This window comes from Variovorax sp. VNK109, from assembly GCF_049445855.1.
In the GTDB taxonomy this organism is placed as follows: Bacteria; Pseudomonadota; Gammaproteobacteria; order Burkholderiales; family Burkholderiaceae_C; genus JAGOCV01.
Map to the genome: position 1 here is coordinate 900,256 of NZ_JBMSDV010000001.1, position 56,015 is coordinate 956,270.

Annotated in this window: 55 protein-coding genes and 1 pseudogene (2 of these 56 only partly in view); 20 read left to right on the plus strand and 36 right to left on the minus strand. The window is 60.9% G+C overall.

The window, feature by feature from the left end:
- From ACO2Q9_RS04415 to ACO2Q9_RS04435, 5 genes are all read right to left on the minus strand, one after another.
- Positions 1 to 1,518: the 5' portion of a methyl-accepting chemotaxis protein gene (locus ACO2Q9_RS04415; protein WP_423309926.1), read on the minus strand. Its footprint begins 582 nt before the window's first position; the window shows 1,518 of its 2,100 coding nt (coding positions 1-1,518); its start codon is at positions 1,516 to 1,518; its stop codon lies off the left edge, out of view.
- A gap of 179 nt (positions 1,519 to 1,697) precedes the next feature.
- Complete coding sequence (locus tag ACO2Q9_RS04420) at positions 1,698 to 2,231, minus strand: chemotaxis protein CheW (protein ID WP_423308692.1); 534 nt, start codon at positions 2,229 to 2,231, stop codon at positions 1,698 to 1,700.
- A 13-nt stretch (positions 2,232 to 2,244) separates the two neighbouring features.
- The gene (locus ACO2Q9_RS04425; RefSeq protein ID WP_423308694.1) at positions 2,245 to 2,610 is read right to left on the minus strand and encodes a response regulator; all 366 of its coding nucleotides are present in this window, start codon (positions 2,608 to 2,610) and stop codon (positions 2,245 to 2,247) included.
- Entirely contained in the window at positions 2,610 to 3,005 is a 396-nt protein-coding gene (locus tag ACO2Q9_RS04430) for a response regulator (RefSeq protein ID WP_423308696.1), read from the minus strand. The genes ACO2Q9_RS04425 and ACO2Q9_RS04430 overlap by 1 nt, the downstream gene beginning before the upstream one ends.
- Positions 3,006 to 3,067: 62 nt before the next feature.
- Entirely contained in the window at positions 3,068 to 3,220 is a 153-nt protein-coding gene (locus ACO2Q9_RS04435; protein ID WP_181956435.1) for a rubredoxin, read from the minus strand.
- Positions 3,221 to 3,343: 123 nt separating this feature from the next.
- Here ACO2Q9_RS04435 and thiD point away from each other — a divergent pair, with 123 nt between their 5' ends.
- Together thiD and hemL are read left to right on the plus strand one after the other, a co-directional pair.
- Positions 3,344 to 4,273: a bifunctional hydroxymethylpyrimidine kinase/phosphomethylpyrimidine kinase gene (gene thiD / locus ACO2Q9_RS04440; protein ID WP_423308699.1), complete on the plus strand. Its 930-nt coding sequence runs from the start codon at positions 3,344 to 3,346 to the stop codon at positions 4,271 to 4,273.
- Complete coding sequence (gene hemL / locus ACO2Q9_RS04445) at positions 4,257 to 5,567, plus strand: glutamate-1-semialdehyde 2,1-aminomutase (RefSeq protein WP_423308701.1); 1,311 nt, start codon at positions 4,257 to 4,259, stop codon at positions 5,565 to 5,567. Before thiD ends, hemL begins: the two co-directional genes overlap by 17 nt.
- Before the next feature lie 366 nt (positions 5,568 to 5,933).
- On the opposite strand, the gene purH is transcribed toward hemL, so the two are convergent.
- The 3 genes from purH to dusB are packed head-to-tail and all read right to left on the minus strand — an operon-like array spanning position 5,934 to position 8,828.
- Positions 5,934 to 7,511, minus strand: a complete 1,578-nt coding sequence (gene purH, locus ACO2Q9_RS04450; RefSeq protein ID WP_423308703.1) for a bifunctional phosphoribosylaminoimidazolecarboxamide formyltransferase/IMP cyclohydrolase — start codon at positions 7,509 to 7,511, stop codon at positions 5,934 to 5,936.
- Positions 7,512 to 7,521: 10 nt separating this feature from the next.
- Positions 7,522 to 7,758 (minus strand): Fis family transcriptional regulator, encoded by a 237-nt coding sequence (locus tag ACO2Q9_RS04455; protein WP_423308705.1) that lies wholly within the window; start codon positions 7,756 to 7,758, stop codon positions 7,522 to 7,524.
- Between the two features lie 23 nt (positions 7,759 to 7,781).
- Positions 7,782 to 8,828 (minus strand): tRNA dihydrouridine synthase DusB, encoded by a 1,047-nt coding sequence (gene dusB / locus ACO2Q9_RS04460; protein ID WP_423308707.1) that lies wholly within the window; start codon positions 8,826 to 8,828, stop codon positions 7,782 to 7,784.
- A 156-nt stretch (positions 8,829 to 8,984) separates the two neighbouring features.
- On the opposite strand from dusB, the gene ACO2Q9_RS04465 reads away from it, so the two are divergent.
- From ACO2Q9_RS04465 to ACO2Q9_RS04490, 6 genes are all read left to right on the plus strand, one after another.
- Positions 8,985 to 9,455, plus strand: a complete 471-nt coding sequence (locus ACO2Q9_RS04465; RefSeq protein ID WP_423308709.1) for a YqaA family protein — start codon at positions 8,985 to 8,987, stop codon at positions 9,453 to 9,455.
- 66 nt (positions 9,456 to 9,521) lie between these two features.
- Entirely contained in the window at positions 9,522 to 10,376 is an 855-nt protein-coding gene (locus ACO2Q9_RS04470; protein ID WP_423308711.1) for a 3',5'-nucleoside bisphosphate phosphatase, read from the plus strand.
- Positions 10,373 to 11,284, plus strand: coding sequence for a DMT family transporter (locus ACO2Q9_RS04475; RefSeq protein ID WP_423308713.1), 912 nt, complete (start codon positions 10,373 to 10,375; stop codon positions 11,282 to 11,284). Before ACO2Q9_RS04470 ends, ACO2Q9_RS04475 begins: the two co-directional genes overlap by 4 nt.
- A 21-nt stretch (positions 11,285 to 11,305) precedes the next feature.
- Positions 11,306 to 11,941, plus strand: coding sequence for an L-threonylcarbamoyladenylate synthase (locus tag ACO2Q9_RS04480; protein WP_423308715.1), 636 nt, complete (start codon positions 11,306 to 11,308; stop codon positions 11,939 to 11,941).
- Positions 11,942 to 12,216: 275 nt separating this feature from the next.
- Positions 12,217 to 13,509, plus strand: coding sequence for a tryptophan--tRNA ligase (locus ACO2Q9_RS04485; RefSeq protein WP_423308717.1), 1,293 nt, complete (start codon positions 12,217 to 12,219; stop codon positions 13,507 to 13,509).
- Positions 13,510 to 13,612: 103 nt separating this feature from the next.
- Complete coding sequence (locus ACO2Q9_RS04490; RefSeq protein ID WP_423308719.1) at positions 13,613 to 14,206, plus strand: LuxR C-terminal-related transcriptional regulator; 594 nt, start codon at positions 13,613 to 13,615, stop codon at positions 14,204 to 14,206.
- A 25-nt stretch (positions 14,207 to 14,231) separates the two neighbouring features.
- Here ACO2Q9_RS04490 and ACO2Q9_RS04495 read toward each other — a convergent pair whose 3' ends face one another.
- A complete protein-coding gene (locus ACO2Q9_RS04495; RefSeq protein ID WP_423308721.1) occupies positions 14,232 to 15,620 on the minus strand; it encodes a sensor histidine kinase in 1,389 nt (462 codons plus the stop codon).
- Positions 15,621 to 15,805: 185 nt separating this feature from the next.
- Between ACO2Q9_RS04495 and ACO2Q9_RS04500 the strand changes: the two genes are divergently transcribed.
- Together ACO2Q9_RS04500 and ACO2Q9_RS04505 are read left to right on the plus strand one after the other, a co-directional pair.
- Positions 15,806 to 16,618 (plus strand): HDOD domain-containing protein, encoded by an 813-nt coding sequence (locus ACO2Q9_RS04500; protein WP_423308723.1) that lies wholly within the window; start codon positions 15,806 to 15,808, stop codon positions 16,616 to 16,618.
- Between the two features lie 22 nt (positions 16,619 to 16,640).
- Positions 16,641 to 18,902 (plus strand): spermidine synthase, encoded by a 2,262-nt coding sequence (locus ACO2Q9_RS04505; protein ID WP_423308725.1) that lies wholly within the window; start codon positions 16,641 to 16,643, stop codon positions 18,900 to 18,902.
- A 4-nt stretch (positions 18,903 to 18,906) separates the two neighbouring features.
- On the opposite strand, the gene ACO2Q9_RS04510 is transcribed toward ACO2Q9_RS04505, so the two are convergent.
- Positions 18,907 to 19,545, minus strand: coding sequence for a hypothetical protein (locus tag ACO2Q9_RS04510; protein ID WP_423308727.1), 639 nt, complete (start codon positions 19,543 to 19,545; stop codon positions 18,907 to 18,909).
- A gap of 185 nt (positions 19,546 to 19,730) precedes the next feature.
- On the opposite strand from ACO2Q9_RS04510, the gene ACO2Q9_RS04515 reads away from it, so the two are divergent.
- On the plus strand, positions 19,731 to 20,294 hold the full coding sequence (locus ACO2Q9_RS04515; protein ID WP_423309928.1) for a nuclear transport factor 2 family protein: 564 nt from the start codon (positions 19,731 to 19,733) through the stop codon (positions 20,292 to 20,294).
- Positions 20,295 to 20,403: 109 nt separating this feature from the next.
- Here the strand turns inward: ACO2Q9_RS04515 and ACO2Q9_RS04520 are convergent, their stop codons facing one another.
- From ACO2Q9_RS04520 to ACO2Q9_RS04540, 5 genes are read right to left on the minus strand one after another with little or no spacing between them, the layout of a single operon-like run.
- Positions 20,404 to 21,630: an amidase gene (locus ACO2Q9_RS04520; RefSeq protein WP_423308729.1), complete on the minus strand. Its 1,227-nt coding sequence runs from the start codon at positions 21,628 to 21,630 to the stop codon at positions 20,404 to 20,406.
- Positions 21,627 to 22,697: a CobW family GTP-binding protein gene (locus tag ACO2Q9_RS04525; protein ID WP_423308731.1), complete on the minus strand. Its 1,071-nt coding sequence runs from the start codon at positions 22,695 to 22,697 to the stop codon at positions 21,627 to 21,629. Before ACO2Q9_RS04525 ends, ACO2Q9_RS04520 begins: the two co-directional genes overlap by 4 nt.
- A 6-nt stretch (positions 22,698 to 22,703) precedes the next feature.
- Complete coding sequence (locus tag ACO2Q9_RS04530; RefSeq protein WP_423308733.1) at positions 22,704 to 23,018, minus strand: hypothetical protein; 315 nt, start codon at positions 23,016 to 23,018, stop codon at positions 22,704 to 22,706.
- Positions 23,019 to 23,046: 28 nt separating this feature from the next.
- A complete protein-coding gene (locus tag ACO2Q9_RS04535) occupies positions 23,047 to 23,922 on the minus strand; it encodes a polysaccharide deacetylase family protein (protein WP_423308735.1) in 876 nt (291 codons plus the stop codon).
- 28 nt (positions 23,923 to 23,950) lie between these two features.
- Complete coding sequence (locus ACO2Q9_RS04540) at positions 23,951 to 24,907, minus strand: PDR/VanB family oxidoreductase (RefSeq protein WP_423308737.1); 957 nt, start codon at positions 24,905 to 24,907, stop codon at positions 23,951 to 23,953.
- 129 nt (positions 24,908 to 25,036) lie between these two features.
- On the opposite strand from ACO2Q9_RS04540, the gene ACO2Q9_RS04545 reads away from it, so the two are divergent.
- Positions 25,037 to 25,966, plus strand: a complete 930-nt coding sequence (locus tag ACO2Q9_RS04545; protein ID WP_423308739.1) for a LysR substrate-binding domain-containing protein — start codon at positions 25,037 to 25,039, stop codon at positions 25,964 to 25,966.
- A 10-nt stretch (positions 25,967 to 25,976) separates the two neighbouring features.
- Here ACO2Q9_RS04545 and ACO2Q9_RS04550 read toward each other — a convergent pair whose 3' ends face one another.
- Genes ACO2Q9_RS04550 through ACO2Q9_RS04575 form a run of 6 tightly spaced genes read right to left on the minus strand, consistent with a single transcriptional unit; the run spans position 25,977 to position 31,306 of the window.
- Positions 25,977 to 26,906, minus strand: a complete 930-nt coding sequence (locus tag ACO2Q9_RS04550) for a branched-chain amino acid ABC transporter permease (RefSeq protein ID WP_423308741.1) — start codon at positions 26,904 to 26,906, stop codon at positions 25,977 to 25,979.
- Positions 26,906 to 27,790: a branched-chain amino acid ABC transporter permease gene (locus tag ACO2Q9_RS04555; RefSeq protein ID WP_423308743.1), complete on the minus strand. Its 885-nt coding sequence runs from the start codon at positions 27,788 to 27,790 to the stop codon at positions 26,906 to 26,908. Before ACO2Q9_RS04555 ends, ACO2Q9_RS04550 begins: the two co-directional genes overlap by 1 nt.
- Positions 27,791 to 28,495: an ABC transporter ATP-binding protein gene (locus ACO2Q9_RS04560; RefSeq protein ID WP_423308745.1), complete on the minus strand. Its 705-nt coding sequence runs from the start codon at positions 28,493 to 28,495 to the stop codon at positions 27,791 to 27,793.
- Positions 28,488 to 29,246 (minus strand): ABC transporter ATP-binding protein, encoded by a 759-nt coding sequence (locus ACO2Q9_RS04565; protein ID WP_423308747.1) that lies wholly within the window; start codon positions 29,244 to 29,246, stop codon positions 28,488 to 28,490. The genes ACO2Q9_RS04560 and ACO2Q9_RS04565 overlap by 8 nt, the downstream gene beginning before the upstream one ends.
- Positions 29,247 to 29,259: 13 nt before the next feature.
- A complete protein-coding gene (locus ACO2Q9_RS04570) occupies positions 29,260 to 30,036 on the minus strand; it encodes an MOSC domain-containing protein (protein WP_423308749.1) in 777 nt (258 codons plus the stop codon).
- A gap of 28 nt (positions 30,037 to 30,064) precedes the next feature.
- Positions 30,065 to 31,306: an ABC transporter substrate-binding protein gene (locus ACO2Q9_RS04575; protein ID WP_423308751.1), complete on the minus strand. Its 1,242-nt coding sequence runs from the start codon at positions 31,304 to 31,306 to the stop codon at positions 30,065 to 30,067.
- Between the two features lie 1,237 nt (positions 31,307 to 32,543).
- Here ACO2Q9_RS04575 and ACO2Q9_RS04580 point away from each other — a divergent pair.
- From ACO2Q9_RS04580 to ACO2Q9_RS04595, 4 genes are all read left to right on the plus strand, one after another.
- Positions 32,544 to 32,672, plus strand: a complete 129-nt coding sequence (locus ACO2Q9_RS04580; protein ID WP_423308753.1) for a hypothetical protein — start codon at positions 32,544 to 32,546, stop codon at positions 32,670 to 32,672.
- Between the two features lie 547 nt (positions 32,673 to 33,219).
- Entirely contained in the window at positions 33,220 to 34,464 is a 1,245-nt protein-coding gene (locus ACO2Q9_RS04585; protein ID WP_423308755.1) for an AAA family ATPase, read from the plus strand.
- A gap of 525 nt (positions 34,465 to 34,989) precedes the next feature.
- Positions 34,990 to 36,708, plus strand: coding sequence for a recombinase family protein (locus ACO2Q9_RS04590; RefSeq protein ID WP_423308757.1), 1,719 nt, complete (start codon positions 34,990 to 34,992; stop codon positions 36,706 to 36,708).
- Between the two features lie 423 nt (positions 36,709 to 37,131).
- Complete coding sequence (locus ACO2Q9_RS04595) at positions 37,132 to 38,019, plus strand: hypothetical protein (protein WP_423308759.1); 888 nt, start codon at positions 37,132 to 37,134, stop codon at positions 38,017 to 38,019.
- Here ACO2Q9_RS04595 and ACO2Q9_RS04600 read toward each other — a convergent pair.
- The 8 genes and pseudogenes from ACO2Q9_RS04600 to ACO2Q9_RS04635 form a co-directional block, all read right to left on the minus strand.
- Positions 37,996 to 38,904, minus strand: a complete 909-nt coding sequence (locus tag ACO2Q9_RS04600) for a nucleotidyl transferase AbiEii/AbiGii toxin family protein (protein ID WP_423308761.1) — start codon at positions 38,902 to 38,904, stop codon at positions 37,996 to 37,998. The two genes, ACO2Q9_RS04595 and ACO2Q9_RS04600, sit on opposite strands and share 24 nt — an antisense overlap.
- Positions 38,905 to 39,027: 123 nt before the next feature.
- Positions 39,028 to 39,177, minus strand: a pseudogene (locus ACO2Q9_RS04605) (3-hydroxyacyl-CoA dehydrogenase); the annotation flags it as partial.
- 9 nt (positions 39,178 to 39,186) lie between these two features.
- A complete protein-coding gene (locus tag ACO2Q9_RS04610; protein ID WP_423308763.1) occupies positions 39,187 to 40,122 on the minus strand; it encodes a cupin domain-containing protein in 936 nt (311 codons plus the stop codon).
- A 2-nt stretch (positions 40,123 to 40,124) separates the two neighbouring features.
- The gene (locus ACO2Q9_RS04615) at positions 40,125 to 41,000 is read right to left on the minus strand and encodes a TauD/TfdA dioxygenase family protein (protein WP_423308765.1); all 876 of its coding nucleotides are present in this window, start codon (positions 40,998 to 41,000) and stop codon (positions 40,125 to 40,127) included.
- A 15-nt stretch (positions 41,001 to 41,015) separates the two neighbouring features.
- On the minus strand, positions 41,016 to 41,999 hold the full coding sequence (locus ACO2Q9_RS04620; protein WP_423308767.1) for a Bug family tripartite tricarboxylate transporter substrate binding protein: 984 nt from the start codon (positions 41,997 to 41,999) through the stop codon (positions 41,016 to 41,018).
- Between the two features lie 99 nt (positions 42,000 to 42,098).
- The gene (locus ACO2Q9_RS04625; RefSeq protein WP_423308769.1) at positions 42,099 to 42,968 is read right to left on the minus strand and encodes a MaoC/PaaZ C-terminal domain-containing protein; all 870 of its coding nucleotides are present in this window, start codon (positions 42,966 to 42,968) and stop codon (positions 42,099 to 42,101) included.
- A gap of 2 nt (positions 42,969 to 42,970) precedes the next feature.
- Positions 42,971 to 44,188, minus strand: a complete 1,218-nt coding sequence (locus ACO2Q9_RS04630) for a CaiB/BaiF CoA transferase family protein (protein WP_423308771.1) — start codon at positions 44,186 to 44,188, stop codon at positions 42,971 to 42,973.
- Positions 44,188 to 45,039, minus strand: a complete 852-nt coding sequence (locus ACO2Q9_RS04635) for an enoyl-CoA hydratase/isomerase family protein (RefSeq protein WP_423308773.1) — start codon at positions 45,037 to 45,039, stop codon at positions 44,188 to 44,190. Before ACO2Q9_RS04635 ends, ACO2Q9_RS04630 begins: the two co-directional genes overlap by 1 nt.
- Before the next feature lie 63 nt (positions 45,040 to 45,102).
- Between ACO2Q9_RS04635 and ACO2Q9_RS04640 the strand changes: the two genes are divergently transcribed.
- Positions 45,103 to 45,921: an IclR family transcriptional regulator gene (locus ACO2Q9_RS04640; RefSeq protein ID WP_423308775.1), complete on the plus strand. Its 819-nt coding sequence runs from the start codon at positions 45,103 to 45,105 to the stop codon at positions 45,919 to 45,921.
- A gap of 5 nt (positions 45,922 to 45,926) precedes the next feature.
- Here the strand turns inward: ACO2Q9_RS04640 and ACO2Q9_RS04645 are convergent, their stop codons facing one another.
- From ACO2Q9_RS04645 to ACO2Q9_RS04675, 7 genes are read right to left on the minus strand one after another with little or no spacing between them, the layout of a single operon-like run.
- Entirely contained in the window at positions 45,927 to 46,721 is a 795-nt protein-coding gene (locus ACO2Q9_RS04645; protein WP_423308777.1) for an SDR family NAD(P)-dependent oxidoreductase, read from the minus strand.
- A 26-nt stretch (positions 46,722 to 46,747) separates the two neighbouring features.
- Positions 46,748 to 47,869, minus strand: a complete 1,122-nt coding sequence (locus ACO2Q9_RS04650; RefSeq protein ID WP_423308779.1) for an acyl-CoA dehydrogenase family protein — start codon at positions 47,867 to 47,869, stop codon at positions 46,748 to 46,750.
- Between the two features lie 4 nt (positions 47,870 to 47,873).
- Positions 47,874 to 49,064 (minus strand): acyl-CoA dehydrogenase family protein, encoded by a 1,191-nt coding sequence (locus tag ACO2Q9_RS04655; RefSeq protein ID WP_423308781.1) that lies wholly within the window; start codon positions 49,062 to 49,064, stop codon positions 47,874 to 47,876.
- A gap of 19 nt (positions 49,065 to 49,083) precedes the next feature.
- The gene (locus tag ACO2Q9_RS04660; RefSeq protein WP_423308783.1) at positions 49,084 to 49,986 is read right to left on the minus strand and encodes an SDR family oxidoreductase; all 903 of its coding nucleotides are present in this window, start codon (positions 49,984 to 49,986) and stop codon (positions 49,084 to 49,086) included.
- Positions 49,986 to 51,185 (minus strand): acetyl-CoA C-acetyltransferase, encoded by a 1,200-nt coding sequence (locus ACO2Q9_RS04665; RefSeq protein WP_423308785.1) that lies wholly within the window; start codon positions 51,183 to 51,185, stop codon positions 49,986 to 49,988. The genes ACO2Q9_RS04660 and ACO2Q9_RS04665 overlap by 1 nt, the downstream gene beginning before the upstream one ends.
- Positions 51,182 to 52,015, minus strand: coding sequence for an enoyl-CoA hydratase/isomerase family protein (locus ACO2Q9_RS04670; RefSeq protein WP_423308787.1), 834 nt, complete (start codon positions 52,013 to 52,015; stop codon positions 51,182 to 51,184). The genes ACO2Q9_RS04665 and ACO2Q9_RS04670 overlap by 4 nt, the downstream gene beginning before the upstream one ends.
- Before the next feature lie 5 nt (positions 52,016 to 52,020).
- A complete protein-coding gene (locus tag ACO2Q9_RS04675; RefSeq protein ID WP_423308789.1) occupies positions 52,021 to 53,034 on the minus strand; it encodes a Bug family tripartite tricarboxylate transporter substrate binding protein in 1,014 nt (337 codons plus the stop codon).
- A 58-nt stretch (positions 53,035 to 53,092) separates the two neighbouring features.
- Here ACO2Q9_RS04675 and ACO2Q9_RS04680 point away from each other — a divergent pair, with 58 nt between their 5' ends.
- The 3 genes in view from ACO2Q9_RS04680 to ACO2Q9_RS04690 are tightly spaced (at most 9 nt apart) and all read left to right on the plus strand, a layout consistent with a single transcriptional unit that may run on beyond the window.
- Entirely contained in the window at positions 53,093 to 53,887 is a 795-nt protein-coding gene (locus ACO2Q9_RS04680; protein ID WP_423309930.1) for an SDR family NAD(P)-dependent oxidoreductase, read from the plus strand.
- Between the two features lie 8 nt (positions 53,888 to 53,895).
- Entirely contained in the window at positions 53,896 to 55,047 is a 1,152-nt protein-coding gene (locus tag ACO2Q9_RS04685; RefSeq protein WP_423308791.1) for an acyl-CoA dehydrogenase family protein, read from the plus strand.
- Between the two features lie 9 nt (positions 55,048 to 55,056).
- Positions 55,057 to 56,015, plus strand: the 5' portion of a protein-coding gene (locus ACO2Q9_RS04690) for an acyl-CoA dehydrogenase family protein (protein ID WP_423308793.1). The gene runs 34 nt beyond the window's last position; 959 of the gene's 993 nt are visible here — the first part of the coding sequence; it begins with the start codon at positions 55,057 to 55,059; its stop codon lies off the right edge, out of view.

Consider the following 56,015-nt stretch of genomic DNA (forward strand, 5'->3'; position numbering starts at 1 on the left):
GGCGTTCATACCGCCGATGGCGTTCTGCACTGCCTGCAGGCCCGACTCGGCCGCTTGCAGCGACTGGCGCGCAACGGTGGCGGACTCCTGCGCTTGCGAGGACACGCCGTTGATTCGACCCGCCATGTCCAGCACGGACTGGCCGGTCTCGCGGATTTCGCGCAGCTGTTCGGTGGACGCCGCCAGCAGTTCGGTCGACGTGTTTTCCACCTGCGACGTCGTCACCGCGACTCGCGTGGCCGTGTTCTGCACGTTGCCCACCAGCGAACGCAGCTCTTCCACCGTGTAGTTCACCGAGTCGGCGATGGCGCCGGTGATGTCTTCCGTCACCGTGGCTTCCTGCGTGAGGTCGCCTTCAGCAACCGTCTGCAGTTCGTTCATCAGCCGCAGAATGGCCGCCTGGTTGGCGTCGTTCACGCGACGTTGTTCCTGCTGCTGGCGTTCGGCCTCCAGCCGTTCCTGTTCCGCGTAGCCCTGGCGGCCGCGACCTTCCTGCACCTGCACGAAGGCAATGCCCACGGCGAACAGCACAGCCAGCACGCCGCTCAGCACCAGGCCGGCCACCGTGGCAGCGCCCAGGCCGCTCTGGCCCGACAGCTTGCCCTGCAGGTCTTCCAGGCTGCGGCGCAGCGGCTCGCTGTCGGAAAGAATGGCGGCCTGCGCTTCACGTGCAGACACCAGGCCCTGCAGGTTGCCCAGAATCGCGCTGGCCTGGGTGCGGGTGTCTTCATAGAGCTTGAGCAGTGCGTCCAGCTGTTCACGCGTCTGTGCGTCGCGCGTGCCGGAAAGGCGCAATTCGGGGCTGCCGTCGCGCAGGCCCTGCGCGATTTCGCGGAAGGAGTTCAGGTCCTTGCCCAGCAGGAACACGGCCTCGGGGCTCACGCCTTCCATCGTCAGGAATTCGTTGGCGGACTTGCCGATGCGCTGCGTCAGCATCACGAGCTGGCCGGCGGCAGACACTTCCGACGGCGGCGCAGCCTGCTGAAGCTTGAGCGAAGACACCGTTTCGGCGATTTCGAGCAGGTCGGACGACTGGCGGTTGATGGTGCGCAGCGCGGACCCCACCTGCGTCAGGATGGACTGCTGGCCCAGCACCACAGCGGCGCTCTTCGACGCGCGATCGGACAACGGGGTGATCTTTGCCATGTCCTCCTGCATGTCGGCGGACACCGCGGTGAGGCCGATGTCGGGCGCGCCTTGCTGCAGGCCATTGACGCGTTTGGTCAGTTCGCCGGCACTCTCGCGCACGTCGGCGAACGCGGGCGCGCTGCCCACCAGCGCCTGTGACACGGATTTGGCAAGGCGCTGCGACTGCATCAGGGACTGGCCGGTGGCAGCCAGCTGCTGCGCCACACGATCACCCTGCAGGAACGCGAAGCCGGCGACGACCAGCAGCGCCAGCACCGAGACACCCAGCAGCACGAGCAACGTGCGCTGGTGCTCGGCGGCGGTGCGGCGGCCCAGGACGGGAAGCTGGATGAGTTGCGCCTGATCGCGTTCATCGCCCTCGCCTTCCATGTATTCCTGCGCTCCGTCGCCCATGGCGGCGGGATCGATGACCTGCTGCTGCGAGTCGATCACTGCAGTCGATTGACCCGCGTCCGCGTCGAACGTCTCGGGCTCGGCCTTGCGCTGCGGCAGCAGTTTCTTGAGTTGATCGGTGATGGACATCATGATGCGGCCTTCCGGTATTTTGTCTAAGCGCCGATGCTCAGGAAGCGGGCTTGCTGGGAGAGCGATTGAAGATTGATTTCCTGCCAGCTGTCGCCGCTGGCTTCGGTGTACGAACTGCCGAAATACCCGGGTGAGCCTTCGGGCGCGGGCGCCGAAGTCGCAAAGGCTTCCACGCCGCGCAGGCCGAGAAGGCGGTCGACCAGCAAGGCGCAATTGATCTCGAGCAACGGACTCAGCGCCACGATGCGTGCCTGCGCGTGGACGGATTCGATCTGCGGCAACTGCGCGGCCTGCCCGGTCACGAAACCACCCAGGTTCACGACCCCGTACAAGCCGCCGCGCAGGTTGGCCACACCCATGTACCAGGGCTGCGTGTAAGGCACGCGCTGCATGGCCGTCCACGAGAAGATCTCGCCAGACTGGCTGAGCGGAAAGAGGTATTTGCCCCCGGCAGCTTCAATGCCGAGCCAGGAAGCCGCGACGCCCGAAGTGCGCGCGGCCTGCAGACGCTCTGTGAGTCGGCTTTGGAATTCCCGGAGTGCTTCGCGTTTGGCCATTCGTGAGCGTCGGTCAGGCCAGCGCGCTGATCTTGGCCATCAGCTCGGTGGCATCCACCGGCTTGGTGATGTAGTCACGCGCGCCCTGGCGCATGCCCCAGACGCGATCGGTCTCCTGGTTCTTGCTGGTGCACAGGATGATCGGCACGTTGGCGAACTGCGGATCGCGCGTGATGGCACGCGTGAGCTGGAAGCCGTTCTGGCCGGGCATCACCACGTCCATCAGGATCAGGTCGGGCTTGTCCTCGCCCAGGCGGCGCAATGCGTCCTCGGCGTTCTCGGCCGTGCGCACGCTCATGCCGTTCTTCTGAAGCAGGTCGGTGAGATACATCAGCTCGGTCTTCGAATCGTCGACGACGAGCACTTTCTGGATTGACATCAGTTCGCTCCCTGAAGCGCGCCGAACTGCTGCACGGCCTGCAGCAGCTGGTCCTTCGTGAAGGGTTTGGTGAGGTAGTCCTGCGAGCCGACCATGCGGCCGCGTGCCTTGTCGAACACGCCGTCCTTGGACGAGAGCATGACCACCGGTGTATTGGCGAAACGCTGGTTGCGTTTGATGATGGCGCAGGTCTGGTAGCCGTCCAGGCGCGGCATCAGGATGTCGCAGAAGATGAGATGGGGCTGGTGGTCGTTGACCTTGGACAACGCATCGAAACCGTCTTCGGCCAGCACCACTTCGTGACCCCCCTGCTTGAGGAAAATCTCCGCGCTGCGCCGGATGGTGTTGCTGTCGTCAATCACCAGGACCTTGTAGCCTGTTCCGGTCGTGCTCAATTGCCGTTACTCCTGCTTTGGACCTGGAATTTGCCGCGGCCACCCCGCCCGCGCCGGATGGTTCAGATCTGAACCATCTCGAAGTCTTCCTTGCGGGCGCCGCACTCGGGGCATGTCCAGTTCATCGGAACCTGCTCCCAGGGCGTACCTGGCGCGATGCCATGGTCGGGGGCCCCTGCCGCCTCGTCATAGATCCATCCGCAGATCAGACACATCCAAGTTTTTGTATCGGTCACAGCTTAAAGGGCCTTCGAATAGAATGCAACGATTGTAACGAGGCCCTGTGACGCTTCGCACACATACTGACACTGCGGCACCACAGCCGTGACCAGCAGCCCATGACCGCTTCCCCTCCGCAAGAAACCCCGGACTCCGACGACGATGCCAGCCTGCCCTGCGTGCTGGCTTTCAATGCCAGCGATCCGAGCGGCGCGGGCGGACAGGCAGCGGATGCACTCGCCATCGCCTCGGTGGGCGCGCATGTGCTGTCCGTTGTGACCGGCGCGTACGCGCGCGACACCGCCGAGATCTTCGACCACTTCTCCCTCGACGACGAAGCCGTCTCCGAGCAGGCGCGCGCCATCCTCGAAGACGTGCCCGTGCAGGTCATCAAGGTCGGGTTCGCGGGTGACCCGGAGAACCTGGCCGCCATTGCCGAGGTGGCAACGGACTATGCAGACGTGCCCGTCGTCGCCTACATGCCCAATCTGTCTTGGTGGAACGAGAACCAGATCGAGTCCTATCAGGACGCGTTCCGCGAACTGATCCTGCCGCAGACGACCGTGTTGGTGGGAAACCACAGTACGCTGTGGCGCTGGCTGCTTCCGGACTGGACCGGCGACCGAAGTCCCACGGCGCGCGACATCGCCAGGGCCGCATCCGAAGTCGGCGTGCCCTACACGCTGGTCACCGGCATCCCGCTGCCGGAACATTTCATCGAGAACGTGCTGTCCTCGCCGACGGCGGTGATGGTGACCGAAAAATTCGAGCGCTTCGACGCCGTTTTCGCCGGTGCGGGCGACACGCTCTCCGCCGCGCTGGCCGCGCTGCTGGCGAGTGGCACCGATCTGGCCTCCGCCACCACGGAAGCCCTGAGCTACCTGGACCGCTGCCTGGACGGCGGTTTCCGCCCCGGCATGGGCCACGTCGTGCCGGACCGCCTCTTCTGGGCGCAGCCGGAGTCCGACGACGAAGAGGACGAAGCCGCACCGGACGATGGCGACATCACCAGCGCCTTCGAATTTCCTCCGCATGACACCAAACACTGACCGCAACCAGCAACTGTTCGACCGCGCCCGCCAGGTCATCCCCGGCGGCGTGAATTCGCCGGTCCGCGCCTTCCGCGCGGTGGGCGGCACACCCCGTTTCGTGCAGCGCGCCGAGGGCGCGTACTTCTGGGATGCCGAAGGCAAGCGCCACATCGACTACATCGGCTCCTGGGGCCCGATGATCCTGGGCCACGGCCATCCCGCCGTGCTGGAAGCGGTGCAGAAAGCCGCGCTCGACGGTTTCTCGTTCGGTGCGCCGACAGAGCGCGAGATCGAACTGGCCGAGGAGATCCTCTCGCTCGTGCCGTCCATGGACATGGTTCGCCTCGTGAGCTCCGGCACCGAAGCCGGCATGAGCGCCATCCGCCTGGCGCGCGGTGCCACGGGCCGCAGCAAGCTCATCAAGTTCGAAGGCTGCTACCACGGTCACGCCGACGCGCTGCTGGTGAAGGCCGGCTCGGGCCTGGCGACCTTCGGCAATCCGACCTCGGCCGGCGTGCCGCCCGAGGTGGTGCAGCACACGCTGGTGCTGGAGTACAACAACGTTGCGCAACTGGAAGAAGCCTTTGCGCTGCACGGCAAGGAACTCGCCTGCCTGATCATCGAGCCGATCGCAGGCAACATGAACTTCGTGCGTGCGAGCGTGCCCTTCATGAGACGCTGCCGCGAGCTGTGCACCGAACACGGCGCGCTGCTGGTGCTGGACGAGGTGATGACGGGATTCCGCGTCGCACTCGGCAGCGCGCAGGGCGTCTATGCCAAGGCGATCCCGGGGTTCAAGCCTGACATTTCGGTGCTGGGCAAGGTCATCGGCGGCGGCATGCCGCTGGCGGCCTTCGGTGGTCCGCGTGCGGTGATGGAACAGCTGGCGCCGCTCGGGCCGGTGTACCAGGCCGGCACGCTGTCGGGCAATCCGGTCGCTACGGCATGTGGCCTGGCCACGCTGAAGGAAATCCGCAAGCCCGGATTCTTCGACGCGCTTTCCGCGAAGACGAAATCGCTCGTCGATGGACTGTCTGCCGCCGCGAAGGCTGAGGGCGTGGCGTTCTCGGCCGACTGCGAAGGCGGCATGTTCGGCTTCTTCCTGCTCGATGTCCTGCCGCAGAACTACACACAGGTCATGAAAAGCGACGGGGCGCGGTTCAACACGCTGTTCCACGGTTTGCTCGATCGCGGTGTGTACATTGCGCCGGCCTTGTACGAAGCGGGGTTTGTCAGCTCCGCGCACTCTGCCGCCGATGTTGAAGAGACGGTGGCTGCTGCGCGGTCCGTCTTCAAATCGTTGGCTGGTTGAGCTTCTCTCCGGAGAGAGCGCTCGAGACAGTCTGCCTTGGCCGTGGCCCTGCATCGCGGGCCCTTCGGGCTTCCTTGCGCTGCTCGCTTCGGGGATGCGCGGCGGAACTCGCTACGCGGATCACTTGATCCGCTTCGCTCAGACAGCCGCCGCGAGTCAGTGATTGAAGCGCGCTATGCGCGCCATCCCCGAAGCTGTGCTGCTCAGCCGCACTGAAGGGCCACGGCCAAGGCAGACTGTCTCGAGCTTGGGTTGTGGAAACGTTCACATGCAAACGACTCCCCACAGTACGCGCCCCGGCTCTCTACAACCACCCAAACAACATCTCCCACGCTGGTGGGGCTGTGCCAGTGCGAGACACAAAACTCAGTGCCGGAAGTGCCTCACACCGGAGAACACCATCGCAACACCGCGTTCGTCCGCAGCGTCGATGACTTCCTGATCCCGCATGCTGCCACCCGGCTGGATGACGCACGAAGCGCCGGCATCGACAACGACATCGAGCCCGTCGCGGAACGGGAAGAACGCATCGCTGGCCACCGCCGTGCCCTTGAGCGACAGTTGTGCGTGCTCTGCCTTGATGCTGGCGATGCGCGCCGAATCGAGGCGGCTCATCTGGCCCGCGCCCACGCCGAACGTCATGCCGTCCTTGCAGAACACGATGGCGTTGGACTTGACGTATTTCGCCACGTTCCATGCAAACAGCAGGTCGACGATCTGCTGCTCCGTCGGGGCAATCTTCGTCACGACCTTCAGGTCTTCGCGCCTGAGTTCGTGGATGTCGGCCGTCTGGATGAGCAGGCCCGAGCCGACGCGCTTCACGTCGTGTGAATTGAGGCCACGCTCCCACGGCGTCTTGCCGTCACGCTTCACGCCGTCAAGCGAAATCTCGAGCACGCGTACGTTCGCCTTGGCCTTGAAAACATCCAGGGCTTCAGCCGTGAACGAGGGCGCCATCAGCACCTCGACGAACTGCTTGCTGATGGCCTGAGCAGCCGCGCCATCCACCGTCGTGTTGAAGGCGATAATGCCGCCGAAGGCCGAGGTCGGGTCGGTCTTGAAAGCCTTCGAGTACGACTCCAGCGCGTTCGCGCCCAGGGCAACGCCGCACGGGTTCGCGTGCTTCACGATCACGCACGCCGGAGTGTCGAAGCTCTTCACGCATTCCCAAGCCGCGTCGGCGTCGGCGATGTTGTTGTACGAGAGTTCCTTGCCCTGCAACTGTTTGCCCGTGACGAGCGAGCCGGGCGCCGGATACAGGTCGCGGTAGAACGCGGCTTGCTGGTGCGGGTTCTCGCCGTAGCGCAGGTCCTGCACCTTCACCATGTTGCTGTTGTGCTGCGCGGAGAAGCCGGCATGGCTGCCGTCGTCCTGGATGGCCGAGAGATAGTTGCTGATCGCCGCGTCGTAGTTGGCGATGCGGTTGAACGCCGCCACCGACAGCGCGAACTTCGTCTTGTCGGTCAGCATGCCGGCCTGGAGTTCGGCCAGCACCGTCGCGTACTGTGACGCGTCGGTCAGCACGGCAACGTCCTTCCAGTTCTTCGCGGCACTGCGCACCATCGCCGGTCCGCCGATGTCGATGTTCTCGATCGCGTCCTCCAGCGTGCAGCCGGGTTTGGCCACCGTCGCCTCGAACGGATAGAGATTCACCACCAGCAGGTCGATGGTGTCGATGTCGTGCGCCTTCAGCGCGGCCATGTGCTCGGGCAGGTCGCGACGCGCCAGCAGGCCGCCATGCACGCGCGGGTGCAGCGTCTTCACGCGGCCGTCCAGCATTTCGGGGAAGCCGGTGACTTCCGCCACCTCGGTGACGGGCAGGCCTTCAGCCGCGAGCAACTTGGCGGTGCCGCCGGTGGACAGCAGCCTGATGCCCAGCGCATGCAGGCCACGGGCAAATTCGACGACGCCGGTCTTGTCGGAAACGGAAATCAGTGCATTCATGGGTTGCGGTTCATTTGATGATCTTGTGTTCGACGAGCTTCTTGCGCAGCGTGTTGCGGTTCAGGCCGAGCCATTCGGCCGCGCGCGACTGGTTCTGTTCGGCGTGATTCATCACCACTTCCAGCATCGGCTTCTCGACCACCTTGACCAGCATGTCGTACAGGCCATCGGGCTCGGTGCCCCGCAGGTCGCGGAAATACCCCTCCAGGCTCGTGCGCACGCACTCTTCTATCTGCTTCTTGCTCATGTTCCCTTGCTTTCTGCGCCGTCTCAGGCAATTGCGCTGTCGGCGTCTTCGTGTTCCTGGTCGTATGCCGAGGTGTCAGGCATGCGGTCCGTGATGTCGGCCAACCGGTCGAAGAACGCAGCCACGGCGTCGACCTGCTGGCGGCTGTCGTCGATCAGGTTCATGCCGCGACGGAATTCCTCACCGCCGGGCAGCGCCCGCACGTACCAGCCGATGTGCTTGCGTGCAGTGCGAACGCCCGTGAATTCGCCATAGAACGCATGGTGGTCCTCCAGATGTTCCAGAAGCACGCGTCGCACTTCCGCCACCAGCGGCGCTGCAAGCAGCGTGCCCGTGGCCAGGTAATGCGCCACCTCACGGAAGATCCAGGGACGGCCCTGCGCAGCACGGCCGATCATCACCGCGTCCGCGCCCGTGGCGTCGAGCACCTCGCGCGCCTTCTGTGGCGAGTCGATGTCGCCATTGGCGACGACGGGAATGCGCAACGCGGCCTTCACGGCGGCGATGGTTGCGTATTCGGCGCGGCCCTTGTAACCCTGCTCACGCGTACGCCCATGCACCGTGACCATGCGCACGCCTGCCTGCTCGGCCGCACGCGCAAGCACCACCGCGTTGCGCGCTTCATTGCACCAGCCCGTGCGCATCTTGAGCGTGACCGGCACGCCGTGGGGTTCACATGCGCGCACCACGGCTTGCACGATGGAGATGGCCAGCGGCTCGTCCTGCATCAGCGCGGAGCCCGCCCATTTGTTGCAGACCTTCTTGGCCGGACAGCCCATGTTGATGTCGATGATCTGTGCGCCGCGTTCGATGTTGTAGGCCGCCGCATCGGCCATCATGGCGGCATCGGTGCCGGCGATCTGCACCGCGATGGGCGCGACTTCACCATCGTGGTTGGCACGACGCGAGGTCTTCAGGCTGTTCCACAGATCGCGGCGCGAGGTCACCATCTCGCTCACCGCATAGCCTGCCCCCAATTGCTTGACCAGGCGCCGGAAGGGCCTGTCCGTCACGCCCGCCATCGGCGCGGCGAAGACGTTGTTCGCCAGTTCGTAAGGACCGATGTTCATGGTGGCGGAGGGGAGGGGAAGCGGGCGCTGCTGAAAAATGAGGCACGATTGTAGCTGCTGAAAATTTCAGCAATTGAAATCCAGCTTACGGATTTACCCGGCTTGCGCCCGCGTCCTACCCGGGGCGGTGGACCGGCTTCCTATACTTGGCGGCCCATGCAAGCCTGGATCGATTCCCTGCTCTCTCTGCTCGCCCTGCCCGAATACGGGCTGTCCAGCCTGTTCATGGTGGCCTTCCTGTCCGCGACACTGCTGCCACTGGGCTCGGAGCCGGCGCTGTTCGGCCTGCTCAAACTGAACCCCACCCTGTTCTGGCCGGCGGTGCTGGTCGCCACAGCCGGCAACACGCTGGGCGGCGCGTTCGACTGGTGGCTGGGCTGGGGCGCGCACAAGGCGGTGGACAAATACGGCCATTCGCGCCATCACGTGAAGGCACTCGAATGGCTGGAGCGGCTCGGCCCCAAGGCCTGCCTGCTGTCGTGGCTGCCCTTCGTGGGCGACCCGCTTTGCGCGGTGGCCGGCTGGTTGCGCATGCCCTTCTGGCCGTGCCTGATGTACATGGCCATCGGCAAGCTGGCGCGGTATCTGGTGATGACGGTGGCGCTGCTGCAGGTGTTCCCCGCCTGAACACCGCGGATGAAAAGCGGCCCTTGCTGACAGCATGGGAAACGCCGCCCCGCCTAAAATAAAGGCGTGCCCGCCATACTCAACGCCGACCTCCACTGCCATTCCGTCGTTTCCGATGGCACCCTGACACCGGAGGAACTGGCTGCGCGCGCCGCTGCCAACGGTGTGGAGCTCTGGGCGCTGACCGACCACGACGAGATCGGCGGCCAGCACCGCGCCATCGAAGCCGCCCATGCCAATGGCATGAATTACCTCACCGGCACCGAAATTTCCGTCACTTTTGCAGGCGAGACCGTCCACATCGTGGGCCTGGGCTTCGACGCCGACGATCCGCTCATGCAACAGGGCCTGTACGACACGCGCGGCGGCCGGGACCGGCGCGCCATGGAAATGGCCGAACAGCTCGCCAAGGTCGGCATCCACGGCGCGTACGAAGGTGCGCTCAAGTACGTGGGCAATCCTGAACTCATTTCACGCACGCACTTCGCGCGTTTCCTGGTGGAGACCGGCGTGTGCCGCGACACACCCGAGGTGTTCCGCAAGTACCTCACCGAAGGAAAGCCCGGGTATGTGGAACACCGCTGGGCCAACCTGAGGGACGCGGTGAACTGGATCACGCAGGCCGGCGGCATGGCCGTCATTGCGCACCCGGCCCGCTACAACTTCTCGGCCAACGCCGAATATGCGCTTTTCACCGAGTTCAAGGCACACGGCGGACGCGGCGTCGAAGTCGTGACCGGCAGCCACACTGCCCAGGAATATGTGAAGTACGCGGCCATGGCCAAGGAGTTCGGCCTGGCCGCCTCGCGCGGCAGCGACTTCCACAGTCCCGACGAAAGTCATACCGATCTGGGCAAACTGCCCTGGCTGCCCGGCGACCTGACGCCGGTGTGGGAACTGATGACGGATCGTTTCCGGTGAGTGCGGTACACCCGGTTGCGGCGCATTCGAAGCCGCTGGTCGGCATCGGCTTTTCGCTGATTGCGTTCGCCTGTTTCGGCACGCTCGACACCATCGTCAAATATGTGAGCACGGCCGTGCCTGTGCTGATGGCGCTGTGGTTCCGCTACGCATTCCAGGCGGTCGCCACCACATTGGTGGTCGTCCCTTCCCGCGGGCGGGGCGTGTGGCATACCAGACACCTGGGTTTCCAGGTGCTGCGCGGTGTGCTGCTGCTGGCCTGCAGCGTGCTCGCGTTCTACAGCCTGCGCTTCATGCCGGTGGGTGAGTTCACCGCCATCGTGATGATCACGCCGCTGGTGATCACGCTGCTGGCCACGCTGGCGCTCGGGGAGCGTGTTCGGCCATTCCGGTGGGCGCTGGTGTCCGGCGGTTTTGCGGGCACCATCATGATCATCCGCCCCGGTGGCGAGGCTTTCGACTGGGGACTGCTGCTGCCGCTGGCGCTGGTGGCATGCAACTCGTGGTTCCAGGTGCTCACGAGCCGCATGGCACGCACCGAAGACCCGATCACCACACATCTGTATACCGGCTGGGTCGGCACGCTGCTCGCCGCTGCGGCACTGCCCTTCGTGTGGGTGGACATCGGCGACTGGACGCTGTGGATCCTGATGGCGATGATGGGCCTGATGGGCGCGATCGGACACTTCCTGCTGATCCTCGCCTACACGCGCGCACCCGCCGCAACGATTACACCTTACATGTACAGCCAGATCGGCTTCGCGATGATCGGAGGCTGGATCGTTTTCTCGCATGTGCCCGACGGCTGGGCATTCCTCGGCATCGGGCTGATCGCCGTGTGCGGCGCCGTCGGTGCCTGGCTCACGGCGCGCGAGGGCCGCGTCCGCGTGGAGCCGGCAGAGAGCTGAAGACGTTCCGGTAAAGGCAGCATGGCCCAGTACTTCGAAGTCCATCCCGAAAATCCGCAGCCGCGCCTGCTGAAGCAGGCGGCAGCCTTGCTCACGCGCGGGGGCATCGTCGCGGTGCCGACGGATTCCAGCTACGCCCTGGTCTGCCACCTCGACGACAAGGATGCAGCGGACCGCCTGCGCCGCATCCGCCGCGTGGACGAGCGCCACCATCTCACGCTGCTGTGCCGTGACCTCAGCGAGCTGGCGAACTACGCGCGCGTGGACAACCGGCAATACAGACTGCTCAAGACCGCAACGCCGGGGCCGTACACCTTCATCCTGGAAGCGACGAAGGAAGTGCCGCGCCGGGTGAGCCACCCGCAACGCAAGACCATCGGGCTTCGTGTTCCGGAACACCGCACGCTGTCGGACCTCATCGAACTGCACGGCGCACCCTTGCTGGCAACCACGTTCATCCCGCCCGACGAGACCGAACCGCTGAATGACGCGCACGAAATCCGCGAGCGCTTCGAGCATGAACTGGCCGCGGTCATCGACGCAGGGGCCTGCCCGTCGCAGCCGACCACGGTGGTCGACCTGGTCCCCATGGGCACGGGCGGCGAACCCGAACTCATCCGTCAGGGCAGGGGCGAACTGGCCCCGCTCGGGCTCTGACGCGCGGCAGTCATCGCCGTCGCAAGCACCTGAGACAATCCGCGCGTGGATTTCAATCCTGCCGGGACTGCTCCCCCTGAAACAGGCACAATGGCTGGCGCGGATCGAGCCGTACGGCTTCTACGTGGTGCTGGCCCTGCTGGTCACCGGCGTGGCAACCAACGACTGGCTCCGGCCACTCGTCATGGGCGCCATGCGCCTCATCATGGTCATGGTCTCGCCGCTGTATCACATCCTGAACTGATCCAACTGACCGATCACTGATCGCAAGCACCATGCACAGCATCGAGCGCGTCCTCACGGGCATCACCACGAGCGGAACGCCGCACCTGGGCAACTACGTCGGGGCCATCCGTCCCTCGGTACAGGCCAGTTTCCGCCCCGGTGTGGAAAGCTTCTATTTCCTCGCGGACTACCACGCGCTGATCAAGATCGGCGAGCCCGCACGCATCCAGCGTTCCACGCTCGAGATCGCAGCGAGCTGGCTGGCCGCCGGGCTCGACCCGGAGAAGGTGACCTTCTACCGCCAGTCCGACATTCCCGAAATCCCCGAACTCACCTGGCTTCTCACCTGCGTCACGGGCAAGGGCATCCTGAACCGCGCGCACGCGTACAAGGCCTCCGTGGACAAGAACATCGCCGCCGGCAACGACCCGGACGCCGACGTGACCGCCGGCCTCTTCATGTACCCGGTGCTGATGGGCGCGGACATCCTGATGTTCAACGCGCACAAGGTGCCGGTGGGGCGCGACCAGATCCAGCACATCGAGATGGCGCGCGACATGGCCTACAGCTTCAACCACTTGTACGGCGAGCATTTCGTGCCGCCGGAGGCCGCCATCGAGGAATCGGTCGCCACGCTGCCCGGTCTGGACGGCCGCAAGATGAGCAAGAGCTACGACAACACGATCCCGCTGTTCGCGAGCCGCCAGCAGTTGCAGAAGCTCATCGCCGGCATCCTGACGGACTCGCGCGCGCCCGGCGAGCCCAAGGACACCGAGGGCTCGGCCCTGTTCCAGATCTACCAGGCCTTCGCCACACCCGAGGAAACCGAATCCCTGCGCCGGGCCTATGCGGACGGCATCTCGTGGGCCGATGCGAAGCAGGCATTGCTGGACCGGATCGACCGCGAACTCGCGCCGATGCGCGTGAAGTACGAGGAACTGATCGCCAACCCGCAGCGCATCGAGGACACGCTGCTCGCAGGGGCGGAGAAGGCGCGGAAGATCGCGACCCCGTTCACCCGCAAGCTGCGCCATGCCGTCGGCCTGCGCAATCTGGCGGCCACGGCAGACACGGGCAAGAAGGCCAAGGCTGCCAAGGCCGCGGTCGCCGGCTTCAAGCAGTACCGCGAGGCCGACGGCCGCTTCCATTTCAAGCTGGTGGATGCGCACGGCCGGCTGCTCGTGCAAAGCGGCGGTTTCGATTCGCCCAAGGACGCGGCGCAAGCCATTGCGGCCCTGCGCGAGGCTGGGGCTCAGGCGCAGCCGGCCCCGGAAAGCCTGCCGGAAGGTGTAACGGCTGCCGACGTGCAGGCGGCCTTGCAGCAAATGGCCCAAGCTGATTGAATCGGGGGCTGGGCGCCAATCGGGGATCGGAAACGGGAATCGGGACAGGCATCGCCCTTGCTAATAACACCAATGATCGTTGGAACTGCGAAAGCTGTAATTCATGCCTATTTACGTGATTGATGACCATCCCCTCATGCGTGAGGCCGTCTCCATGCTGCTGCGCCGTCATCGCGCCGGGGCCGAAGTGGTGGAACTGGAACGCCTGGGCCAGTTGGCCGAAGCCGTGCAGAGCAACGGCTCGCCCGACCTGTTCTGCCTGGACCTCAAGTTGCCCGACGCCCAGGGCGTTTCAGGCGTCATCCAGCTCAAGAAGGAATACCCCGGCATTCCGCTGGCCGTGCTGTCGGCATCGCCCGCGAGCGACATCGAAGAACAGTGCATCGAGGCCGGCGCCGACATCTACATCGAGAAATCGTCCGGTGCGTTCGAGATCGGTGCAGCATTGCGCGCCCTGCTCACGGCCGACAGCGGCTTCGAGGAAGTCACGCCGGCTGACAACAAGCTTTCGAAACGCCAGAGCCAGTTGATCGTGATGCTGGACCGCGGCCTGTCCAACCGCGAGATCGCCGACGAACTGGGCATCAGCGAACACACGGTGAAGGTGCACCTGTGGCGCCTGTTCCGCCGCCTGGGCGTGAAAAGCCGCACGCAGACGCTGCATTACGCACGCACGCACGGCCTGCTGGCCGTCTGAACGCCGCCTCCGGCGGCGCGCTGCTTCAGAGCGGCGTCCTGACTGGCGGTGCCACGGATGCGTCGCCGTTGTCCAGTGTGAGTGTGAACACGCTGCCCCGCCCCACCCGCGAACGCACGCCGACCCGGTGGCCCATCGCGTGGGCTAGGCGCGAAACGATGGCCAGGCCCAGCCCGAAGCCGTCTTCCGTGCCGGTATGCGCCGGCACCTTGTAGAACTCCCGGAAGATGTCCCCCAGGTGCTGCCCCGCAATGCCGATGCCGGTGTCCCACACCTCGAAACGCACACCGCGCGCCGTGCGCCGCGCCGCCAGCAGTACCCCGCCGCGCGGCGTGTACTTGATGGCATTGGAGATGAAGTTGCCCAGGATGCGCTGCAGACGGATGCGGTCGGAAACGATGGTGCCGGCGACGCCGCGCACCCGGAATTCGAGGCCACGCGCCCGCGCGAGCGGCTGGTATTGCAGGTCCAGGTCATGCAGCAGCCGGGTGATGTCGATCACCTCGGTGTTCATGCGCACCTGGCCTGCGTCGAGGCGCGCGAGGTCGAACAGCGAGTCGAACAGCCGGTTCACCGCCTGTGTGGCCTCGACGATCTTGGGCGCGATCTCGCGCACGAGTTCGGGCTCGTCGCGCAGCCAGTCCGCATAGAGCGCGAGCGCATGCACCGGCTGGCGGATGTCGTGCGTGGCGTTTGCGAGGAAGCGGTTCTTCACCGCCACGGCGTCCAGCGCCGCCTGCGTCTGCCGCGTGAGCGACTGGATGAGCAGGTTGTTGCGGTACAGCAATTCGAAGTTGCGGCGGTAGGTTTCGTTGAGACGCGTTCCGCCGCGGATGAGCAGTTGCCACTGCACGATGGCCAGGATGAGCAGCCAGTAGTGGAAGGTGGGCCCCTGGAATTTCAGCTCGATGATGCGCACGGCGATCACGGCCATGATCGTGAAGACCAGCGTGTTTACGTAGCCACGCATGATGGGCAGGTACGACGAGAAGCTGTTGAGCGAGTACGCCCCCATGCCCGCGATGATCAGCCAGCAGATGAACTGGCTGACCAGCGGCGTGCGGTCGAAGAACATGAAGGTGGACAGGCCCCACCAGAATGCGCTGAGCGGCCACGAATGGGCGAAGCGGCGGATGAACGCGATATGCGCCGCGGTATCTGCGCGCGCCACATGCCGCGTGTACCGGACACCGATCCAGAACCGGTATGCCCACAGCGCCAGCGCACCGGAGCACCAGACCAGCAGCCATGACAGCGGCACCTCGCCGTAGCCGACGCCGAAGAAAACAGGCACGACGATCGCGCCGGTGTATTGCGTGCTGCGCGCCGCCGCCACGAGGTTGCGGATGAGCTCACCCTCGACCCACACGGCCTCGTCGTCCTGGGCCCCGGTGAGGATGTGGGAAAGCGTCATGCTGCAAGTCTAAACGGCGCCCATGCGCGCCAGGACAGGTCAGTGGGCGTGTACTTTTCACGTTTCGCGTGGCCCCGATGGAACACCCGCAACGCAAAACGGTGAGAATCCGTGAGTCCCGGTGTATCCTGCATCCTGTCAACAACACCGCGCGCCGGCATCTGCCGCGCTTTTTTTTGCCCGCGATGGAACTGAACGCCCTTCTCGCACAGCCGAACGCATTGCCCAGCGCGCCCCAGGCCGTGGCAAAACTGATCAAGACCTTCGACGACGAAGACGCTTCCACGGACGACATCGTCGAATGCATCGAAGCGGACCCGGTCATCGTGGCCAAGCTGCTGCGCCTGGCCAACTCGCCCTTCTTCTTCCGCGGTCGCACCATCGAAAGCGTGAGCGACGCCGTCCGGCTGCTGGGCCAATCGCAGGTCCGCTCACTGGTGATCGGCCTGATCGCCAGGGACAGCTTTCCCGCACTGCCGCCCGCCGTGCTTCAGCAGTTCTGGCGCTTCAGCCTGACCACGGCGGACCTGGCCCGCCATGTGTCGCGCAACATCTCTTCGGACAGTGAAGCCGCCTACACCGGCGCGCTGCTGCACATGATCGGTGCGCTGGTCATGCGCGTGGGCATGACCGAGAAGATGATGGCGCTGGACCGCATCACCCCGCCGTTGTCCATCGGGCGCGGAAAGGCGGAGGTCGAGATGCTGGGTTACAGCTATGCCGAAGTCGGCGCGGCGCTGGCCCGGCTGTGGCAACTGCCCGCAAGCATCGTGCGCGTCATCGAAACACAGCGCACGCCGGATCTGACCGACGCAAGGAACTTCGACGCAGCCGTGGTGCAGCTCGCTTCATGGCGCGCACGTGCCATCGAGATGTCGCTGCCCGAAGACGTGCAGATCCGCCTCTATCCGGTGAGCATCGGCAAGGCGCTGGGCGTGGATCCGGCCAGCATCGTGCGCTGGTCACCGGACTACGACGAGTCGGCCAACGACGCCTGAACCTGCAAGCACCAGATCGCCGATGCTTTACGCCTCGACCATCTTTGTCTCGGCATTCCTGCTGTTCCTGGTGCAGCCGCTGATCGCCAAGCACATCCTTCCGTGGTTCGGAGGCACGGCCGCCGTCTGGACCATTTGCCTGGTGTTCTTCCAGTTCCTTCTGCTGGCCGGTTACATCTACGCGGACCGGATTTCCCGGCTGCCTGTGCGGCGGCAAGCCATCGTGCACACCGTGCTGGTGCTCGCCGCATGCCTGATGCTGCCGGTCATCCCCGATGCGTCCTGGAAGCCCACGGGCGACGGCGACCCGACCCTGCGCATCCTTTCGCTGCTGGCCGTCACCATCGGGTTGCCGTATCTGGTGGTGTGCACGACGGGCCCATTGGTGCAGAGCTGGTTTGCGCGCGTGCATGTGAATGACCCGCGGCAGGCGCGCGTTTACCGGCTGTTCGCGCTGTCCAACCTCGCCTCGCTGATCGCACTTGTCGCGTACCCATTCGCGCTGGAGCCGTACGCCAGCCTGCGCGTGCAGAGCTGGGCCTGGTCTGCAGGCTTCCTGCTGTTTGCCGCGCTCGTGATCGCATCGGCCTGGAGAACAGAGCGCCGCATCGGAGCGGCCATCGACCCACTGGCGCCGACAGTTCCACCGGCGACCGATGGTGCAAGGGCCGAAAGTGCGCAAAGTGCGGATGGCGCGGAAGGAAATTCGGAAGTCCCGCCAGCAGCGACTGCACCACGACTTGCCGACTACGCCCTCTGGCTGTGCCTGGCTGCACTCGGCACGGTGATGCTGCTCACGATCACCACGCACATCACGCAGGATGTGGCTTCGGTGCCGTTCCTGTGGATCCTGCCACTGGCGCTTTACCTGCTCACCTTCATCCTCTGCTTCGACAGTGACTTCTGGTATCGCCGCTGGATTTTCTGGCCTGCGGTGATCGTGCTGGCGCCCGCGATGGTGTGGGGTCTGCGTGCCAGCGGTGGTGTGCTGCAGATCGAACATGCCCTGCCGCTCTTCGGGGGCGGCCTGTTTGCGGTGTGCATGTTCTGCCATGGCGAGCTCGTGCGGGCCCGGCCTGCGCCGCAATGGCTCACGCGGTTCTACCTGATGGTGTCGCTCGGCGGCGCGCTGGGCGGGCTGCTGGTGGGCGTCGGCGCGCCGCGTCTGCTCGACGGCCCTTGGGAACTGCCGATGGCGCTGATCGCCGCGAGCCTGCTGCTGGCGTACGTGTCGCGCCGCCTCGCGGGCTCGTACCTGATGATCCTTGCCGCGAGCCTCGTGCTCGGACTGATCTGGTATCTGGAGCACAAGCTCATCCTGCCCAAGAACAATGTGCTGATGATCGCCATCGGCCTGTCGGCCGTTCTGGCCGGCGCACTCATCGCCATGCGCCGTTCGATACGGGCGGGCGGTGCATTGCTGGCGGCACTGTCCGCTGCATTCTGCTTCTGGTTCGCGCGCGACTATGCGAGCTTCATGTTCGACAACACGCAAATGATGACGCGCAACTTCTACGGCACGTTGCGCGTCAAGGACTACGGCACGATTTCGCAGTCACGCTATCTGGTCCACGGCGTCATCTCGCATGGCCGCCAGTATGGTGACGCCGACCTGCGTCACCGCCCGACCTCGTATTACTCCGAGTCGTCCGGTGCGGGCCTGGCCATCGCCAAAGTCCAGTCGGCGCGCCCACATCTGGGGGTCATCGGCCTGGGCGTGGGCACCATCGCTGCGTATGGCCAGCCGGGCGGCAAGGTCCGCTACTATGAAATCAACCCGGCAGTGATGGACATCGCGCACGACCATTTCAGCTATCTGAAGGACTCGCCGGCGGCCGTGGAGGTGGTCCTGGGCGACGCGAGACTCTCCATGGAGCGCGAAGCAGCGGGCGGTGCGCTGCAGCAGTTCGACGTGCTGGTGGTGGACGCGTTCTCCAGCGACTCCATCCCCGTGCACCTGATCACGCGCGAAGCGCTTGCGATCTACATGCAGCACATGAAGCCGGACGGCGTCGTCGCGTTCCACGTGAGCAACCGCTTCCTGAACCTGTCACCCGTGGTCGCGCAGCTCGCACAGGATGTGGGTCTGCATGCGGTGGAGATCGACGACGTTCCCCCACCGGAAAACTACTGGCAGGACACCACGACCTATGTCCTGGTCACCCGCAACCGGGCGTTCGTGGACGATCCGGACATCGTGGCCCGCTCAGTCGATATCAAGCCGATCCCTGGCCTCGCGCTCTGGACCGACGACTACAACAACCTGTTCAGGATTCTGAAGTAACCAGTTAGGGCGTGGCCGTGAAAGTCGGCACCATCGGCTCGGCGCGCAGTCCGTCGGAGGGCGACGACTGCTGCGACGTGACCGATGCCGTGAACGCACCGTCGCTTCCAGCCCCGGAAGTGGTGGACGTCACGGAACCGCTCGCGGATGCGCCCTGCGATGTGGTGCGTTGTGTGGTGCCTTGGGGGGTCGAAACGATGCCCGGCGCCAGAAGGCTGCCTTGCGCGGTGGTTCCGGCCGCGACGCCCGCGCTGGCGCCGACACCGCCCACCGCCTGTCCCGGAACAACACCGGTGCCTTGGGACGGAACGACGCCCGACGCACCGCTGATCGCTGTCGTGCCGTTGTTGATGACGATCACGCCGGGCGATGTCGACGACTGGACCGTGGATGACCCGTTGCCCGTGATGCTGGGGCCGCTACCGGAAGTCAGCCCGCTCGGCGCGGCGGGCGAACCATAGGTGGCGGGACCCGAACCCGATGTCAGGCCGCTCGCCGACACACCGCCGTTGCCGGAACTTGCAGGGCCGAAGCCGGAGGTCAGTCCCCCGCCCCTCACTGCACCTGCACTGCCGACCTGCGCCATCGACGCAGTGGCCGCGCAGATGAGCGCGACCGTGAAGATCTTGTTGCGAAATTCCATGACGGACTCCTTCAGCATTGGACTTCCAACCATGCTGCGCCGATGAGCCGTTGCGGTCCGTCAGCGGGAGTCCGGCATGCGGGTAGGTCAGCGCCGACGCTCGGGATCCGGGCCGACAGCGCGGCCGGCACACCGAAGCGTCGACGACGGCGATCGAGCACGTCTGTCGTGTGCTCGGCTAATACCTGAACAAAGCCCAGTGGGATCCAGCGCTTGCACTTTTCACCGACGATTGCAGCGTCGAGATTTCTGCGCTCGGCATCTATGTCGGGAAGAAGCAGGCAGGCGTTCTGTTCAAGGATCTGCTTGGCAAAGGCCCGGCCCTCAGCGACGACAACGGTCTGGTATGGGGGCGACTCTACAACCACATGATCGTCCAGGGCATCGTGAATGTCGACGACGACGGCCGAGGCGCGAGCGGCCGCTGGCGCTGCTTCATGCAGATTGCAGAGTTCGGCAAAAGCGCCGTGTGGGGCGAAGGGCCGTATGAAATCCGGTATCGCAAGGGCGACGATGGGCTCTGGCGAATCCAGCGGCTGCACTTCTATCGTACCTACCACACGCCATTCGACGAGGGATGGGCGAAGGCGAAGTCGCCAGCAGGCGGCATGCGTCCACACCTGCCACCGGACCATCCTCCATCGCGCGAGTATGAACCTTGGCCCGCTGTATACATACCGCCTTTCCACTACGACAACCCGGTTTCGGGCAGTCGCAGGTACACGCGCGAGGGCGTTGAAGACGTATGACGAAGCCACGCTGTTCAGCCCATCCAGGTTACTGATGACTTGAAATCTTCGCCCGCCTCGGCACTTTTCTCCGGAAGCAAGAAAGCGCCGAATGCTGGCTTCAGTGCGTCTATTGAACAACCGTCCAACTCTGGGGATCCGTGAACATCCGCGCCACCAAAGCCAGAAGTTCCCTGTCGGCCCCGGGCCGCCCGATCAGGGACAGCCCCAACGGCAAGCCGTCTGCCCGCAGCATCGGGATGCTGACCTGCGGAAGCCCGGCCAGACCGGCGATGCACAGGAAGCGCATCGCCGTGCGGCGGTAGCGCTCCATGCTTTCAATGGGCAACCCACGTCTCGGCGCGGCTCCCGGCACGGTGGGCAGGACGAGCAGGGAATGGCGTTCCAGCATCTGGTCCATGTAGCCGCGTACGGCCATGCGGGCCTTCGTGGCGTCGTCGATCTGCGAGGCAGTAAGACGGCGGGCGATGTCGATGCGCTCCGCAATGCCGGGGCCGAGCACCGGTTTGTGCGCGTCCAGCCAGGGGCCGAGCTCCTGCGCCACCTCGTGGAACTGCACGGTTCGGAACGATTCGAACCACGCATCCAGCGCCGACGGGGCCAGCGGCACCGGCTGCACTTCACCGAGCCTGCGCGCGACCGCCAGTCCTTCTTCGCGGATGTCACCCGCATTGCCGGCATCCAGCGACTGCCAGATTTCCTCGGGAAAACCGATGGAGCCTGGCTGGTTCACGGCGCGATCTGCGGGCAGCAGCACGTCGCCCACGGCCTCGAGCACGCGCGCGCTCCGCGCAAACCAGCCGACGGTGTCGAACGACGGCGCAAGCCTGCAGACGCCCTCGCTGGACACCGCCGCGTACGTGGGGCGAAAGCCGAACAACCCGCAGAAGCTTGCGGGTGCCCGGACGGATCCACCGGTGTCGGTGCCCAGCGCGAAGTCACAGAGACCCGCAGCGACAGCCGCAGCAGACCCGCTCGATGATCCGCCGGTGATGTGGCCCGGTGCGGCCGTGTTCAACGGCGCGCCGTAGTGGAAGTTTTCACCGGTCAGGCTGAAGGCGAGTTCATCGGTGTGCGTCTTGCCGACGACGTGCGCTCCGCCATCGAGGATGGCCTGTGCAGCCGGGGCGTGACGTTTTGCCGGCGCATGGGTCGAACGCCAGGTTGGATTGCCATACCCCGTGCGATGGCCGCGGATGTCGAACAGGTCCTTCACGCCGCAAGTCAGCCCGTCGAGCGGACCGCTGCCGGTTGGCGGCACGAGGATCGCGTCTTCATGCAGGAACGCACCGACCGTGTCTCGTGCGGTTGTGATGGGAGAGAAATCTTGTTTCATGCAATCGCGGGAACAGCCGTGCGCGATGTCGACAGGCCGATCGAAGCCGGCCGGCGCACACAGGCGAGGAATGAGCGCAACACCGCGTCCGGCATGAGGTCCTTCACGATGAAGACGAGAAACGATCGACGGTCGCCGTCAGGCCACGCATCGAGATGCTCCGGGAAGTAGATGACGTGCCGCACGCAGTTGACGACCACCGGTGCATCGCGGTTCTCCAGCGCGAGGAAGCCCTTGATCCGCAGCACGTTCGCCCCGTGGCGGTGCAGCATCAGCGACAACCAGACGGACAGGCGCAGCCAGTCCAGGTCGTCACCCAGTTCGAGGCAGAAGGTCTGGACGCTGGAGGTGTGCACGCTCGATGGCGCGAAGCGCTGGCCGATGCGCAGCCGTGTGCGCTCTGCAGGTGCCGCCCCATCGAGGATGGTGGAGAAGAGACCCGTTGCCAGGCGGTCGGCACGATGCTCGGACGACATGCACGTCACGAGGTCGGCGAAGTCGGCATCGCACACGCGATGGACGGCACACAAGGGATTGTGCCGGCGCACCACGCCCGTCGTTGCATCCACCTGGGCCGGCGTCGCAAGATCGGTCTTCGACAGCAGCACCACGTCGGCCGACTGGATCTGGCGCGCGTAGTCGGCGCTGCCCTCGCTCTCCACGGCATGCATCGAATCGACGATGGTGACGACCATCTCCACGCGCAGGCGTGCCGACAGGAACGGATGGATGGCGATCGTCGAGATGACCGGCAGCGGATCGGCCAGGCCCGTGGTTTCGACGATGACGCGCGAGATGGCCGGCGCCGCCTCGGACTCGACGATCTTCTGCAGGGTCTGGCTCAGGCCTTCGCTTGCCGCACAGCACAGGCAGCCATTGGCCAGCAGCACGGCTTCAGTGCCATCCAGGCGCATGAGTCGGTCATCGACGCCCAGTTCGGCCACTTCGTTGACGAGCAGCAGCGAACCACTGAGGCGCGGGTCTTTCAGCGCGCGACGCAGCAGCGTCGTCTTGCCCGCGCCCAGGAAGCCTGTCACCACGTAGACGGGAATGCGCGGGTCCTGCATGCGTGATCAGGCCTGACGGCCCCGTTCGAAGGACTGCACGAGCGGCAGGTCCAGCGGGTCCACGACCCGACCGGTGAGGCGCTCCACGGCAGCCCAGACATCACCGAGTGCGGACACGACCTCCGAACCGCCCGAGATGCCCTCGACGATCCACATGCCGCCACCCCAGTCACGCACGGAGGCGCCGCTCGGGCGCGTGAACTGCGAGATGGTCTGCGCCTGCTCCTGCCGCGAACGCACCACGGAGTAGGCATCGTCGCGCCGGCCCGGCAGCTTCGCGAAGCTGGACCAGTGATCGTCACGGCTCCAGAGTCCGCACATGCCGCACATGGTTGCTTGCCTTGGCGGCTCAGACCGGGTTCTCGGCTGCGAAGCGCTGCGCGATCGCATCCATGGTGAGGAACTCGACGCCGGGGTGGCGCAGGATGTGCGCCAGCAGGCGTTCGAGCATCGCGAGCACCTGCGGACGGCCCGCGACGTCGGGGTGCAGGCACAGGCTGAACACCGCGTCGTCGTACTCGCGGTAGACCCAGTCGAACTGTTCGCGCCAGAGTTCCTCGATGTCCTTCGGGTTCATGAAGCCGTGGCTGTTGGGCGACTTTTTGATGAACATCATCGGCGGCAGGTCGTCCAGATACCAGCTCACCGGGATCTCGATGAGCGCGGATTCGGTGCCGCGCACCAGCGGCTTCATCCACTCACTGGCCGGCAGCGAGTAATCGATGGGCGTCCACTGGTCGCCGACACGCAGGCGGTAGCACTGGAAGTCCTTGTGCATCATGCTGTGGTCGTAACGGATGCCACGGTCCAGCAGCAGTTGTGGGGTGGCGCGGCTCAGTTCCCACCACGGTGCGGCATAACCCGTGGGCTTGCGGCCGGCGAGATCGGTGATGAGCCCGATGCACTTGTCCAGCACGTCGGCCTCCTGCGTCGGCGTCATCGCCAGCGGATTCTCGTGCGAATAGCCGTGCAGCGCGACCTCATGGCCGTGCTCGACGACCTGCGCCATTTCATCCGGGAAGGTTTCGATCGAATGGCCCGGGATGAACCAGGTCGACTTCAGGTCGAAGCGCCGGAGCAGTTCCAGCAGGCGCGGACTTCCGATTTCGCCGGCGAACATGCCGCGCGAGATGTCGTGCGGCGAATCCGCGCCGCCGAAGGTGCCGATCCAGGCGGCGACGGCATCGACGTCGATGCCGATCGCACAGGTGATTCTTTTGGCCATGGGTTGCGATCTCCAGTTGGTTCAGTGGTCAGATATCCAGCACGATTTCAGAATCGTTCAGCGCACGCGACACGCATACGGCCACATAGCGCGAGCGCTCTTCCTGCCCGAGGCAGCTGTCCAGGTGGATCGGCGAGCCGTCGATGTGCTTCGTGAGGCAGGTGCCGCAATAGCCTTCGCGGCACGAATGGTCGATGTCCAGCCCGGCGTCCAGCAACGCGTCGAGCATTGACTGCCCGGCATCGACAGGCACCACGAGGCCGGAACGCGCACAACGAACGCGGAACGGCAGCGGCCCGACAGGCACGGCCGGCACGGGCGCGGCACCGAAGCGCTCTTCGTGGATCGACACGCCCGGCATGCCCGCAGTGGCCTCGCGCACGTGCTGCATGAGCGATGCCGGACCGCAGGTGTAGATGCGGACCGGACCTGCGAGATCGGGGAAGCGCTCGGACAACACAAACTGGTTTCCGTCACTTCCATCGGACACTACGATGACGGCCTTGCCACGTGCGACCAGTGCGCTCACGTCGTCCGCATATGGCAGCCGCTCCAGGTCACGCACGCACACGACGAGCTCGTATGCACGGCCTGCGCGGTCGAGCGCCTCTGCCATGCAGAGGACCGGCGTGATGCCGATGCCACCCGCAATCAGGATGATGCGGGCATCGTCGTCATGCAATGGAAAATTGTTCTTGGGCGGGCCGATCTCGAGCGTGGCACCGACTTCGAGCGAATCGTGCATCCAGCGCGAGCCGCCGCGGCCGGCCGCTTCGCGCTGCACTGCAATCACGTAGGGGTTTGTCGCTTCCCATGTACGGACCAGCGAGTAGTGGCGAGGACCAACACCGGGCACCCGGACCTCGATGTGCGCACCCGGCGTGTATTCGGGAAGATCTGCCTCGGAGCTTCCGAGTTCGTACTCGATCACCTGGCTGTTGAGCTTGCGAGCCCTTTGCACTTGCACGACAATCGTTTGCAGCATGAAACCAATTCCTGTGGAGGCATCTCATACGTCTCGCGTCTCTTTCTTGCCGATGAGTTTCCTTGCTACGCAGCGGCCTCACAAACCATTTGTTTTCCTCGTGACATCAGTTGAAGTCATCCGTCGCCCATGAAGCGCCGACTGCCCCCGCTCCTGGCCCTGCGCGCATTCGAGGCAGCAGGCCGCCACATGAGCTTCTCCAAGGCCGCTGAAGAACTGAACGTCACGCAAGGCGCGATCAGCCGTCAGATCAAACTGCTCGAAGAGTTCCTGAAGGCGCCGCTGTTCCGTCGCCTCACCCGCCAGGTTGAACTCACGCCTTTCGGCCAGTCGTACCTCGTTCCCGCAACGCAGGCACTCGACCTGATCGAGAACGCCACGCTCCAGGGCCTCGACCAGGCACGTTCGCTGTCGGTGAGCCTGCTGCCCACGATGGGCACGCTCTTCCTCATGCAGCGGCTCACGGCGTTCATGACGGCGTACCCCGAAATCCGCCTTCAGGTGTCGGCATCGCTCGAGCCCGTGAACTTCAAGCGCGACCCGGTGGACGTCGCCTTGCGGGTGGGCAAGGTGCCGGGCCACGACTATGTCGAAGGCGGTTCGCAGATCACGTTCCGGATGTCGGAGAGTTGGACCGACGTGACAGCCATGCACCTGTGGGACGACTACATCACACCGGTCTGCTCGCGCGATTTCCTCGCGCGACACGGCCCGTTGCATTCCATCGACGATCTTGCAAAGCACTGCCTCATCCACAACATGGCACGTGCGGATTGCTGGCCGGCGTGGCTGCGCGCCTCCGGCAAGGAAGACCTGACTGGCCGCGTGCGCATGGAGGTGGGCCATTCGTACATGGCTGTGCTCGCGGCACGCGCGGGCCAGGGCATCGCCTGCGTTCCGGTCATCGAAGTGGAAACACCCGAGTGGCGCGACGAGCTCGTGCAGCCGTTCGACCTGAGGCTGCAGAGCTCCGGTGCCTACTACCTGCTCTGCCCTCGCGAGAAGGCCTTGTCGCCGGAAGTGAAACTGTTCTCCAGCTGGCTCTCCGCGCAGTACTGAAGCAGCCTGCTCAGGCCTTGCGGCGACCCAGCAGCGCCGCCAGCGATCCGACGATGCCCTGGCGGAACGAGAACACGCACACCATGAAGATCACGCCCAGGATCACCTGGACCCATGGGCCGACGCGCGTGGCCAGTTCGTTCTGCAGCGTGACGACCAGGAAAGCCCCGACGACCGGCCCCAGCAACGTACCGACACCACCGAGCAGCGTCATCAGGATGATCTCGCCCGACATCGACCAGTGCACGTCGGTGAGCGACGCAAGCTGGAACACGATGGACTTCGTCGCTCCTGCGGCGCCGGCCAGTGCGGCAGAAATGACGAACGCACCGAGCTTGTAGCGCGCGACGTCGTAGCCGAGCGAAATCGCACGCGGCTCGTTCTCGCGGATGGCGTTCAGCGCCTGCCCGAACGGCGACTCCACCACGCGCCAGATGAACACGAAGCCCACCATGAAGACAGCGAACACGACGTAGTAGAGCGTCATGTTGTCCTGAAGGCTCACGCCGGGAACGAGCTGGCCGCGCGGGATGTCCTGCAGGCCGTCTTCACCGTGCGTGAACGGCGCCTGCAGCCACACGAAGTACAGCATCTGCGCCAGCGCGAGCGTGACCATGGAGAAGTAGATGCCTTGCCGGCGGACGGCGAGCACACCTACCGCGTATCCGAGCGCCGCGCCGCAGGCTGCGCCGGCGGCGATGCCCAGCAGCGGCGGGAAGCCCAGCTCCTTCATGGCGTAGCCGGCCAGGTAGGCGCTGCCGCCGAAGAATGCCGCATGCCCGAAGGAAGTCAGCCCGCCGAAGCCGATGAGCAGGTTGAAGCCGACGGCGAACAGCGCGAAACACCACGCCTTCATGAGGAACACGGGATAGATGCCGGTCCACGGCGCGACAATGCCGAAGACGATCAGCGTGGCAAACAGGATCGATTGCTTTTTCATCAGTTGCGTCCGAACAGTCCGGCCGGTCGCAATGCGAGGACGACGGACATGATGACAAATACGACGATGGCGGAACTCTCGGGGTAGATCATCTTCACGATGCCTTCGATCACGCCCAGCGCCAGCCCGGTGATGATCGCGCCAGCAATGGACCCCATGCCACCGATCACCACCACGGCGAACACCACGATGATGAGCTCCGAGCCCATGCGCGGGCTCACCTGGAAGATGGGCGCTGCAAGCACGCCGCAGAAGGCGGCCAGCCCGACACCCAGGCCGTAGGTGAGGCACACGAGCAGCGGCACGTTGATGCCCAGCGCCTGCGCGGTCGCCGCGTTCTCGGTGCCGGCCCGCAGGTAGGCGCCCATGCGCGTCTTCTCGATGAAGTACCAGACGAGGAAGCAGACCGACAGCGACGCGATTACCACCCACACACGGTACTTCGGCAACATCATGAAGCCGATGTCCACCGCACCGCGCAAGGCGTCGGGGATCGGATACGGCCGGCCCGCCGCTCCGTAGAAGTTCTTGAACAGGCCTTCCAGCACGAGGGCCAGGCCGAACGTGAACAGCATGCCGTAGATCGGATCGAGCTTGCGCAACTTGCGCAGGAAGCCGCGCTCGAAGCCCATGCCCAGCACCGCAACGACGAGCGGCACCACGAGCAACGCCCACCAGTAGCCGATCTGGATGTCGGGGCCGACGAGCTCGGGAAGCTGGACGAGGCACATCCACGCGAGGAACGCGCCCACCATGTACATCGCCCCATGCGCGAAGTTCACGCTGTTGAGCATGCCGAAGATCACCGCGAGCCCCAGGCTCAGCAGTGCGTAGAAGGAACCGTTGATCAGTCCCAGGAGAAGCTGGCTGAAGAATGCAACCATTCAGACCCCCAGCAAGGTTTCGATTTCGGAAGAGCGGCGATCCACGTCCGCCGCCGCGACCTCGAGCGCAACCGCGCCGCGCTCGATGACGTAGTGGCGGTCCGCCACGCGCCGCGCAAACTGGAAGTTCTGTTCCACGAGCACGATGGTGAATGCCTCTTTCTTGAGTTCCCGGATCGCTGCCGACAGTGCCTTGACGATCACCGGCGCCAGGCCTTCGGTGATCTCGTCGAGCAGCAGGATGCGTGAGCCCGTGCGCAGGATGCGGGCCAGCGCGAGCATCTGCTGTTCGCCGCCGGACAGGCGTCCACCCGGGCTCTTGCGGCGCTCATGCAGGTTCGGGAAGAGTTCGTAAATCCGCTCCAGCGACATGCCGCCGCTGGCCACCACGGGCGGCAGCAGCAGGTTTTCTTCGGCCGACAGGGACGCGAAGATGCCCCGCTCTTCCGGACAGTAACCCACGCCCAGCCGCGCGACGCGGTGCGGCGCAAGGCCGAGTGCGTCCCGGCCCCGGATGCGCACGGCACCCTCGCAACGCGACAGCAGACCCATCACCGCGCGCAGCGTGGTCGTGCGGCCAGCGCCATTGCGGCCGAGCAACGTGACCACTTCGCCCGGGCGAACATTCAGGTCGATGCCATGCAGCACATGCGAATCCCCGTAGTACGCATGCAGGCCTTTCACTTCGACGGCGAATTCACTCATCGTCCGATACTCCGATGTAAGCCTGCACCACACGTGCATCGGCCGCGACTTCGCTGTAGCTGCCCTCGGCCAGCACGCTGCCGCGTGCCAGCACGGTCACCGTGTCCGACAGCGCGGACACGACGTTGAGGTTGTGTTCGACGATGAGCACCGTGCGCGATTCCGCCACACGACGGATCAGCCGCGTGACCACGGCCACGTCCTCGATCCCCATGCCCTGGGTCGGTTCGTCGAGCAGCATCACCTTGGGATTCATGCCCAGCGTCGTTGCCAGCTCGAGGCTGCGGCGCTTTCCGTAAGGCAGGCCCGCTGCCTTGTGATGCGCGACGTCTGCCAGATCCACGGCTTCGAGCAGGTTCATCGCTTCGGCGTCGAGGTGCGCAATGGCCTGCGAGCCGCGCCAGAAGCAGTGCGCCAGGCCGTCGCGCTTCTGCAGGCCGACCTTCACGTTGTCCAGCACGGTCATGCCGGAGAAAATGGCCGACACCTGGAACGAGCGCACAAGGCCCATGCGCGCCACGCGCGCCGCCTGCAGCGCAGTGACGTCGTCGCCCTCGAAATGGATGCTTCCCTCCGAAACCGGAAGAAAGCGCGTCAGCAGGTTGAAGACCGTCGTCTTGCCCGCGCCGTTGGGGCCGATCAGCGCGTGGATGGACCCGCGCTTCACGCGCAGGTTCACGTCGTTCACGGCGCGGAAGCCCGTGAAGTGTTTCCCGAGTCCCCGGGTTTCCAGTATGTAGTCGCCGTTCATCGCGTCTTGTCGTTCAAGCTTCCTGCAGCACCATGGCGTCGCCCGCGGCGATCGTGCCTGGTGTGACCACCTCGGCATACACCCCCAGATCACCATGGCCCTGCTTGTCGCGGATGCCCAGCGGCACGTTGACATCGCGGATGGCCGTTTGCGGGTTCACGCTGGTGGCCGCGCAGCGCTTGGTGCGGCGGATGATCCGCAACTTCACGTCGCCCACGTGGAGGGTCCTGCCGACCCAGTCAAGCTCGGACCACGCGGGCGCGCCGTCGAACACCAGGTTTCCACGGAAGCGCACGGGGTCGAGTACGGCGCCCAGCTTCTCCGACAGATCGCGCACGGTGGCAAGGTTGATCAGCGAAATGCTGCGCATCAACTCCACGCCATGCACGCTGACGTCCGTGAACTGGTGACCTTCGGCACGCACCAGGCGGGGCTTGCCCGGCAGCGGCATGCCGACGTAGCCGCCGAGGAAGGCCGCGAACGCTTCACGATCTTCATGCACATCGAGACGGAACTGCTTCGCGGGAAGCCCTGCTTCCTCGACGACCATGAGGTTGTCTGCATCGACATAGCGCGTCTTCAGCCGGGCCAGCCGCTCGTACTTGGCCAGCATGAGGAACTGCGTCTTGGGCGCAGGCTTCGGGATTGCTTCATCGAAGTCGAGCGAGCCATCGGTCACCGCGTAGACACGGTCCATCGGGAAGCCGAAGCCGGCCCGCAGGCCGACCTGCGGCAGGCTTTCCGCGCTCAGGCCCTTGATGGGAAAACGGTAAAGCGCTGCAATATTCACGAGGAGCCCCTGCCTTGCCAGCCGCGACTCAGCGTGCCGATGCGCATGCGCCGGCCACCATCGGCGAGAACGCCTGCTCGGCCTTCACCGTCGCCTTGATGTTGTAGTAGTCCCAGGGGTACTTGGAATCGGCGGGCTTCTTCACGTCCATGAGGTACATGTCGTGCACGTGCAGGCCGTCGGCGCGGATGGTGCCGTTCCTGGCGAAGAAGTCGTTCACCGGCGTGGACTTCATCTTCGCCATGACGGCAGTGGCGCCGTCACCGCCTGCGGACTGGATGCTCTTGAGATAGTGCATGGCGGCGGAATACATGCCGGCATGGACCATGGTGGGCATGCGCTTGTTCGCTTCGAAGAAGCGGCGGGCCCACTTGCGCGATTCCTCGTTCGCGTCCCAGTAGAAGGCTTCGGTCAGCTGGATGCCCTGCGCCTGCGGCAGGCCCATGGCATGCACGTCGGAGATGAAGGTCAGCAGCGAGGCCACGCGCTGCTTGCCGCTCGTGCCCAGGCCGAACTCGCTCGCGCCCTTGATGGCGTTGGTGGTATCCGTGCCGCTGTTGGCCAGCGCGATCACCTTGGCGCCGGAGCTCTGGGCACGCAGCAGATAGGAAGAGAAATCCGTCGTGTTCAGCGGATGGCGCACCGCGCCCACCACCGTGCCGCCGGATGCCTTGACGACGTCGGCCGTGGTCTTCTCGAGGCCATGGCCGAAAGCGAAGTCCACCGTGATGAAGTACCAGCTGTCTGCGCCCTGCGACAGCAGCGCCTTGCCCACCACGTTCGACAGCGCGTTGGCGTCGTACACGTACTGGATGCTGTTGGGTGTGCACGAATCGGTGGTCACGCGCGTCGTGCTCACGCCGCCAAGGACCACCACCTTGTTCTTGTCGCGCGTGACGTTCATCACGGCCAGCGCCACGCCCGAGTTGGAGATGTCGAAGATCGCGTCGACCTTGGACGTGTCGTACCACTCGCGGGCGATGTTCGCGCCGACGTCGGTCTTGTTCTGGTGATCGGCATAGACCACCTCGACCGGACGGCCGAGCACCTTGCCGCCGAAATCGGCCACCGCCATGCGCACGGCGGCGATGGAACCGTTGCCCGCGAAATCCGAGAACGGACCTGACAGGTCCGTCAGCACGCCCAGTTTGACCACGCCATCGGAGACGGCCGATGCGGGCGCAGGAGCCTGGGCGACAGCTTGCTGACAGAAAGCGGCCGTACAAAGCAGCGGCACAGCGAGGCGGGAAAGGATGCGGCTCTTGTTCATGATGTGTTCCAGTTCTTGCGCGGGTTGATGGGCAGTCGACTCGGAGTTCGAGGCTGAAACAAGTCTAAGAAGTGCACCCGTTGCGCAACAACCGACTCTTTTGCCATCAACACATGAGGAAAGCTAATGGCATGCCCGTGCGCACCGCGGAAGTGCACGCCCGCCCGTCGCTGGACGCAAGATGCCTGGATGCATCAAGACGCATGCCAGCCGATGGTGCGCGCGGGGTCGGGCCCGCAGAATGAAAAGGCCCGCTGGTTCCAGCAGGCCTTTTGCCTGGCGGGAGGGTAACAGCGCGATGAAGGCCGTGAGGCCGCGTCAGTGCTAGCGAGCAAACCCTAAAAATGACGCTGATGCCCCCAAGCTTTCGACGCTATCAATGCACGGACTAGCCCACTTGCTAAACGGCTTTTTCCGCTGGGATGCGGCCCGAAAGCCACTGCGCTATTCCGCTTGAAGCCGAGTCTCTTTGTCTTCAATGCGAGGTGCCGTAGCTACTAGCCAGGAACTGCCTCTTGCGATTGAGTATCACCTCATTGGGAATGCAGATGGAAATCGAGGGCTCGATGCAAACACGCCCAATCAGACACTAAAAAGCCCGCACGAGGCGGGCTTTACCGGAAATCTATCAACTCAATCCGCCGCGACAAGTTCGTCAGATTTTCGCCTTTCAGCTGCACCAACGCTGATACCTTTGCTGTTCGTTTTTAGGAGTTCCGAAGCTCGCTGAGTAAGGACCAGCTTCGTTACCTTCATGGTCGCACCCTTCTTGGACACGACTGACTTGGCCGCGAAGAAGCCGCTACTAGATTTGCTCTTGCCAGATTGGTTAGCCATATCGTTCCCCTATGTAGTCTGCTACTCCGAAACAAGCGGCGGTAACCGCCTGCTGCATCTCATCCGAAGCAAAAAAATTCTTGGAACTTGAGTCTAAGTAGACCACACCCAAGACGTCCTGTCCACGCCCCCTGACGGGCACTGCCATCGCGGAAAACCTATCTATTGTCATCTGGCGTGCATCAGCCTGCGTGTAGGACCACTCCTTGACCAATTCGTTCACGTAGTCTTCATACTTCTCGCTTTGCCTAGCCATCACAAACGCTGCGTTCTCCCGAATCGCACGTCCAGTAATCCCCGATCTGATCGAGAATCGACGCCCTGGATCGCTTCCAGGCCCACCTACGTACTTAACGATGTGCTCGATGTGCTCGCTAGTCTCAAGCGGCGGGACCACTCTATGAAACGTCACACGCAAGCTCAAAAGCTCTTCAGCCGTATTCAACCGACCTACGCGCGCTACGACCGCGTGAACGACATGCAACGTTGCGATGAGACCATCGTGTCCACGCGCCGCATCTTCCTTTGAGTCTTGCGCTTTGGCCGCCACTACTTTGATGATCGAGGCCAAGAACAGCCACAAGCAAGCCAAGCCCAACACCCACGGGTCAACACCATTTGACGCAATAACTGGCGATCCAGTCGGAGGCACGTTCGTAGCCTGCCATGCCTTATATGCGGAGTAGAGCGCTCCAATAAAAGGGGGACCAGCTGCAACCAGCTCTACAAGCCATTTCCGCTCGTAGAACGCCCGACGCTTGAAGCCATGAATTGGATTGCCCCTGCCCATTGATGCGCTTGTAGTTATTAAGCGTACTAATTGTCACATATCCTCGTTGGAACAGCTTAGGCGCGGCCGCTGCTCGCCAGATCCGGAATGTTGCAATCGAGCACGAACAGCACGATGCCATGACCGCCATCCCAACCAGATGTAAAAAAGCCCGCTTGGGTGGGCCTGGGTTAATCATGCTCGCCCCCCGCACGGGCCGTAGGTATTATTTTGCTTATTTGATCTTTATTTTGTTAATATGCGCACTTCTATAGTTACTGAGGCGCCAGTGAAACCCAGCAAAAACATGACCATCGAGGATTGGGCGGCTGTTCGGGCGGATGTGACAGCAGCCTTTTCACCGGGATCACCTGTCCAAGAGAAGGATCTCTTTGCGGGTCGCGGCAAGCAAATATCAGCCCTCGAAGACGCCGTGAATCAGAGAGGACGGCACGCGATCGTTTACGGGGAGCGTGGCGTTGGCAAAACGTCGCTAGTAAACATCCTTGGCTTGGTCTCGCGCAGACCCAATCGTGACGTGATCTACGTCCGTGTAAACGCTGATCCCACAGATACTTTCACGACCCTATGGCGAAAAGTCTTCAAGCGACTTAACTACACCGCAGAGGTCGCGGGTGGAAGCAAGCGGATCTCTGATGATTTCTCAGGCGACATCACCCCTGACGATGTCCAGTTGGTCCTCGAGCAGTTTTCTGAGAATCAGATGCCGATCATCGTGCTGGATGAATTTGATCGAATTAAGCAGCACCAAGCCAACATTCTTGTGGCCGACACGATTAAGGCGCTCGCAGATTATTCGGTCAATGCGACATTGGTTGTCGTCGGAGTGGCGGAAGACGTGTCGACCCTGATAGAAGGACACGAGTCCATTACGCGCAGCCTGATCCAGATAAAGATGCCCCGAATGTCCACCGACGAACTTAAGCAGCTCGTTGTAACGCGCTACAGCCGATGCGGGCTGAGTACGGACGCAGATGCGGTGTGGAAGATCGTGTTCTTGTCACGGGGATTGCCATACTATGCCCATCTGCTCGCCATGAACGCTGCACGCTTCGCGATCAGTGAGCGTCGCCTGACTGTGCGCCATACGGACATCGATAAGGCGTTGGACGGTTCCATCACAGAGCTGGATCAATCAATTCGCGAAGACTACATGCGTGCAATCCGCAGCCAACGAGGCGACGACACTCTGTACGCTTCAGTGCTACTTGCATGCGCTTTTGCACAGACGGACGAGTTAGGTCGATTCCAACAGTCTGCTGTTGCGGTACCCCTTAACAAGTTGCACCCCGGGAAAAACTACCAAGCATCGACCTACGCGATGCACATGAATTCATTTTGTGAAGAAGACCGTGGGAACGTATTGCAGCGCGTGGGCACGCCGCGCGCTTACCGATATCGATTTGCAGACCCAATGATGCAGCCGTTCATCATTCTTAAGGGCTTGAATGAGGGGCGACTGACGGATGAGATAGCCCAGATCTTCTCTACAAAGCCGCAGATGGATCTGGGCTTGGGCCCGGGAATTTGAGGGCTACTGAGTTGGTGCTCCGCCGCCACCCCCAAGAAGCTACAGGCGCTGCATCCACCTACAACCCTTGCCTTGCAGTTCGTGCCCCCGCCTCCAAAGCGGGTATGCGAGGATCTGCGACGTACCGTGTGTATGCCCAAGCGATCCCGACCAAATGTGCCCCTTGAGCAGATGAGATGTCAAAGCATGAACTGACACTACCTGAGGTGATTCCCTAAATGAAAAAGCCCTCAGAGCAGGCTTTTTTGGATCAACATGGACCGTCTTGCAGGGCCAATTGGCGGTGGTCCGAGTGGACAGCGAACCCGCCTCACCTCGGGGGTACCCTGAAACAGGGACTTTTACAGGGAAATTCAGGCCATTTCTTTGCTACCTTCAACGTCAGGAGCAAGGCCTTCGAGGGGAAACCCCCTAAGCCCCGATTTCAGCCTCACGCCGCCGCTCCGGTATCAGGGAATTTCCGGCCGCCTAACAGGGAATGTTCAGCTTCATCGGGGCCGTCAACAGCGATTCATTGGAGCCTCGTTGGTCAAACGATCCTTACCCGGCGCCGGCCAGCCCTTGGTCGAGCATCCGCCTAAAGCCACGCCAACTTTATGCCGCTGCGCTGTCTACACGCGCACCTCCACGGACGAAAGATTGGGTCAAGCGTTCAACTCCCTGGACGCGCAGCAGGAGGCCTGCGAAGCCTACATCCAGTCCCAGAAAGCCGAAGGCTGGGTACAGATCCAGAAGACATATGCCGATGGCGGTTTCTCCGGTGGTTCCATGAAGCGACCGGCGCTGCACAAGCTGCTCACGGACATCAAGGCAGGGCTCGTTGATGCTGTTGTCGTCTACAAGATAGACCGTCTCACCCGCTCATTGCGCGACTTCGCCCGCATCGTGGAGCTGTTCGAGGAGCACGCCGTTTCTTTCGTGTCCGTCACCCAGCACTTCAGCACCAGTTCGTCCATGGGCAGGTTGACCCTGAATGTTCTGCTGTCCTTCGCCCAGTTCGAACGAGAGATGTCAAGCGAGCGGGTTCGGGACAAGATCGCGGCCTCCAAACAGAAGGGAATCTGGATGGGAGGTTCAATCCCACTCGGGTATGACGTCGTCAACAGACAGCTGGTTATCAACCCGGCCGAGGCGCAGATCGTCCGGGCGATGTTTGACTTCTATCTGGAGACAAAGAGCGTTACAGCGGTCTCACGCAGACTCAATGAGATAGGGGCACGAACGAAGACTCGTGTGAACAAGGATGGGAAAGTCACAGAAGGGTTCGCTTTCAGGCCTTCCGTGGTCAGGAACATGCTGGACAGCGTGACGTATGCGGGCTACATCCCGCACGGCGAATCATCGTATCCAGGTCAGCACGAGGCGATCATCACGCAAGAGGTCTTCATGATGGCTCGCAAGCTGACGGCGCGAAAGATAGAAGAGCGTCCACTTGAATTGAATGCTCAGCACCCAAGCCTGCTGGCCGGGCTCGTCGCCGACCCCGAAGGATTTGCCATGAGCCCCATCCACGGCATCAAGAAGGGAAAACGCTATAGGTACTACTCCAACGCGAATACCCGGGAGCACAAGATCACTGAGACATCGACGACCAAGCTTTCCATCGCTGCCCCGGTTCTTGAGCCGATCGTCCGGGAGCATGTCGCTCGTTGGCTATCGGACGAGGCCATAGCCCAAGCATCGAAGAAGGAGCTCCTTGAGCTTCAAGCCCAGGCTCAAAATATGAGATCTGCCGATACCAAACGCGTGCGTAAGCTCATGCTGCAGCTCGTCGAACGGGTTTCGATCCGGCAGGACTCCATTCAGATCACGCTTCGAAGCGGCAACCAGCTACGGGCACCGTTCGACCTCAAACCTTATGGGTTGAAGTTCAGACTCTATGTGGAGCCCGAATGGATGAAGAAGCGCGATGAGGAGATGGCTCACCAGGCCGCGCTACCTGAGACTGAGCATCCCCGGCTCGCGTTGACGCCCCAACGGATCGCTCTGGCACGCTCATACAAGTGGCGTGAAGCGCTTATTAGTGGGCAATACAAATCCGTGGAGGCGCTTGCCAATGCGGAACAACTGCCCGCAAAGTACATCGAGAGTGAGCTTCGAAGAGGACTGCTAGCACCAGAAATCACTGAAGCTTTGCTAGGCAACGATGCAGCAAATGCTCCACCGCTTGACTTACACCCTTCTCTTAGCTGGTCGAAGCAGCAAGAAGCCTACAAACAGTCGAAGAGCCCTGAAACAGACTGATCGTCACAGCCTCTTCCAAAAGCGATCTACAGGCTATAGCGAGCATAAAGCATTTCTAGTGCTACGAAGCATTAATGCTTCGTAGCATAACATACTCTTTTGTGACCGTCAATCAGACAGGAGAGTAACCCGGCGGTAGAATGAAGCATTAATGCTTCATTCTACCGCCGGATGAGACTGAAGACTATTTTTTCCCTCTGAAGTCCTTAGGCTCTCGCTGTGACTTTTATTGGCCAGGGTTTTGATTTGCTTATAGATTATGTTATGCTATGCAGCGTTAACGCTGCATAGCACTATGAACATACTGATTGCTTCACGTCGCTATCTCTCAGCTAAAGAAGACTTGATCACACGAGTTTTCGATAGTATGCTCAGTAGCATTAATGCTACTGAGCACTACAGTTTCTTTGTAGGGAAGGCCTAATGGCGCAATCTCGCATTCAGATTGCCAAGGCAGATATCGTTCGTTACTTCAACGCCCTGCCCGCTCACGTCCTCAAACTGAGAGAAATCCAGGCCATCGTTTCCGAGCAGCGCGCCTTCTGGCGACTGGCTCAGAACATGACAGCATCGCAGTTCATCGGCTTCCTGAAGACACATTCCAAGCTGACTGAACTGACATTCCCTTTCCCCCAGAGACCAGAAACCGTTTACGTCTGGGGAGACGTTCCCCTATACATCGTGCTGTTGCAGCTTAAAAAAGGGCTGCATTTCAGTCACTACACAGCGATGCGGATGCTGGGTCTGACCGAACAATCACCCCAAGCCATATATCTGACTGACGAACGCAAGACAGTCCACAGTCCCAACAGGGACCCGCTGAGCCAATCGGAAATAGATCAGGCTTTCAGTCGCCCTCCACGGATTTCAGTGAACTGCGCGGAGCATGCTGGCAAGACGATCTATTTGCTCAACGGCGCCGACACCGACCACCTAGGCGTGGTGAACTTCGAAGCTCACGACGAGGAAGGCCAGGAAATCGCGGTTCGGCTGACCAATCTAGAACGAACACTCATCGACATTACGGTCCGGCCTGTCTACGCCGGCGGTGTGTTTGAGGTCGCCAAGGCCTTTGAACTCGCGAAAGAGCGTGTCTCCGTCAACAAACTGGTGGCCATGCTCCGCAAGCTGGACTTTGCCTATCCCTATCACCAAGCCATTGGGTACTACCTGGAGCGAGCCGGATACAAAGACTCCCAGCTAGACCTGATCAGGCGACGACCTGTCCAGCATGATTTCTACCTCGCACACGACATGGGTAAGACGCGCTACGAAGAGTCCTGGCGCCTACACGTCCCAGACGGGTTTTAGCGAATCCACGATCTGCAGCGTGTAGTCGAAATAGAAGTCGAAGTCCTTCAAAGCAAACCCTGCATCAACTGTCGCCTGGACTGAACTGAAGTCTGCTTGGTGCAACGCCCTGTACTTCGGGATCGCACCAAGAAATGACAGCGGCACTTTCTTAACTTCAAACATTGAGGTCAGGATCCTCTGAGCCTTCGCACTTGTCATGTCGAGTCTCAGCTTATCGACCAGAACGTGGATGTCCACAAAATCCCGGGCGCGCGCACGTGATGCATGAGCAGGTCCACGTTTCACAATCGGGGCGTACTCCGGCATTTGCTGGCAAATCGCGCGAAGCTTCTCGCAAACGATCATCTCCGGAGAGTAGACGTAGATGGTGTACCCATCCAAGTCCTTTTGTTGCTTGTCCTCGACATACTCGAAGCGGCTGATCTCAATCAAGAACTTGGGACCGAGACCTAGATTAATGGCCCATTTACGCATGGCTTCGATATCGCCGGCATGCGCCTGAAAGTTCGCTGCAGTGACCAGCTTGAACTCAACACCATAACCGCCCCAGAAATCCTTCATGTCTTCCGAAATGCGCTTAGGTGTCTGCGCCATCTTGAAGTCGATGACCTCATACCCATTCTCACGAAAAGTCTCAGACAAGGTACGGGAGATAGCATCCTCAATCTGCGAAGTGTTCTCCCCAAAGTCATGCTTGAGAGAGAAGTCCAGATCTACCGAGGCTCTGGCACTCACCTGATGGACGAGTGCCATGGCGTTGCCGCCTTTCAGCACTAGTTGCTCGAGCAAATCATCGTCAGAAAACATCGCCTGGATAGCCCAGATCTTGATGTCATCCAGCAGCTTCCGGGACACCTCTGAGTTAACTTTAGGCGCGTTCAATTGAGTTTTGAAAAGACGATATTTGGACAGTATCGCAGAGGTTCACTGCAAACAGAGGTCAATAAACCGCGAAAATGGCGGCTCACTCTGCGGCAGATCCACACAGGACGGCGATCTCTCGTTTCAGCAAGGCGCCAAGCGAACCGCGCCGTCGAGTCGGATCACCTCACCAATAAGCATATCGTTCTCGAATAAGTGCTTCACCAGCCTCGCATAGGCTGCGGGCGATCTAAGCCTCGATGGAAAAGGGATCCCTGCCGCCAATGAGAACTGAAAACCACCTCAATCCGTCGAGAACGCGAATCCGGGCGTGCGACAGTAGCTGTGAAAACCCGAGTCCTGGATCACAAAGGACCACATTTCTTTGCTACCTCCATTGTGATGCGAATGAATCACAGTTGGGGGTGTGACAAATGCGCCGAACTCAGTCCAATCCACGCGTTCGCCACTAACCTTTGAGTACACGCCTTCGCCCTGAATTGACAGTGTCACGGCGACAGCATTGTGCCGGTGCGGCCTTTGGTTTCCGCCCGCCTCCAAGGTATTGATGCTGCAGTTCATTGCTGGAAGCATGGATCGCAGCGCCTTCATCGGCTTAGTGTAAAAAGTGACAAACTTGCCAGCGGCTTGGTGTTGCTCGGTCTTCTCCCGGATGCTCTGGAGCCTTTCATCGATTCTGGCATGTTTGAAATGGGCCGGTAAGACAGGAGCCGGTGAGGACGGCGATGCATTCACAAATGCCAATGCTGGCTCGTCGGTTGCCATAAAGAGCAAGGCGTCGGAACTAGCGCAGTGCTCAACGGGCGAGCCCCATGGAAACACGAAAACATCGCCCGCGCTCCACTGAAAACAAATACCTCCACTCGTGCTCTCCCCCTTCCCGCGCAGTACATAAACGATCTGCCCCGTAGCGTTCAGCTCATGAGAAAATCGCTCGTTAGGCCGTAGAACTAAATAGCGGCAAAGTAAGAGCGGTGTAGTAGCGGCAAAACCGGTCCCTAGAACGTTCGACAAATCCAAAGGGATAAACCCGGTAGGTGTATCTCTGGATAGTGCCTTAATGCGTTCCTCTTCGAACGCATGAGCTGGCACAGGTTCTTGGGTTCGGTACTGCCCCACTTGCGGCACATCGAGAATGCCTCCAGTGTCATCCTCGACCATGTCGAAGGCTTGCTTATACTTGAAGCGACCTTCTGCCAGATGAGTTACTGCTTTCATACTTAGGCAGGTATGGTATCGAGATCGGAGACGGTGATACGTCGCAACTGACGCTTGAATTCGCCTTCGTTAAATGCCTCACCACGGTGTAACGACGATCGGTTATCCCACATAACCAAATCGTCTGGACTCCAGCGATGCGTCAAAATAAATTGCCGCTGTGTGCTGTGTGTGGTGAGTTCATCAAGAAGCTTGCGGCTGTCCTCCACAGACCAACCAGCTATGCGGCTAGCCGGCGATCCGAGGTACAGCGCCTTACGGCCAGTCGATGGGTGCACTCGCACGAGCGAATGCCCTACCGGTGGAAGTATGCGCTTCTCGGAATCAGTGAGCCGAGGTGATCCCGCCTCCGCAAACGTTCTGTCAAGGTTGTGCTCGACACGCAATCCATCGATGCGCTGCTTGGTTGCCTCAGGCAGTGCGTCATACGCAGCTCTGGTGTCTGCGAACTGAGTACCTCCGCCCATTTTCGGAATGTGACAGCCGTACAGGAAGGTAAACAGTCCACTGGGATGGCGGTAAGAACTATCGGTGTGCCACAGCATGTTGCCACGCTGATTTAAACGTCGACGGTCATCCTTCGAGATGATCTGACCTTGCTCATCAACATTGCCGATCATACTGATTGCGCTGTGCTCAACCAATCCGTTCATTTCACCGCGCATATGACGCCAGGGTAGCTCAGGAGGCCCGAACAACTGGCTGAACGCAACCTGCTGAGCGGAATCGAGTTGCTGGCCGTGAAAGACGACCACTACCTTTTCCTGCACAGCATTCTTGATTCGCTCTACGACGTCCGGATCAAGCGGCTTTGAGAGATCGATGCCACTGATTTCGGCACCGAAGCCCGGATTGATGTCATTGATTTTCATATTCATAGGTCTACTCCTATTTCAGCTAGCCTTTAGATTGGCCTTACGGATAACATCACCCCATTTGCGTTGCTCGGAAGCGATGAACTGCCGGAAGTCGGCCGGAGTGCCAGTGCCGGCCTCGCCAGCAAAGCGCGTTATCACAGCTTTCCCACCCTCGGTTTGAAGCGCCGCATTCATCGCTTCATTCAGTGCCACCACCACAGCAGCCGGAAGGTTTGCCGGGCCGAGCAAGCCAAGCCATGAAGTAACTTCGTAGTCCGCTACGCCCGCCTCCTCCATTGTGGGAACCTGAGGAAATAGTGAGTTGCGACTACGTCCGGTAAACGCGAGTGGCTTTAGCACTCCTGTTTTCACCTGTTCCACTACTAAGGCGGTGTTGCCGAACATCATGTCGACATGTCCCCCCATAAGATCGTTGACCGCTGGCGCACCGCCTTTATATGGAACGTGAACAATGTCGACGCCAGTTCGCTGCTTGAACAACTCGCCCGCAAGATGATGTGAAGAGCCGACACCCGATGAGCCGTAGCTCAGCTTGCCAGGCTGCCGCCTCGCTTCAGCGATAACCTCAGCGACACTGCCAACCTTCAGCTTGGGTCCAACCACCATCAGGTTTGGAGAGCGAATAATTAACGCGATCGGCGTGAAGTCCGTCGAGGGGTTGTAGCTCACCTGCTCAAGCGCAGGCGTAATCGCCAACGGTCCGATATTCCCCAAAAGAAGCGTGTATCCGTCCGGTTGCGCTCCTGCGACGTATTTACTACCAATGACACTGCCACCACCGGCACGAAAATCCATAACGGCAGTTTGTCCGAACTGCTTGCGCAACTGCTCAGCAAGTAGGTTAACGAATGGATCGGACATGCCCCCTGCGGCCGAAGGAATCACGACTGTGACCGGCTTATGGGGATAGGTCTGAGCCACAACCCATTTGGGCATCGAACCCGCAGCAATAGCGCCCGCGGCTGTCAGTACGCGGCGCCTGCTCCACTCTAATTTCATCTTTGCCTCCTATTTCGGTTTATTCAACTATATGAACGCTGTTCGTTATTATGCACTTCATTGCTGACTTTTACCCTGGGTAATACCCCAATGAGCGACCTAGTCTTCAATCAAAGCAATGCCGTTGCTTAATACAACGACGTTTCGAGAGGCAATACGCCCTCGGAAATGCGTTCGAGCCCCTTCCCGCCAGATGTCGACCAGTAGTGTCTCGCCCGGGTAGACCGGTGCGGTAAAGCGCGTATCGAAGGCACGCAGCCGGCTCGCGTCCCCACCGCAGCACGCAAACACCACGGCCTGCCCTGCCATCCCATAGGTTGCGAGCCCATGCAGAATCGGTCTATCGAATCCAGCAGCGTGTGCTACATCTGGATCCGCGTGCAGCGGGTTTGGATCCGCAGCCAACCTATAGAGCAACGCAGCTTCTGGTCGAGACGCCACTTCCACCGTTGCATCTGGGGGCCGCTGAGGCACTGCAGGCAGAGGTTCGGGACCTGGATCGTTCGATTGACCGTCGGCTGAATATCCGCCATTGCCTCGGCAAAATGTGGACTGCTGCAGCGTTGCCAGTAGCTCACCGGCCTCGGATAAGAGTTTGCGCTGCGACACAACGATGGCACCTTTGCCTTGCCCTTTATCTGAAATTGAAAGCACACGCATTTCCGAATAAACACTTCCCGAAATCGGAATCGGAGCGTGGAATTGCGTTCTTTGTTCGCCGTGGAGTAACTGACGCCAATCGATACCCGTGCCTTCGTCACGCATCCAAAATCCCGGTGTCGCAAGGACAGTTGCGACCGTGGGAAGAGCGCGCAAGTTCTTCTCGAACGTGTACCGGAGCTGAATAGGGTCTATCGGATTTTGCCCAACACCTACGGCGAGCGCGTACAGGATGACGTCCTTCTCGCTGTAGCTTTGCATCAGTGGCGGAAAGCGCCAGGACTTCAGCTTTGCGTAGTCAATTGCCATAGTCAAGCAGCCGAGGCGGCAGCAACCGCTGACGGCCCACAGGTCACGCCTGCTTCGAAAAACTCCTCGATTTGGGTGCTGCTATACCCCAACTCCTCCAGCAGTTCGACGCTGTGTTCACCGATAGTCGGCGGATGTCTCGTTATCGCCATAGGTGTGTCAGACCAAGTGGCAGGCGAGCGTGTGTAGCGCAAGGGGCCTTCCGTGGGGTGCTCGTGCCACTGAAAAAAGTCGACGGCAGTGAGGTGCGGGTCGCCAGGAATTGTTTCTAAGGTGTGCAATACCGTCGCGGGGATATCCAGCTCTTCAAAATTTCGCAACCACTCGGAGGTCGTGCGCGTTCGCAGGACTTCCTGCAAGTACTGATGTACCGGGCCCGCGTGCTTAGTACGCGATGTCAGCGTGGCAAAGCGCGGATCGTTCCGCATTTCGCTATTCACCAACTGGAAAAATGCCCTCCACTGCTGGTCCGTGTACAACATCGCGCAGATGTATCCGTCCAGTGTCGCAAAAGGTTTGCGCTCGGGCGCTAGCGAGCGTGCATAGCCTGCAGGACCTATAGGCGGTTCGAAAGTTTCACCGCCTGAATGGTCGCCCATAACACATTCGACCATGGTCTCAAACATGGGCACCTCGATGCTTTGCCCCCGACCAGTCCGTCCTCGGGCAAGCAACGCGCCCAAGACGGCGTTAACCGTTGCGAGCCCCACGTATCGATCTGCGATTGCCAAAGGGACATAGCGAGGGTTGCCGTCGCCGGTACGAGCAACCAGACTCGGAATTCCAGCTAATCCTTGGATCAGATCATCGTAGGCGGGGCGTGCTGCATAGGGCCCACTCTGCCCAAAACCGTAGGCCCCCACGTAAATTAGCTTAGGGTGAATAGCAGACAACTCTTCATAGCCAAGCCCAAGCCGCTGCATTGCCGCCGGCCGAACGTTGTAAATGAGTACGTCAGCAGTCTGGACCAGGCGCCGCATTGCCTCCGCGCCCTCTTGCGATTTGAGGTCAAGCGCGAGACTACGCTTATTTCGGTTTGCATGAAGAAACAGGTGGCCCATTCGCGGATTGCGCATAGGGCCGATCGCTCGAATCGTGTCACCCGAAAGTGGCTCAACTTTAACCACATCGGCCCCCATGTCACCCAAGATCCGGCACGCAAACGGAGCCATGACAACGGATGCGACCTCGACAATGCGGACTCCCGCTAACGGTCCCATTAGGCACTCTCCTCAGATTTAATCTGGAAATCTGGAGTTCTTTTTTCCAGGAACGCGTCGATTCCTTCCCTGCCTTCGGGCCCCGCCATACCCATCATCTCGTACGCGAGCGAGGCCTGGAAAATCGGCGTTGCTTGGCGCACCCACATGTTTAGCGCCTGCTTGGTCCAACTGATGGCATGACGGGGACCGGTCGCCAATTGCACCGCGACCTGGATCGCTCGCGACTCGACCTCCGCATCGTCCAACGCCAAGGACACCAGATTCATTCGCTCAGCCTGCTCTCCGGTGAACACATCCGCCGTAAGCAGGTAGTACTTGGCCTTGGCCATTCCGCATAGAAGCGGCCAGATGATGGTCGCATGGTCGCCTGCCGCAATCCCAACTTTTAGGTGACCATCAGAGAACTTCGCGTCCCTAGACACAATAGATACGTCAGCCATCACCAAGCAAGCCAACCCAGCACCCACGGCCCAACCGCGTGCAGCAGTGACGATGGGCTTCGAGCAGTCCAGCATGCCGAGCACAAGCCGCTGCGCCTCTCGCATTGTCTGAAATCTGAGGTGGTAGTCGTCCACAACCTTGCGCTCGTGATTCAGATCGCCACCGGCTGAAAAGGAGCGCCCTTCCCCGGTAAGGATCACGGCAGCGACTGAAGCATCGGCCTCCACATCGCTCCAGATTTCGGAGACTTCTTTATGCATAAGAGCATCCATCGCGCCCAACTTCAGAGGAGAAGCCAACGTAATTCGCAAGACGGCAGGATGCGGGCGGTCGAACTTGAGTCTTTGGTAGCGGGAGTATCTTTCGGACACAAAAGCCTTTCTGCGCGATTTCGCTTGCTTGTTCATTAATATGAATGATATTCATATTAATGAATTTGGACAAGGAAATCTTTGGGCTAGACTGCACGCATGTCTCCTGCTCCCAGCCAAGCTAAAGATCCGACGCCAGAATCCGCCGCGACGGTGCAGTCCGCACCCCGTTCCGTCACGCGCGTCCTGGGCCTGTTCGGCCGCCTCGCCAATTACCCCAAAGGAGCAACTCTCGCAGAACTCAGCATCATCCTGGAGTCTCCTAAGAGCAGCTTGCTGCTTCTGTTGAGGCCACTGGTGATGGAGGCATATTTGCTTCATGAAAACGGGCGATATCGCCTAGGGCCAGCGATCTATCGCCTGGCGGCGACAATTACTGGTGCTCGCAACTTGAACAGCCTCATTCGCCCGTATATCGCCGAGCTCGCACAGGCAGTGTCAGAGAGTGTTTATCTAGCAGTACTTGACCCAGGCATGGGCGTTTGCACGTACATCGAAGGCGTGGATTCCCAGCAGGCCGTTCGCTTCGTTCTCCCCCTCGGGCAGCCACGAGCTCTCTATGGCACGTCCGCCGGCCGTCTGCTTCTGGCTTGGCAAGACAAGCAGTGGATTGAGCAATACTTGCAGCGAACCAAGCTCATCGCGGCAACGAAAAATTCCATCGTCTCTAAGGATAAGCTGCGCAAGGAGCTTTCCCGCATCCGGGTACAGGGCTATGCACTTACCGTCAATGAAGGGCACGAAGGCGCGACAGGGGTTGCGGCGCCCATCCTCGATTCGTCAGGCGGGATTTGGGCAGCATTAGTCGTTGCCCTACCAACACACCGTTTCGACTCCTCAAAAGAACATGTGATTCAGACATTGCAGGCGATCAGCATGCGCGCCTCGGGCGAACTGCAGGCCGTTGACGGCGCATAGGGAATCTAGCCAATCATGCTGTATCCGCCAGACACGGACAGCACCTGACCAGTGATGTGGCCCGCTACTGGAGACGCGAGAAATGCTACCGCGCCCGCGATGTCTCGTGGCCGACCAAGCTTTCGCAGCGGCAGCGCTTTTGCGATTTTCTCAAACTGCTCCGTCGTAAACATTTCACCGGTTTGAGCCCACATGCTGGAGCCGCCGACCTCTTGGGCTGTCTCTGGAACTGTCACTCCCGGACACACAACATTACAGCGGATGCCATAGCGGCCATTTTCCTTGGCGATGGTTTTCATGAAACTATTCACCGCAGCCTTGGTTCCACCATAGACTGCTTCGCGAGGCTCGCCTTGCCGGCTTGCGTCAGAACTGATCGAAATAATAGCCCCCTGCCTGGCCGGAATCATGAGCTTTAGCGCGGCATGCGTGCAATTAAGTACGCCGACGTAGTTAACCTGAATGATCCTTTGCCAGAACTCGGGGGTCGTCTCTGTGAAGTACATCAGCTTGTCCCAGCCGACATTGTTGACGAGTACATCTATTTTCCCGTAGCTCTCTGCCGCTTTAGTGAAGAGGCGCTCCACCTGAGCAAGATCGGTGACGTCAGTCTTTGCTACTTGCACTGATGACGCACCGCGCTCCAGCGCCTCTTTGCTTACCTCGTCAGCCTGCTGGCTATCGATGTCGCCAATGGTGATGTTTGCTCCTTCAGCGGCGAAACCAAGGACGATCTCGCGCCCGATATTGGATGCACCCCCAGTGACAATGACTGATTTTCCTTTGAGTTGAAGATCCATTTTTTGCTCCGGTTAAGAGAATACGTTCACGTCAACAAGTTCGCGTACAACGCGAGCTGATGGTCAGAATTGCCCCAAGTCAGGTCGATCACACTTAGGCGCTTGAAATAGTCGCCCACCTCAAGCTCCGCAGTCATACCGATGCCGCCGTGCAGCTGCACAGCCTGTTCACCGATGAATCGAGCGGACTTTCCTGTCAAGAACTTGGCGGCTGCGATGGTGGCACTCGCGTCGTTGTCATCCATGTCATCGATCGCCGCTGCGGCCATGAAGGCCGCCGAGCGGGCCTGCTCCAATGCGATCAACATGTCAGCGTACCGGTGTTGCAACGCCTGGAATGAAGCCAGGGGTTGTTTGAACTGCTGCCTAGTCCGCATATAGCTTGCGGTAACTAAGCACAGTTGCTCCATTGCACCGAGGGCTTCTGCACATAATCCTGCGGTACCACGTCGCAGTGCTTGCTTCACGCTGCTGCGAACGGACTCACCGCGCATGAGCAACTGATTCGCATCCACCTCGACGCGATTCATCTCAAGTTCAGATACTCGCCGACCGTCAATGGTGGGAAAGCTGCGTACTGTCATACCAGGCGTATCAGCATCGATGACCAGGAGAAGCTCTTCGCCTGTGGCAGCGGTCGCCGTCACGAGAAATTGCGTGGCCCCGGCACCATCCAATACCAGCGACTTTCGGCCGGAAATGAACCATGCGTCATTGAACAACTCCGCCGTCGTCTGCGGCGAGACCAGGTCATAACGATGCCCCTGTTCGGCGTGTGCTAGAACAATGACAGCACTCCCGTCTGCAATCTGGCGAAGCAACTCGTCCCTAGCTTGAGATACTGCCGCAGCGCTGATAGCTGATGCTGCGACGATGCAACTGCTAATGAATGGCTCGGGCGATAGTCCGCGCCCTAGCTCAATCGCCACCAACATCACGTCGTAACCTGAGCCGCCAAGACCGCCGACATCTACCGCAATGGGTAGGCCCGTAATTCCCAACTCGCTAAGACCACGCCAGGTGGCAACGTCAAAGCCCTTCTCCTGCGCCATCGCGCGACGCCGCGCCTCGATAGAGCAGTTATCCTCAATGAACCTTCGCGCGGCATCGACTAGCAGTTGCTGTTCTTCGGTGTAGTTGAATTCCATTGCGTCATCCCAACGCCAGCTTGGCGATGATGTTCCTCTGAATTTCGTTAGTTCCTCCATAGATCGATGCTTTACGCATATCGAAATAAAGGGCTGCGAGTGCGTTAAGCTCAGCGCCCACTGGAGTTGCTGCACCCGCATCGTCCATTGCCTCCGGGACGTAGGGAATAGCCGTAGGACCCGCCGCTTCTTGCAACAGGCGCGAAAGTGCCTGCTGGATTTCGGATCCACGAATCTTGAGGATCGAAGCCTCCTGCTCAATGGGCTTGCCCGCCTGTTCCATCGAAATGGTGCGCATCAGCGACCATTCATGGGCCTTAAGCTCGATCTCTAGAGTGGCAAGCTTGTGGCGAAATGCGACATCAGCGAGCAGTGGGTTATTGACATCCGGGATTTTTGCCGTCACCTCTTTGAGCCGACGGAGAAAGCGCTTGGCGAGCCCTACGCCTGCGATCCCCGTGCGCTCATTGCCCAGCAAAAATTTAGCAATGGACCAGCCTTCGTTCTCCCGTCCTACCAGATTACCGTGTGGGACGATCACGTTATCAAAGAAAACTTCATTCAGATCGACGCCATGATCAAGTGTCCGGATTGGACGGACGGTCAATCCTTTGGACTTCATGTCAATCAGCAAGAAGGAGATGCCCGCTTGCGGCTTGGAACCGAGGTCTGTGCGAACCAAACAAAACATCCAGTCCGCCCAGTGTGCGAAAGTAGTCCAAATCTTCTGTCCATTGACGACGTAGCCATTTGCATTTCGTTCGGCTCTAGTGCGCAGCGAAGCTAGATCCGATCCCGACCCAGGCTCAGAGTAGCCCTGACACCACAGCTCATCTGCGTGCAGAATTTTGGGAAGAAATCGTTGCTGCAAAGTAGCGCTGCCGAAATTCATCAACACGGGCGCAAGCATCGTTAGGCCGAAAGGAAGCTGCCTAGGGGCACCGGCACTGAAGCACTCATCTTCGAAAATCGTACGCCGGGCTGCGCTCCAGCCACAACCACCGTGCTCCGCCGGCCAGCTGGGAGCGCCCCAACCGTTCGCCGCCAGAATCTTTTGCCATTCCACATAGTCGGCCCTCTCGACTCGTCTAAGGCCGAGTACACGTTCGCGAATATCGGCAGGAAGTTTTGCCTGAACGAACGACCTGACCTCTTGGCGAAATGCCTGGTCTTCTTCGCTTTCACGTAGTCTCATAGTTAATTTTTCCAGTCGATCAGACAGGATCCCAAGGCGTGTGCTTAATCGACACGACATTGGGTGAGAAGCTGGCTTGCATAGCCGGGATTGCATGCTCGGCAATGCTATGAACAGACCATCCCCCGTCGCGATGTATGGAGCGTAGGATCTGCGGTTGGCTGAAAAGATAGAGCTCGTTCGCACGGGCTCCAAAAATTTGCGCAGTCACATGCGAGGAGAGATCACTACATAGATAGACGACGAGCGGAGCAATCTTGTGACTCTCCATTCGTTTGAATTTCTCGACGCGCGCCTTCTCCTCGGGCGTATCGGAAGGGATACCAGAGGTCATTTGCGTCCATGCCCAAGGAGCGATGCAGTTCGAGCGAACGTTGAATTTCGCCATGTCCAAGGCGATGGACTTAGAAAGGCCAACAATGCCCATCTTTGCCGCAGCATAGTTGGCCTGACCCAGGTTTCCAATCAAGCCACTGGTGGAGGTCATATGCACAAAAGCGCCAGCACCTTGCGCTTTCATGTGTGGGGCCGCGGCACGCGCCACGTTGAATGACCCATTCAGGTGGACGTCAAGGACGTCCGACCATTCCGCCCTACTCATATTGAAGAAGAAGCGATCGCGCAAGATCCCCGCATTGTTCACGACACAGTCGATGCGTCCAAAGACGTCGAGGGCTGTTGTGATAATTCGCTGGGCTGACTCCCATTGCGCCACACTTTCTTTTGAGGCGATCGCCTCTGCCCCTTCTGCGCGAAGTTCACCGACAACTGCATCCGCGTTGTCACTAACATCGTTGACAACCACTTTGGCCCCATGACGACCCATGCACAATGCGATGTCGCGTCCAATGCCCCCGCCCGCGCCAGTGATCACGACGACCTTGCCCGCCATGCATTTTTCTTCCTGCATTCCATTGCTCATTACCAAGCTCCCTCAAACACCGCCGCCATCCCCTGGCCACCACCAATGCACATGGTCTCCAAGCCATAGCGCACCTTGCGCCTCTTCATCTCGTGCAGCAGCGTGCACATAATTCGCACACCGGTGGCACCGATAGGGTGACCAAGGGAGATGCCAGAGCCGTTGACGTTCAAACGGTCCTCATCGTTCCAGTCAAGCTCTCTTAGTACGGCAAGCACCTGGCAAGCAAACGCCTCGTTGAGCTCGACTAGGCCCATGTCATTTAACGTCAGCCCCAAGCGTGGCAACAGCTTGCGAACCGCCGGCACAGGCCCTAGCCCCATAAACGCAGGCTCACAACCAACGACCGTCCATCCGGAAAGAAAGCCGATAGGCTGTAGTCTGAGCGATGCCAATCTGTCTTCCGCAACAACCAAGCAGGCAGCCGCCGCGTCGTTTTGCTGACTTGCATTGCCAGCGGTGACAACCCCACCGTCCATCAGTGGGCGCAACTTCGTAAGACTATCGAGCGTGCTATCTGGACGAACACCTTCATCTTGCGATACTTCGATCGCCGCGCCTTTCTTTTGCGGAACCTTGACGGAAACGATCTCCTCGGCGAATCGCCCCTGCGCCCAAGCATTCGAGGCGCGATTGTGGCTACGTAGCGCGTAACGGTCGCTTTCCTCGCGCCCAATGCTGTGTTTGCGCGCCACATTCTCAGCCGTCTCGATCATTCCGGAGATAGGCCCAAATCGCTCTACCGGCTGAGATCTTTCCCGGCCGCGCTCCAAGCGATCGTGTAGAGCGACACTGCCACTTCGCTTGCCCCAGCGCATATCAGTCGAGTAGTACTCAATATTGCTCATACTCTCAACGCCGCCGGCGACGACAACATCTGCGGCACCGCTCTGCACCATCATCGCGGCACTCGCAATTGCTTGAAGACCGCCGCCACATCTGCGGTCGAGCTGCATTCCAGGCACGCTGACCGGCATTCCAGACTGAAGCGCTGCCCAACGACCTACGCAAGGCGTCTCCCCATTTGCATACGACTGGGCAAAGACAACATCTTCGACCACGGCTGGATCGATTGCCGTACGACGAACAACCTCAGTGACAACGGCCGAGGCCAAGTGCTCCACTCTGATGGATTTGAAGGCTCCACCGAATGCAGCAACAGGCGTTCGGACGGGAGCAACAATAGCGGCTCTTCTCAAGTTGGGGACTCCTGATTTGGGGAATTACTGGCAGTTGCCGGAAACACGGGCGCGCGACGCTCGGAAAAGGCGCGGAGACCTTCGCCGGTGTCTGCCCCTTGAAGAAATCGAGAGGCTGCGTCGACCTCCATAGCAAGCGCGGTGGGTAGCGCCATGTCGAGACCTTGACGTGCGAGCCGCTTCATGAGAGCAAGTCCCTCCGGGCTGCGCGTTGCGAGCTCATCGCAATAGGCAACCGCCGCCTCCATCAGCCCGTCTGTAACCACACGATTGACCAGCCCAAAGCGCTCCGCCTCGGATGCATCAATCCATTTGGCACTCAGGAACAAATCCATGGCCCGACGTTGCCCAACAATCCTGGGTAGACGCTGGCTACCTCCCAATCCTGGAATTACGCCGAATTTCGCGTGCTGGTCACCAAAGCGCGCCGTGGAATCGGCGAACACCACGTCGCAGGCGAGCATCAGCTCCAAACCGCCTGCAAGGCACAGCCCCTGGCAAGCAGCGACAAATGGCAGCGCGCTGCATTCGATCTGACGCATCAAGGCATGCCCTGCGCTGAGAAAGTTCCTCAACGCGCGCTCATCCTGGCGAATTGCATTGAGAGACTGGAGATCTGCACCGCTGCAGAAGTTCTTACCTTGAGCGCACACCAGCACCGCCCGAATCGAGGCATCCGCTTCGAACGAGATAACAGCGGCCGAGAGTGCGGACACCATATTGGGCGTCAGGCTATTGAAGCTGTCGGGTCTCGCCAGTTCAATAATTCCAACATCGCGCATACGCCGTGTCGCCACTGAGGCCACGCATGAGTCGACTTGCTCTTTCACGTTGCCTACTCCGCTTTGATGTTGGCCTGCTTAATGAGCGGCGTCCAGCGCTGCGATTCGCCAGCAAGGAACGAGTCCACCTCTTCTGGCGATTGCCGCATCCATGTCAAGTAAAGTGAGTCCAACAACTGCTGCCCGGCCGGGAGCGTCCAAGCCTCCTCAGCGTCAGTGTTGATTTTGCGAATCACTTCACGCGGAACCTTACTTGGGGCAACCAGCACAAGATATGAAGTTACGTTGAAGTTCGGCACGCCCGCTTCAGCGATAGTCGGCACACCAGGAAAAGCCGAGCTCCGCTTTGTGCCAGTCACGCCCAATGCACGAAGCCTGCCATCCCGAACGAAAGGTGCCGCAGCAGGAATGTTGCCGAACATCATCTGCACCTGGCCACCAATCAGATCAGTCGTCGCTGGGCCAGTACCCTTGTACGGTACGTGCACGATATCAACGTTGGCCATGCGCTTGAACATCTCGCCTGTCAGGTGCTGAGATTGCCCCTGTCCCGATGACGCGAAATTGAGCGTCCCTGGTTTCTTGCGGGCCAGCTCAATGAGCTCGGGAACCGATAAAGCAGGCACAGCAGGGTTGACGATAAGCACATTGGCAAATTGCACGAGCGACCCTACGGCCGCGATATCGCGTGCAGTTTCATAACCCACATTCGTCATCGCGGGGGAGAAAACCAGCGGCCCGCTGTTCGCCATGACCAACGTATACCCGTCAGCTGGACCTTTCGTCAGCTGCTGCATTGCAGTAACGCCGCCCGCTCCAGGCTTGTGCTCTACGACGACCGGAACCTTCCACTTCTTGCTGAGATGATCTGCCAGATGACGCGCTACGGGATCTGTCACGCCACCCGGTGCAGAGGGCACGATGATTCGCACAACCCCTGTAGGGAAGGACTGTGCGCCAGCAGTAGCGGCCACGACAGATAGACAAAGAAGGAATGTTTTGGTCAGCAACAGAAGCACTCTCATAGTTTTCCTCGCGATACTCAGTACTCGAATTTTCTCGTTCATATTATAGAACGATATTCATTCTAATGAACAACGGATATACTCTTGAATCATGAAAACAATGATTCAGACAGGAGACAAGCGAACATTGCGTCAGCGAGTTCTTGTGACAGGCGGGACGTCCGGCGTTGGATTCGCAATAGCTCGCTTGGCACTAGCGGGGGGGGCGCAGGTCGTAGTGAGCGGGCGTGACCCCAAACGAGGAGCCATCGCTGAGTCCACCTTGCGATTGATCGCCCCCGACGCCTCTTTCGTCTGTGGCGATGCAGCGGACTGGGATGGCGCATTCGACTCCGTTGAGCAGGCAGTGCGCTTAATGGGAGGACTCGATGTGTTGATTAGCGCAGGCGCCGAGGGGGCTGTCCCACCTACACCATTTATGAACATGTCACCGGCCGAATTGCAAGCAGCGTTCGGTTCACGTGTATTCGGCCGAGTTTTCCCCATTCGTGCAGCAGTCCCTCATATGCAAGCCGCTCGAAGCGGATCGATCGTCCTGCTCACAACGGACGCAGGCCGGCATGCGACCCCGGGCGAGTCCATCGTGGGCGCAACAGGCGCATCTCTGATCATGCTTACCAAAGCCCTGGCACGAGAGCTTTCGCCATTTTCAATCCGTGTTAACGCACTCGCGCTGACGCTCACCTCAGATACCCCTTCCTGGGACCGGATCTTCAGCCGGCCCGGGTTCGAACAAAGACTGTTCGCGAAGGCACTGGAACGTTTTCCTTCGGGTCGCGCACCAACGGCCGACGAAGTCGCACGGGTAGCAATCTTTATGGCAAGTGAGAGCGCTTCTCAGGTCACGGGCCAGACGCTCAGCGTCAATGGTGGCCTTTCATTCGGTGGTTGGTAAGGATCAGGATGTCAACATTCATCAATACGTTTCAGTACGCAGAGGTCCCGGAAGACGCAGAGGCAACACGCAACATCATTCGTGACTTCCTCAAGCGCGAGCTGCAGGGCATGTCACTCGAGCGCAGGGCTCAGTCGTGGATGGGATTTGACGGATCTTTTAGTCGCAAGCTCTCCGCGAATGGTTGGGTTGGCCTCACCCTTCCGAAGGAGTACGGAGGCGGTGGTCGCGACGCGTTTCATAGATTCGTGCTCGTCGAGGAGTTGCTCGCTTCGGGCGCGCCGGTGTCAGCTCACTGGATCGCAGAACGCCAGTCCGGCCCCTTGATCCTGCGTTTTGGCAACGACAGCCAAAAACGATACTTCCTCCCCAGGATTTGCGCCGCCGAGGCCTTCTTTTGTATTGGAATGAGCGAGCCAGATGTCGGCTCGGATCTAGCGAGTGTGAGAACACGTGCAAAAAGAGTTGATGGCGGGTGGCGCTTAAATGGGCATAAGATTTGGACGACAAATGCTCACCGCTGTCACTTCATGATCGCCTTGGTGCGCACATCGGACGCAGGAGCGCTGCGTCACGCTGGGCTTTCGCAGTTCGTTATCGACATGAAAACTCCTGGTGTAACCGTGCGCACAATCCCTGATATCAGCGGAGGCGAACACTTCTGTGAGGTTTTCTTGGAAGACGTTCTGCTATCCGACGATGCACTGATAGGCCAGGAAGGGGCTGGGTGGGAACAGGTCAACTCGGAGCTCGCCTTCGAGCGAAGCGGTCCTGAGCGGCTCTACTCCAGCATCGTGCTGCTGGAGCACTGGTTGGCCATTCTCCGCGATTGCTCCGATCTAAGCAGAGCGACCCCAATCGTGGGGCGACTCGCTGTGCATCTGGCCACCTTGCGGAGTATGTCGATAGCAGTTACAGCTCAGCTGGCTAAGGGAAACAGTCCCATGATCGAAGCCGCAATCGTAAAAGACTTGGGCACCGAGTTCGAGCAATTCGTGCCTTCGCTAATCGAGAGCTACGTGGGCATGGGACCAGACTGGTCCGACGACTTCGCCCGAGCATTGCACTATGTTGCCGTGATGGCTCCGACATTCTCTCTGCGAGGAGGCACCCGCGAAATCCTGCGCGGCATGATCTCCCGTGGCCTTGGTATGCGATAGGAACTGACTATGTTGATCGAAGCATTTGAAACATTTCTGGCTAAGTCATGCACTCCGGATGTTGTGCGACAGATTGAGTCCAGCGGAAAAATCGACCTCCTTTGGCGCGAGGTTGAGGACAGCGGATTCTTGGCGCTTATGGCGCCCGAAGAACTCGGCGGTGCGGGCATGTCGTGGAGCGAGGCCTTCGCGGCGTTCACACTCTTGGGCCGGTACGCCATGCCGGCACCCATCGCACAAACCATTGCCGCGCGCGCCTGGATGCCCTCCGAAATGCGAGGCGCGGCAATATCACTGGCATCGTTGCACGCAAGGACCTCTTCAGGGGACGTAATTCTCGACAAAGTGCCGTACGGATTAGTGGCGACACATGTTGCCTGCGAGCAAAATTCCGGCGTCGTAGAAATTTGGCCTTGCGAGAATGCGCGGCGCACTACATCCAGAATTCCAGGTTGCGCAACCGCCACCTCGTTAACGTGGAGCGAGCGCCCACAGTCCCTCGCCATGCTTGCTCCTGGCACCCACCTTGAATGGACAAGCGCAGCGATCCATGCAGCCTTGCTTGCAGGCTCCATGCAGCGGGTGCTCGATATCTGCTTGCAGTATTCAGCGGATCGCGCGCAATTCGGCAAGCCTATCGGTAAATTTCAAGCTGTCCAGCAGCAAATCGCAGTGGTCGCCGAGCACGTCGTGGCGGCCCGGATAGCGGCACAACTACCGTTTGCGCGCGGCTTGAGCCTTGCGACTGTCGCTGTAGCCAAAGCCCGTTGCAGCGAAGCTGCGGGACTTGTCGCAGCTGCCGCGCACGCCGTGCATGGCGCGTTCGGAATCACGGCTGAGTACGAGCTGCAGCTTCATACCCGAAGGCTCCATGAATGGCGAATGGCCGATGGCGCCGAGGCCATATGGCACGACAGAATCGGAAAGGTCCTAACCGACGCGCGGGGACCAGACTTCGTCGCGTTCGC

Excerpts from the sequence above, each read along its gene's own strand:
- ACO2Q9_RS04420 (WP_423308692.1), bottom strand. The coding sequence starts at position 2,231 with ATGGCCAAACGCGAAGCACTCCGGGAATTCCAAAGCCGACTCACAGAG.
- ACO2Q9_RS04425 (WP_423308694.1), bottom strand. The coding sequence starts at position 2,610 with ATGTCAATCCAGAAAGTGCTCGTCGTCGACGATTCGAAGACCGAGCTG.
- ACO2Q9_RS04435 (WP_181956435.1), bottom strand. The coding sequence starts at position 3,220 with ATGTGTCTGATCTGCGGATGGATCTATGACGAGGCGGCAGGGGCCCCC.
- thiD (WP_423308699.1), top strand. The coding sequence starts at position 3,344 with ATGACCGCTTCCCCTCCGCAAGAAACCCCGGACTCCGACGACGATGCC.
- hemL (WP_423308701.1), top strand. The coding sequence starts at position 4,257 with ATGACACCAAACACTGACCGCAACCAGCAACTGTTCGACCGCGCCCGC.
- purH (WP_423308703.1), bottom strand. The coding sequence starts at position 7,511 with ATGAATGCACTGATTTCCGTTTCCGACAAGACCGGCGTCGTCGAATTT.
- ACO2Q9_RS04455 (WP_423308705.1), bottom strand. The coding sequence starts at position 7,758 with ATGAGCAAGAAGCAGATAGAAGAGTGCGTGCGCACGAGCCTGGAGGGG.
- dusB (WP_423308707.1), bottom strand. The coding sequence starts at position 8,828 with ATGAACATCGGTCCTTACGAACTGGCGAACAACGTCTTCGCCGCGCCG.
- ACO2Q9_RS04465 (WP_423308709.1), top strand. The coding sequence starts at position 8,985 with ATGCAAGCCTGGATCGATTCCCTGCTCTCTCTGCTCGCCCTGCCCGAA.
- ACO2Q9_RS04480 (WP_423308715.1), top strand. The coding sequence starts at position 11,306 with ATGGCCCAGTACTTCGAAGTCCATCCCGAAAATCCGCAGCCGCGCCTG.
- ACO2Q9_RS04485 (WP_423308717.1), top strand. The coding sequence starts at position 12,217 with ATGCACAGCATCGAGCGCGTCCTCACGGGCATCACCACGAGCGGAACG.
- ACO2Q9_RS04490 (WP_423308719.1), top strand. The coding sequence starts at position 13,613 with ATGCCTATTTACGTGATTGATGACCATCCCCTCATGCGTGAGGCCGTC.
- ACO2Q9_RS04495 (WP_423308721.1), bottom strand. The coding sequence starts at position 15,620 with ATGACGCTTTCCCACATCCTCACCGGGGCCCAGGACGACGAGGCCGTG.
- ACO2Q9_RS04500 (WP_423308723.1), top strand. The coding sequence starts at position 15,806 with ATGGAACTGAACGCCCTTCTCGCACAGCCGAACGCATTGCCCAGCGCG.
- ACO2Q9_RS04505 (WP_423308725.1), top strand. The coding sequence starts at position 16,641 with ATGCTTTACGCCTCGACCATCTTTGTCTCGGCATTCCTGCTGTTCCTG.
- ACO2Q9_RS04510 (WP_423308727.1), bottom strand. The coding sequence starts at position 19,545 with ATGGAATTTCGCAACAAGATCTTCACGGTCGCGCTCATCTGCGCGGCC.
- ACO2Q9_RS04520 (WP_423308729.1), bottom strand. The coding sequence starts at position 21,630 with ATGAAACAAGATTTCTCTCCCATCACAACCGCACGAGACACGGTCGGT.
- ACO2Q9_RS04525 (WP_423308731.1), bottom strand. The coding sequence starts at position 22,697 with ATGCAGGACCCGCGCATTCCCGTCTACGTGGTGACAGGCTTCCTGGGC.
- ACO2Q9_RS04530 (WP_423308733.1), bottom strand. The coding sequence starts at position 23,018 with ATGTGCGGACTCTGGAGCCGTGACGATCACTGGTCCAGCTTCGCGAAG.
- ACO2Q9_RS04535 (WP_423308735.1), bottom strand. The coding sequence starts at position 23,922 with ATGGCCAAAAGAATCACCTGTGCGATCGGCATCGACGTCGATGCCGTC.
- ACO2Q9_RS04540 (WP_423308737.1), bottom strand. The coding sequence starts at position 24,907 with ATGCTGCAAACGATTGTCGTGCAAGTGCAAAGGGCTCGCAAGCTCAAC.
- ACO2Q9_RS04545 (WP_423308739.1), top strand. The coding sequence starts at position 25,037 with ATGAAGCGCCGACTGCCCCCGCTCCTGGCCCTGCGCGCATTCGAGGCA.
- ACO2Q9_RS04550 (WP_423308741.1), bottom strand. The coding sequence starts at position 26,906 with ATGAAAAAGCAATCGATCCTGTTTGCCACGCTGATCGTCTTCGGCATT.
- ACO2Q9_RS04555 (WP_423308743.1), bottom strand. The coding sequence starts at position 27,790 with ATGGTTGCATTCTTCAGCCAGCTTCTCCTGGGACTGATCAACGGTTCC.
- ACO2Q9_RS04560 (WP_423308745.1), bottom strand. The coding sequence starts at position 28,495 with ATGAGTGAATTCGCCGTCGAAGTGAAAGGCCTGCATGCGTACTACGGG.
- ACO2Q9_RS04565 (WP_423308747.1), bottom strand. The coding sequence starts at position 29,246 with ATGAACGGCGACTACATACTGGAAACCCGGGGACTCGGGAAACACTTC.
- ACO2Q9_RS04575 (WP_423308751.1), bottom strand. The coding sequence starts at position 31,306 with ATGAACAAGAGCCGCATCCTTTCCCGCCTCGCTGTGCCGCTGCTTTGT.
- ACO2Q9_RS04580 (WP_423308753.1), top strand. The coding sequence starts at position 32,544 with ATGAAACGTCACACGCAAGCTCAAAAGCTCTTCAGCCGTATTCAACCG.
- ACO2Q9_RS04585 (WP_423308755.1), top strand. The coding sequence starts at position 33,220 with ATGACCATCGAGGATTGGGCGGCTGTTCGGGCGGATGTGACAGCAGCC.
- ACO2Q9_RS04595 (WP_423308759.1), top strand. The coding sequence starts at position 37,132 with ATGGCGCAATCTCGCATTCAGATTGCCAAGGCAGATATCGTTCGTTAC.
- ACO2Q9_RS04610 (WP_423308763.1), bottom strand. The coding sequence starts at position 40,122 with ATGAAAGCAGTAACTCATCTGGCAGAAGGTCGCTTCAAGTATAAGCAA.
- ACO2Q9_RS04615 (WP_423308765.1), bottom strand. The coding sequence starts at position 41,000 with ATGAATATGAAAATCAATGACATCAATCCGGGCTTCGGTGCCGAAATC.
- ACO2Q9_RS04620 (WP_423308767.1), bottom strand. The coding sequence starts at position 41,999 with ATGAAATTAGAGTGGAGCAGGCGCCGCGTACTGACAGCCGCGGGCGCT.
- ACO2Q9_RS04625 (WP_423308769.1), bottom strand. The coding sequence starts at position 42,968 with ATGGCAATTGACTACGCAAAGCTGAAGTCCTGGCGCTTTCCGCCACTG.
- ACO2Q9_RS04630 (WP_423308771.1), bottom strand. The coding sequence starts at position 44,188 with ATGGGACCGTTAGCGGGAGTCCGCATTGTCGAGGTCGCATCCGTTGTC.
- ACO2Q9_RS04635 (WP_423308773.1), bottom strand. The coding sequence starts at position 45,039 with ATGAACAAGCAAGCGAAATCGCGCAGAAAGGCTTTTGTGTCCGAAAGA.
- ACO2Q9_RS04640 (WP_423308775.1), top strand. The coding sequence starts at position 45,103 with ATGTCTCCTGCTCCCAGCCAAGCTAAAGATCCGACGCCAGAATCCGCC.
- ACO2Q9_RS04645 (WP_423308777.1), bottom strand. The coding sequence starts at position 46,721 with ATGGATCTTCAACTCAAAGGAAAATCAGTCATTGTCACTGGGGGTGCA.
- ACO2Q9_RS04650 (WP_423308779.1), bottom strand. The coding sequence starts at position 47,869 with ATGGAATTCAACTACACCGAAGAACAGCAACTGCTAGTCGATGCCGCG.
- ACO2Q9_RS04655 (WP_423308781.1), bottom strand. The coding sequence starts at position 49,064 with ATGAGACTACGTGAAAGCGAAGAAGACCAGGCATTTCGCCAAGAGGTC.
- ACO2Q9_RS04660 (WP_423308783.1), bottom strand. The coding sequence starts at position 49,986 with ATGAGCAATGGAATGCAGGAAGAAAAATGCATGGCGGGCAAGGTCGTC.
- ACO2Q9_RS04675 (WP_423308789.1), bottom strand. The coding sequence starts at position 53,034 with ATGAACGAGAAAATTCGAGTACTGAGTATCGCGAGGAAAACTATGAGA.
- ACO2Q9_RS04680 (WP_423309930.1), top strand. The coding sequence starts at position 53,093 with ATGATTCAGACAGGAGACAAGCGAACATTGCGTCAGCGAGTTCTTGTG.
- ACO2Q9_RS04685 (WP_423308791.1), top strand. The coding sequence starts at position 53,896 with ATGTCAACATTCATCAATACGTTTCAGTACGCAGAGGTCCCGGAAGAC.